Annotated in this window: 52 protein-coding genes, 4 tRNA genes and 1 pseudogene (1 of these 57 running past the window's edge); 30 read left to right on the top strand and 27 right to left on the bottom strand. The window is 74.1% G+C overall.

Going from position 1 to position 55390, the window contains the following annotated elements; translation table 11 throughout:
• Position 1: 1 nt before the first annotated feature.
• Positions 2–235 (bottom strand): hypothetical protein, encoded by a 234-nt coding sequence (locus EV189_RS06260; protein ID WP_130492102.1) that lies wholly within the window; start codon positions 233–235, stop codon positions 2–4.
• A gap of 174 nt (positions 236–409) precedes the next feature.
• On the opposite strand from EV189_RS06260, the gene EV189_RS20080 reads away from it, so the two are divergent.
• A complete protein-coding gene (locus tag EV189_RS20080; protein WP_165400160.1) occupies positions 410–577 on the top strand; it encodes a hypothetical protein in 168 nt (55 codons plus the stop codon).
• A gap of 31 nt (positions 578–608) precedes the next feature.
• Complete coding sequence (locus EV189_RS06255; RefSeq protein ID WP_130492101.1) at positions 609–1175, top strand: hypothetical protein; 567 nt, start codon at positions 609–611, stop codon at positions 1173–1175.
• Here EV189_RS06255 and EV189_RS06250 read toward each other — a convergent pair.
• Entirely contained in the window at positions 1172–1648 is a 477-nt protein-coding gene (locus EV189_RS06250) for an SRPBCC family protein (RefSeq protein ID WP_130492100.1), read from the bottom strand. The genes EV189_RS06255 and EV189_RS06250 overlap by 4 nt on opposite strands.
• Positions 1649–1658: 10 nt before the next feature.
• Entirely contained in the window at positions 1659–2066 is a 408-nt protein-coding gene (msrB, locus tag EV189_RS06245; protein ID WP_130492099.1) for a peptide-methionine (R)-S-oxide reductase MsrB, read from the bottom strand.
• Positions 2067–2179: 113 nt separating this feature from the next.
• Between msrB and EV189_RS06240 the strand changes: the two genes are divergently transcribed.
• The 3 genes from EV189_RS06240 (at position 2180) to ligD (ending at position 6223) form a co-directional block, all read left to right on the top strand.
• Positions 2180–3412: a pyrophosphate--fructose-6-phosphate 1-phosphotransferase gene (locus tag EV189_RS06240; RefSeq protein ID WP_130492098.1), complete on the top strand. Its 1233-nt coding sequence runs from the start codon at positions 2180–2182 to the stop codon at positions 3410–3412.
• A 96-nt stretch (positions 3413–3508) separates the two neighbouring features.
• Positions 3509–5191, top strand: a complete 1683-nt coding sequence (locus EV189_RS06235) for a GGDEF domain-containing protein (protein ID WP_130492097.1) — start codon at positions 3509–3511, stop codon at positions 5189–5191.
• Between the two features lie 21 nt (positions 5192–5212).
• On the top strand, positions 5213–6223 hold the full coding sequence (gene ligD, locus EV189_RS06230; RefSeq protein ID WP_130492096.1) for a non-homologous end-joining DNA ligase: 1011 nt from the start codon (positions 5213–5215) through the stop codon (positions 6221–6223).
• Between the two features lie 24 nt (positions 6224–6247).
• Here the strand turns inward: ligD and EV189_RS06225 are convergent, their stop codons facing one another.
• Complete coding sequence (locus EV189_RS06225) at positions 6248–6964, bottom strand: TetR/AcrR family transcriptional regulator (RefSeq protein ID WP_130492095.1); 717 nt, start codon at positions 6962–6964, stop codon at positions 6248–6250.
• 84 nt (positions 6965–7048) lie between these two features.
• Here EV189_RS06225 and EV189_RS06220 point away from each other — a divergent pair, with 84 nt between their 5' ends.
• Entirely contained in the window at positions 7049–7906 is an 858-nt protein-coding gene (locus EV189_RS06220) for an NAD(P)H-binding protein (protein ID WP_130492094.1), read from the top strand.
• 305 nt (positions 7907–8211) lie between these two features.
• On the opposite strand, the gene EV189_RS06215 is transcribed toward EV189_RS06220, so the two are convergent.
• The 3 genes from EV189_RS06215 to EV189_RS06205 are packed head-to-tail and all read right to left on the bottom strand — an operon-like array spanning position 8212 to position 10492.
• Positions 8212–8652 carry an indole-3-glycerol phosphate synthase gene (locus EV189_RS06215; protein ID WP_130492093.1) on the bottom strand — a complete coding sequence of 147 codons (441 nt, stop codon included), beginning with the start codon at positions 8650–8652 and terminating at the stop codon, positions 8212–8214.
• The gene (locus tag EV189_RS06210) at positions 8649–9743 is read right to left on the bottom strand and encodes an ATP-dependent DNA ligase (protein ID WP_130492092.1); all 1095 of its coding nucleotides are present in this window, start codon (positions 9741–9743) and stop codon (positions 8649–8651) included. Before EV189_RS06210 ends, EV189_RS06215 begins: the two co-directional genes overlap by 4 nt.
• A 47-nt stretch (positions 9744–9790) precedes the next feature.
• Entirely contained in the window at positions 9791–10492 is a 702-nt protein-coding gene (locus EV189_RS06205) for a hypothetical protein (RefSeq protein WP_231116123.1), read from the bottom strand.
• A gap of 117 nt (positions 10493–10609) precedes the next feature.
• Between EV189_RS06205 and EV189_RS06200 the strand changes: the two genes are divergently transcribed.
• Complete coding sequence (locus EV189_RS06200; RefSeq protein ID WP_196788531.1) at positions 10610–11536, top strand: SPFH domain-containing protein; 927 nt, start codon at positions 10610–10612, stop codon at positions 11534–11536.
• Between the two features lie 10 nt (positions 11537–11546).
• Positions 11547–11759, top strand: coding sequence for a hypothetical protein (locus EV189_RS06195; protein ID WP_130492091.1), 213 nt, complete (start codon positions 11547–11549; stop codon positions 11757–11759).
• Here EV189_RS06195 and EV189_RS06190 read toward each other — a convergent pair.
• Positions 11744–12484 carry a pyrimidine reductase family protein gene (locus tag EV189_RS06190; protein WP_130492090.1) on the bottom strand — a complete coding sequence of 247 codons (741 nt, stop codon included), beginning with the start codon at positions 12482–12484 and terminating at the stop codon, positions 11744–11746. The genes EV189_RS06195 and EV189_RS06190 overlap by 16 nt on opposite strands.
• Positions 12485–12506: 22 nt before the next feature.
• On the opposite strand from EV189_RS06190, the gene zapE reads away from it, so the two are divergent.
• On the top strand, positions 12507–13523 hold the full coding sequence (zapE, locus tag EV189_RS06185; protein WP_407938122.1) for a cell division protein ZapE: 1017 nt from the start codon (positions 12507–12509) through the stop codon (positions 13521–13523).
• A gap of 56 nt (positions 13524–13579) precedes the next feature.
• Positions 13580–14605 carry a cation diffusion facilitator family transporter gene (locus tag EV189_RS06180; RefSeq protein WP_130492088.1) on the top strand — a complete coding sequence of 342 codons (1026 nt, stop codon included), beginning with the start codon at positions 13580–13582 and terminating at the stop codon, positions 14603–14605.
• 104 nt (positions 14606–14709) lie between these two features.
• Here the strand turns inward: EV189_RS06180 and treZ are convergent, their stop codons facing one another.
• On the bottom strand, positions 14710–16452 hold the full coding sequence (gene treZ / locus EV189_RS06175; RefSeq protein ID WP_130492087.1) for a malto-oligosyltrehalose trehalohydrolase: 1743 nt from the start codon (positions 16450–16452) through the stop codon (positions 14710–14712).
• A gap of 55 nt (positions 16453–16507) precedes the next feature.
• On the opposite strand from treZ, the gene EV189_RS06170 reads away from it, so the two are divergent.
• Positions 16508–17011, top strand: coding sequence for a metallophosphoesterase family protein (locus EV189_RS06170; RefSeq protein WP_130492086.1), 504 nt, complete (start codon positions 16508–16510; stop codon positions 17009–17011).
• Positions 17008–17493 carry a hypothetical protein gene (locus EV189_RS06165; RefSeq protein WP_196788530.1) on the top strand — a complete coding sequence of 162 codons (486 nt, stop codon included), beginning with the start codon at positions 17008–17010 and terminating at the stop codon, positions 17491–17493. Before EV189_RS06170 ends, EV189_RS06165 begins: the two co-directional genes overlap by 4 nt.
• On the opposite strand, the gene EV189_RS06160 is transcribed toward EV189_RS06165, so the two are convergent.
• From EV189_RS06160 to glgX, 3 genes are all read right to left on the bottom strand, one after another.
• Positions 17426–18421, bottom strand: a complete 996-nt coding sequence (locus EV189_RS06160; protein ID WP_130492085.1) for a TerC/Alx family metal homeostasis membrane protein — start codon at positions 18419–18421, stop codon at positions 17426–17428. The two genes, EV189_RS06165 and EV189_RS06160, sit on opposite strands and share 68 nt — an antisense overlap.
• Positions 18422–18486: 65 nt before the next feature.
• Complete coding sequence (gene treY, locus EV189_RS06155) at positions 18487–20886, bottom strand: malto-oligosyltrehalose synthase (protein WP_130492084.1); 2400 nt, start codon at positions 20884–20886, stop codon at positions 18487–18489.
• 11 nt (positions 20887–20897) lie between these two features.
• Positions 20898–23009 (bottom strand): glycogen debranching protein GlgX, encoded by a 2112-nt coding sequence (gene glgX, locus EV189_RS06150; RefSeq protein WP_130492083.1) that lies wholly within the window; start codon positions 23007–23009, stop codon positions 20898–20900.
• Between the two features lie 237 nt (positions 23010–23246).
• Here glgX and EV189_RS06145 point away from each other — a divergent pair.
• Positions 23247–24314, top strand: a pseudogene (locus tag EV189_RS06145) (MFS transporter); the annotation flags it as partial.
• A 206-nt stretch (positions 24315–24520) separates the two neighbouring features.
• Here the strand turns inward: EV189_RS06145 and cobA are convergent.
• The 7 genes from cobA to EV189_RS06110 form a co-directional block, all read right to left on the bottom strand.
• Complete coding sequence (gene cobA, locus EV189_RS06135; RefSeq protein ID WP_231116119.1) at positions 24521–25744, bottom strand: uroporphyrinogen-III C-methyltransferase; 1224 nt, start codon at positions 25742–25744, stop codon at positions 24521–24523.
• Positions 25745–25819: 75 nt separating this feature from the next.
• A complete protein-coding gene (locus EV189_RS06130) occupies positions 25820–26755 on the bottom strand; it encodes an ABC transporter permease (protein WP_130492080.1) in 936 nt (311 codons plus the stop codon).
• On the bottom strand, positions 26745–27560 hold the full coding sequence (locus EV189_RS06125; RefSeq protein WP_130492079.1) for an ABC transporter ATP-binding protein: 816 nt from the start codon (positions 27558–27560) through the stop codon (positions 26745–26747). Before EV189_RS06125 ends, EV189_RS06130 begins: the two co-directional genes overlap by 11 nt.
• An 11-nt stretch (positions 27561–27571) precedes the next feature.
• On the bottom strand, positions 27572–28687 hold the full coding sequence (locus EV189_RS06120) for an ABC transporter substrate-binding protein (RefSeq protein WP_130492078.1): 1116 nt from the start codon (positions 28685–28687) through the stop codon (positions 27572–27574).
• A 22-nt stretch (positions 28688–28709) separates the two neighbouring features.
• Positions 28710–28850, bottom strand: coding sequence for a hypothetical protein (locus EV189_RS20075; protein ID WP_165400159.1), 141 nt, complete (start codon positions 28848–28850; stop codon positions 28710–28712).
• Between the two features lie 44 nt (positions 28851–28894).
• Positions 28895–29614 (bottom strand): phosphoadenylyl-sulfate reductase, encoded by a 720-nt coding sequence (locus EV189_RS06115; RefSeq protein ID WP_130492077.1) that lies wholly within the window; start codon positions 29612–29614, stop codon positions 28895–28897.
• A 52-nt stretch (positions 29615–29666) separates the two neighbouring features.
• Complete coding sequence (locus tag EV189_RS06110; RefSeq protein WP_130492076.1) at positions 29667–31325, bottom strand: nitrite/sulfite reductase; 1659 nt, start codon at positions 31323–31325, stop codon at positions 29667–29669.
• A 339-nt stretch (positions 31326–31664) separates the two neighbouring features.
• Between EV189_RS06110 and EV189_RS06105 the strand changes: the two genes are divergently transcribed.
• Positions 31665–32699: a YihY/virulence factor BrkB family protein gene (locus EV189_RS06105; protein ID WP_231116118.1), complete on the top strand. Its 1035-nt coding sequence runs from the start codon at positions 31665–31667 to the stop codon at positions 32697–32699.
• A gap of 65 nt (positions 32700–32764) precedes the next feature.
• Positions 32765–32953, top strand: coding sequence for a hypothetical protein (locus EV189_RS06100; RefSeq protein ID WP_130492074.1), 189 nt, complete (start codon positions 32765–32767; stop codon positions 32951–32953).
• A 21-nt stretch (positions 32954–32974) separates the two neighbouring features.
• Here the strand turns inward: EV189_RS06100 and EV189_RS06095 are convergent, their stop codons facing one another.
• Positions 32975–34585, bottom strand: a complete 1611-nt coding sequence (locus EV189_RS06095; RefSeq protein ID WP_130492073.1) for an alpha,alpha-trehalose-phosphate synthase (UDP-forming) — start codon at positions 34583–34585, stop codon at positions 32975–32977.
• Between the two features lie 80 nt (positions 34586–34665).
• Between EV189_RS06095 and EV189_RS06090 the strand changes: the two genes are divergently transcribed.
• The 3 genes from EV189_RS06090 (at position 34666) to EV189_RS06080 (ending at position 40178) form a co-directional block, all read left to right on the top strand.
• Positions 34666–35535 (top strand): PPK2 family polyphosphate kinase, encoded by an 870-nt coding sequence (locus tag EV189_RS06090; RefSeq protein ID WP_130492072.1) that lies wholly within the window; start codon positions 34666–34668, stop codon positions 35533–35535.
• A 147-nt stretch (positions 35536–35682) separates the two neighbouring features.
• Positions 35683–38286: a carboxylate--amine ligase/circularly permuted type 2 ATP-grasp protein gene (locus EV189_RS06085; RefSeq protein ID WP_130492071.1), complete on the top strand. Its 2604-nt coding sequence runs from the start codon at positions 35683–35685 to the stop codon at positions 38284–38286.
• On the top strand, positions 38283–40178 hold the full coding sequence (locus EV189_RS06080) for a S9 family peptidase (protein ID WP_130492070.1): 1896 nt from the start codon (positions 38283–38285) through the stop codon (positions 40176–40178). Before EV189_RS06085 ends, EV189_RS06080 begins: the two co-directional genes overlap by 4 nt.
• Positions 40179–40484: 306 nt before the next feature.
• On the opposite strand, the gene EV189_RS06075 is transcribed toward EV189_RS06080, so the two are convergent.
• The 3 genes from EV189_RS06075 to EV189_RS06065 all read right to left on the bottom strand — a co-directional run bounded on the left by EV189_RS06075 (position 40485) and on the right by EV189_RS06065 (position 40737).
• Positions 40485–40556 (bottom strand) — tRNA-Val (locus tag EV189_RS06075).
• Between the two features lie 5 nt (positions 40557–40561).
• Positions 40562–40632, bottom strand: a tRNA-Cys gene (locus EV189_RS06070).
• Between the two features lie 32 nt (positions 40633–40664).
• Positions 40665–40737, bottom strand: a tRNA-Gly gene (locus EV189_RS06065).
• Positions 40738–40881: 144 nt separating this feature from the next.
• Here EV189_RS06065 and EV189_RS06060 point away from each other — a divergent pair.
• Positions 40882–41718 (top strand): aminotransferase class IV, encoded by an 837-nt coding sequence (locus EV189_RS06060; protein ID WP_165400158.1) that lies wholly within the window; start codon positions 40882–40884, stop codon positions 41716–41718.
• A gap of 27 nt (positions 41719–41745) precedes the next feature.
• Here the strand turns inward: EV189_RS06060 and EV189_RS06055 are convergent, their stop codons facing one another.
• Entirely contained in the window at positions 41746–42198 is a 453-nt protein-coding gene (locus EV189_RS06055; RefSeq protein ID WP_196788529.1) for an SsgA family sporulation/cell division regulator, read from the bottom strand.
• Positions 42199–42353: 155 nt separating this feature from the next.
• On the opposite strand from EV189_RS06055, the gene EV189_RS06050 reads away from it, so the two are divergent.
• The 7 genes from EV189_RS06050 to EV189_RS06015 all read left to right on the top strand — a co-directional run bounded on the left by EV189_RS06050 (position 42354) and on the right by EV189_RS06015 (position 47881).
• Positions 42354–42818 (top strand): PGPGW domain-containing protein, encoded by a 465-nt coding sequence (locus EV189_RS06050; RefSeq protein ID WP_231116117.1) that lies wholly within the window; start codon positions 42354–42356, stop codon positions 42816–42818.
• A gap of 15 nt (positions 42819–42833) precedes the next feature.
• Positions 42834–42905 (top strand) — tRNA-Val (locus EV189_RS06045).
• 122 nt (positions 42906–43027) lie between these two features.
• The gene (gene thrS / locus EV189_RS06040; RefSeq protein ID WP_130492067.1) at positions 43028–44989 is read left to right on the top strand and encodes a threonine--tRNA ligase; all 1962 of its coding nucleotides are present in this window, start codon (positions 43028–43030) and stop codon (positions 44987–44989) included.
• A 50-nt stretch (positions 44990–45039) separates the two neighbouring features.
• Positions 45040–45513 carry an HIT family protein gene (locus EV189_RS06035; RefSeq protein ID WP_130492893.1) on the top strand — a complete coding sequence of 158 codons (474 nt, stop codon included), beginning with the start codon at positions 45040–45042 and terminating at the stop codon, positions 45511–45513.
• A complete protein-coding gene (locus EV189_RS20070) occupies positions 45510–46367 on the top strand; it encodes a polysaccharide deacetylase family protein (protein ID WP_165400157.1) in 858 nt (285 codons plus the stop codon). The genes EV189_RS06035 and EV189_RS20070 overlap by 4 nt, the downstream gene beginning before the upstream one ends.
• Before the next feature lie 9 nt (positions 46368–46376).
• Positions 46377–47675, top strand: a complete 1299-nt coding sequence (locus tag EV189_RS06020) for a glycoside hydrolase family 15 (protein WP_130492066.1) — start codon at positions 46377–46379, stop codon at positions 47673–47675.
• Entirely contained in the window at positions 47672–47881 is a 210-nt protein-coding gene (locus tag EV189_RS06015; protein ID WP_130492065.1) for a hypothetical protein, read from the top strand. Before EV189_RS06020 ends, EV189_RS06015 begins: the two co-directional genes overlap by 4 nt.
• A 175-nt stretch (positions 47882–48056) precedes the next feature.
• Here EV189_RS06015 and EV189_RS06010 read toward each other — a convergent pair whose 3' ends face one another.
• Positions 48057–49334, bottom strand: coding sequence for an HNH endonuclease signature motif containing protein (locus EV189_RS06010; protein ID WP_165400156.1), 1278 nt, complete (start codon positions 49332–49334; stop codon positions 48057–48059).
• Between the two features lie 201 nt (positions 49335–49535).
• Between EV189_RS06010 and EV189_RS06005 the strand changes: the two genes are divergently transcribed.
• Positions 49536–50276 (top strand): SDR family oxidoreductase, encoded by a 741-nt coding sequence (locus tag EV189_RS06005; RefSeq protein ID WP_130492063.1) that lies wholly within the window; start codon positions 49536–49538, stop codon positions 50274–50276.
• Positions 50277–50414: 138 nt separating this feature from the next.
• On the opposite strand, the gene EV189_RS06000 is transcribed toward EV189_RS06005, so the two are convergent.
• Together EV189_RS06000 and EV189_RS05995 are read right to left on the bottom strand one after the other, a co-directional pair.
• Positions 50415–51233 (bottom strand): AIM24 family protein, encoded by an 819-nt coding sequence (locus EV189_RS06000; RefSeq protein WP_130492062.1) that lies wholly within the window; start codon positions 51231–51233, stop codon positions 50415–50417.
• A gap of 38 nt (positions 51234–51271) precedes the next feature.
• On the bottom strand, positions 51272–53338 hold the full coding sequence (locus EV189_RS05995; RefSeq protein WP_130492061.1) for an elongation factor G-like protein EF-G2: 2067 nt from the start codon (positions 53336–53338) through the stop codon (positions 51272–51274).
• 155 nt (positions 53339–53493) lie between these two features.
• On the opposite strand from EV189_RS05995, the gene pgsA reads away from it, so the two are divergent.
• The 3 genes in view from pgsA to EV189_RS05985 are tightly spaced (each overlapping or abutting the next) and all read left to right on the top strand, a layout consistent with a single transcriptional unit that may run on beyond the window.
• The gene (gene pgsA, locus EV189_RS20440; RefSeq protein ID WP_196788528.1) at positions 53494–54117 is read left to right on the top strand and encodes a phosphatidylinositol phosphate synthase; all 624 of its coding nucleotides are present in this window, start codon (positions 53494–53496) and stop codon (positions 54115–54117) included.
• Positions 54114–54980 (top strand): phosphatidylinositol mannoside acyltransferase, encoded by an 867-nt coding sequence (locus tag EV189_RS20435; RefSeq protein ID WP_196788527.1) that lies wholly within the window; start codon positions 54114–54116, stop codon positions 54978–54980. The genes pgsA and EV189_RS20435 overlap by 4 nt, the downstream gene beginning before the upstream one ends.
• On the top strand, positions 54977–55390 hold the start of the coding sequence (locus tag EV189_RS05985) for a glycosyltransferase family 4 protein (RefSeq protein ID WP_130492060.1). It continues 759 nt past the right edge of the window; 414 of the gene's 1173 nt are visible here — the first part of the coding sequence; its start codon is at positions 54977–54979; its stop codon lies beyond the right edge, outside the window. Before EV189_RS20435 ends, EV189_RS05985 begins: the two co-directional genes overlap by 4 nt.

The following is a 55390-nucleotide window of genomic DNA, read 5'->3' as shown; positions in this document are numbered from 1 at the left end:
GCTACACGGGGGCGGCGAAGCCGCCCTCGGGCCCGTCGCTGGCGCCCGGCTCGCGCTCGCCGCTCGCGTGCGCCTCGCGCTCCGGGTGGTCGCGCTGCTCGAGGGCGTCGCCCTCGAACGCGAACGGTGCCGGGTTGCCTCCGCCCGCCCCGGAGGCGGGGCCGGGGACGGCCGGTACCACGACCTCGTCGGCATCCGCGTCGGTGCCCGCAGGTCGCTCGTCCGGAACGGTCATGGCGTACCTCCTCGTGGTCGTGCTGGTCCGCCTACCCGGGGTTCCGCCCGCGAACCGGCCGCCGCGTGGTGCGACCCGCCGCGACGCGGAGCAGATCTCGTGGCCACGGCGGCGGGTCGCTCCTCGTCGTGCGTCGGCGGTGTCGCGCCCGGAGGAGCGGGTAGCGCGGAGGGCATGAGCGAGAGCACGCACGCGACCTCCGCCGGCGAGACCGGCGGCCTGCCCGGGGCCAACGCAGCGCCCGTCACCGCCGAGGTCGCCGACGACGAGACGGCCCCGACGACGCTCGCGGGCGGCCCGGCCACGCCGGAGCAGGAGCGCCGCGAGGAGGAGCGGGGGTAGTCGCCGGCCCCGGCTGCGGCAGACTCGGCGGGTGGCCCGCGCGCGATCCCTCACCCGCGTGCTGGTCCTCGTCGTCCTGGCCCTGGCCGTCATCGTCCTGCTGCGCGTGCTCGCGCGCGGACCATGGCTCGCGGCACCGCGGACGCACCTCACGGTCCCCGTGCGGTACGTCTCCCGCACGTGGGGCGCCTCGCTGGTCGCCGCAGGCGTCGCCGTCGTCCTGCTGGCGGCTGCGGCGAGCCTGCGCCGCCGGGCCGTCGCGGCACTGGCGGCGGGCGCGGCTCTGGTGGGCTGCGCGGCGTACGCGGTGCAGCTGCTCGCGGTCACGCGCGGAGTGGTGCCCCCCGACCCGGGTGCCTGCGACGCGTCGAACCCGGAGGTCGGCCTCGCCATCGTGTGCGCCGTCCGGCTCGACCCGTCACCGGGCTGGCGCGGACGGCTGGCCGAGCGCCTGGCCGACCTCACCGGGGACCTGCCCGTGGTCCTCGGGCACGGCGGGAGCGGCATGCAGCTCGGCTGGGCGGCGTACGCGACGGGAGCCCTCCTGCTCGTCCTCGCCGCCGCCGGCCTCCGGCTCGCCCTGCGCGCTCCGGCCTAGCCGGGCAGACCGGCCTGGTGCTCCTGCGCGAAGTGGGCGGCCAGCGCCCGCAGGCGCCGCTGCGTCTCCCAGCGGAACGCGGCGAGCGCGACCGGCTCGACGGCGCGCGCGGCCCAGCGCGGTCGGCAGGTGAACGTCAGCGTGTACGCGACCTCGCTGGTGCCGCCCTCGAGGTCGGTGTGCCGCATCGACGCCGCCCAGGTCGCGAAGACCGGGGGCTTGTTCACCAGGACGACGGCGGCGAGGTGCGGCCGGTCGAACGTGACGTAGCGGGTGCGGAAGCTGAGCCCGCCCAGGCTCCAGCGCGCGCTGCAGACCGCCTCCACGCCCTTCGCCGGCGGGACGTCGCCGACGGTGTGCGCGGAGCGCAGCAGGGTGTCCCACGTCAGCCGCCGCGGGTAGTCGTGCACGAGGTCGAAGACCTCCGCGGCGGGCACGGGCAGCACCTGGCGGACGACGGCGTGGGCGGTCATGCCCGCAGTCCTACCCCTCCGCGGGCTCCAGCCGCACGGACACGGAGTTGATGCAGTAGCGCTGGTCCGTCGGCGTCGGATAGCCCTCGCCCTCGAACACGTGGCCCAGGTGCGAGCCGCAGGCCGCGCAGCGCACCTCGGTCCGCACCATCCCGAGCGAGCGGTCGCTGATGAGCTCGACCGCGTCGCTGGAGCTCGCGTCGTAGAACGACGGCCACCCGCAGTGCGACTCGAACTTCGTCTCGGAGCGGAAGAGCTCCGCCCCGCAGGCGCGGCAGGAGTAGACGCCGACCCTCTTCTCGTCGACGTACTCCCCGGTGAACGGGCGCTCGGTGGCGGCCTGGCGCAGCACGGCGTACTCCTGCGGGGAGAGCTGCTCGCGCCACTCCGCGTCGGACTTCTGCACTCGGTAGCTCATGCTGCGACCGTACGTCGCCGCCGGGCCGGCCGCCGTCGGTAGACTCCCCGGCCGTCGGGCCAGCACCGCCGCTGCTCGAGCCTGCCCGTGCGCCCAGCTCCCGGAGGACCCAAATGCCCGTACGCCGCGTCGCGCTGCTCACCGCCGGCGGCCTCGCCCCCTGCCTCTCCTCGGCGGTCGGCGGCCTCATCGAGCGCTACACCGAGATCGCGCCCGAGGTCGAGATCCTGCTCTACCCGGACGGCTACGCCGGCCTGCTCGAGGGCCGCGGCACCCTCGTCACGCCCGAGGGGCGCGCCCAGGCGGGCAACCTGCACCGCTTCGGGGGCAGCCCGATCGGCAACAGCCGGGTCAAGCTCACCAACGTGAAGAACCTCGTCGAGCGCGGCCTCGTCAAGGAGGGCGACGACCCGCTGAAGATCGCGGCGGACCAGCTGGTGACCGACGGCGTGGACGTCCTCCACACGATCGGCGGCGACGACACCAACACGACGGCGGCGGACCTCGCGGCGTACCTCGCGAAGCACGACTACGCGCTCACCGTCGTCGGGCTGCCCAAGACGATCGACAACGACGTCATCCCGATCCGGCAGAGCCTCGGGGCCTGGACGGCGGCGGAGCAGGGTGCGCTGTTCGCCCGCAACATCCTCAACGAGACGACCTCCAACCCGCGGATGCTCATCGTCCACGAGGTCATGGGCCGGCACTGCGGGTGGCTGACGGCGGCGACGGCCAAGGCGTACCGCGACCAGCTGGTGGCCGAGGAGCTCGCGGGCCGGTTCGCGCCCGCGCTCGGGCTCGACGCGCGCCGCCTCGACGTGCACGGCATCTACCTGCCGGAGCTCGAGTTCGACATCGACGCCGAGGCCGAGCGGCTCAAGGGCCTCATGGACCAGCACGGCGGGGTCAACCTGTTCGTCAGCGAGGGCGCCGGCGTCGCCACGATCGTCGCCGAGCTCGAGGCCAGCGGCGCGGAGGTCGTCCGCGACCCCTTCGGCCACGTCCAGATCGACAAGATCAACCCGGGCGCGTGGTTCGCGAAGCAGATGGCCGGCAAGGTCGGCGCGGAGAAGACGATGGTGCAGAAGTCCGGCTACTTCAGCCGGTCCGCCGCCGCCAACGCCGAGGACCTGCGCCTGATCAAGAGCTGCACCGACCTCGCCGTCGAGGCCGCGCTCAAGGGCGACGGCGGCGTCGTCGGGCACGACGAGGAGCGCGGCGGCGTGCTCCGGGCGATCGAGTTCGAGCGCATCAAGGGCGGCAAGGCGTTCGACACCACGACCCCGTGGTTCGTCGAGCTCATGGGCGCGATCGGCCAGCCGGTCGGCGCCACGGCCGCCCACTAGGCGCGGCTGCTGCCCGGCCCGTGGTCGTCGGCCCCGGGCCGCGGCGCACCTCCCTCGCACGAGGGAGGGAGTCAGCCAGGGCGATCCGGGGCAGAGGTGGAGGCAGCGGTCGAGCAGTGGCCGCGCGGAGGAGGTGGCGTCATCGACACGGGCGCCCGTCCGCCTGCCTCCCTCGCTGAGGAGCTGGCGGCGCTGGAGCGGGTCCGCGGCTTCGACGTGCGCGGGACGCTGGCGGCTGCCCGCGCGCTGCGCGAGCGCGCCTCCGTCGCGCAGGACGACGTCGCGGAGCGGCGGGCGCTGCTGGTCGAGGCCGACATGCTCGACCGGCTCGGCGACACCAGCGACAGCGTCCGGCTCGTGTGGGACGTCCACGAGTGGGCGCTGCGCCGGCAGCACGGCGGGCTGCGGGCCCGTACGCACCGGCTGCTCTCCTCGGTCTTCCAGAACCTCGGCGACGCCCCCAGCGGGCTCGAGCACGCGATCTCCGCGATGGAGGCCCTCGACGAGGAGGAGCCGGAGGTCGTCCGGCAGCGGTTCGTCACGATGCTGGCCGACGCGCTCGCCACCGCCGGCTCGTACGACTCGGCGCGGGAGCGCTACGAGGCCGCCGAGCGGGACCTGCAGCGGCTGGGGGAGATGGCCGAGCTCGTCCACGTGCTCAACAACCACGCCTACACCGAGTACGAGGCGGGCGACCTGCGCCGGGCGGACCAGCTGGTCACCCGGCTGCTCACCGTCGCGGAGACCCACGGGGTCGGGCTCACGGCCGCAGCCCGGGAGACGGTCGCGAGCATCCGCGTGGCCCAGGGCCGCTACGCCGAGGCCGTCGAGGTGGCCGAGCAGGCGATGGACTTCCTCGCCACGGGCCGCTTCGAGGAGATCGACCTGCAGTCGGAGCACGCGCTCATGCTGACGCTCGCGAAGGCCCGCCGGCTGCTCGGCGACTACGTCGGCGCGGACCTCGCTCTGCAGGGATGCCTCGCGGAGTCGTCACGGCGCGGCATCGCCGCCGTCTACGTCGGCGCGCTCGAGGAGGCGGCCGCAGCCGCGGCCGAGGTCGGGGACTTCGAGCGGGCGTACCAGCTCCACGTGGTCTTCCACGCGGAGTCGGAGGCGCTGCGCTCGCGCGAGCGGGAGGTCGCGGCGCGCACCTCGCAGGCGATCTTCGAGACGACCGAGGCGCGCGAGGCGGCGCAGCGGTTCCGCGAGCAGGCGATGCGCGACCCGCTGACGGGCCTGTTCAACCGGCGCTACTTCGACGACCAGGTCAACGTCCTGCTGGCCCTGGGGGAGCCCGGGCTCAGCATGGGGCTGCTCGACCTCGACCACTTCAAGAGCGTCAACGACGACTTCTCCCACGAGACCGGCGACAAGGTGCTCGTGACGGTGTCGCGCGTGCTGGAGCGGGTGGTGTCGAGCGCGGCGCGGGGGACACCGCGCCCGTTCGTCGCGCGCCTCGGCGGCGAGGAGTTCGCGCTGGTCCTGCCGGGCCTCGACGCGGCGGCCGCGGTGGAGCTGTGCGAGCGGATCCGCCTCGTGGTCGCGGAGCACCCCTGGTCCGCTCTGCTCGACGACCGGGTGCAGACGGTGAGCATCGGGGTGGCGCAGGCGCGCGCGGGGTCGTCGGTCGCGTCGCTGCTGCGCGAGGCGGACGCGAGCCTGTACGCCGCGAAGGAGTCCGGCCGCGACGCCGTCGTCTACTCCGGCAGCGCGGTGCCCCGGCGGGCGTGGCGCGACATCATCCCGATGCGCACGCCCAGCGAGGAGGTCCTCCCCTAGCGGGGACGGTAGCGTCGGCCCATGGCATCGCCGTTCGTCGAGGTCGAGGTCGAGGACCGCGTCGTCAAGGTCACGAACCCCGACCGCGTCTACTTCCGCGACGGCGGGCACACCAAGCTCGACCTCGTGCAGTACTACCTCTCGGTCGGCGACGGCATCGTCCGCGCGCTGTACGAGCGTCCCTGCATGCTGCAGCGCTTCCCCGACGGCGCCGACGGCGAGCGGGTCTACCAGAAGCGGGTGCCGCCGTCGCACCCCGACTGGCTGCAGACCGTGCGGGTGGCCTTCCCCAGCGGCCGGCACGCCGACGAGCTCTGCGTCACGCACCTCGCCGACGTCGTCTGGTGCGTGCAGATGTCGACGGTCGAGTTCCACCCCTGGCACAGCCGGCGGGCCGACACCGAGCGCCCGGACGAGCTGCGCATCGACCTCGACCCCCAGCCCGGCACCGACTTCGAGGACGCGCGGCGCGTCGCCCTCGAGGTCGTGAAGCCGCTGCTCGACGAGCTCGGGTGGCGCGGGTGGCCGAAGACCAGCGGCAACCGCGGGATCCACGTCTACGTGCGGATCCAGCCCGACCACGGCTTCACCGACGTACGCCGTGCTGCCCTCGCCTTCGCCCGCGAGGCCGAGCGCCGCGCGCCCGAGCTCGTCACCACCAAGTGGTGGAAGGAGGAGCGGGGCGAGCAGATCTTCCTGGACTACAACCAGAACGCCCGCGACCGGACGATCCGCTCGGCGTACTCCGTCCGCGCTCCCCAGGGCCACGTCTCGGCGCCCGTGACGTGGGAGGAGCTGGAGAGCGCCGTGCCCTCGGACTTCACGCTCGTCACGATGCCTCCGCGCTTCGCGGAGCTCGGCGACGTCCACGCGGGCATCGACGAGGTCGCGGTCGACATCGCCCCGCTGCTCGAGTGGGCCGAGCGCGACGCCGCGGACCGCGGGCTGGAGGACGCACCGTACCCGCCGAACTTCCCGAAGATGCCGGGGGAGCCCAAGCGCGTGCAGCCGTCGCGGGCCAAGCACGACTGAGCTCCCCACGACGTCGGGTGCCGCTCAGCCGGCGGCGACGATCCGGTCGAGCCACTCGACGAGCAGCGCGCGCTCCGGCTCGCTGAGCGCCGTGAGCCCGGCGGCCGACGCCCGCAGCGCCACGGCGGCGGGACGGACCCCCGCCGCTCCGCGGACCGGGCCGCTGACGAGGATCTGGCTGAGGGCGGCATCGAGCATCCGGTCGGCCAGCGTGAGGTCCCGCTCCTCGGGCGGGGTGGCCAGGAGCACGGAGACCGTGCCGCTGCCGGCCGCCGCGATGACGTCGACGGCCTGCCGCTCGTGCACGGCGAGCAGGCCGGCGACCGCGAGCCGGTGCACGCGCGCCTCGAGCACGCGCATGCCGGACTGCAGGGCGGGAGAGCGCAGGGCGCGCGCAGGGTCGCGGATGAGCCGGGAGAGCGCGGGGTTCGCGAGCTCGAAGTCGAGCTGGCTCTGCCACCCCGCGCGCAGGTCCTCGAGGGGGTCGACGTCCTGCGCCGCCGCGGCGCGCACGACCTGCGCCTTGCTCGACACGTACGTCGCGAGGACGTGCTCGGCCACGGCCTCGAGCAGGCCCTCCTTGTCGCCGAACAGGCGGTAGATGGCCGGCGCCTGGACGCCGGCTGCTTCCGCCGTCGCCCGCGTCGTGACGGCCGCGGGACCGCCCTCCTGCAGCAGGCGCGCGGCGGCCTCGACGATCCGGGTGCGGGTGTCGGTGCGGCGGGTGGGGGCCTCGGTCACGTACCAACGCTACCGCCGTCTTGCTACCACTGTGCTACCGCTGTTAGCGTCTTGCTGTTTCCACCGATAGCAACGGAGACCCGCATGATCGTCATCACCGGAGCGACCGGGGCGCTGGGCGGCGCCACCGTCGACCACCTGCTCCAGCACGTCGAGCCCGGCGCCCTCGCCGTGGTGGCCCGCGACCCCGCGCGCGCCGCGCGGTTCACGGACCGCGGGGTGGAGGTCCGCCGCGGCGACTACGCCCGGCCGGAGTCGCTGCGCGCCGCCTTCGCCGGCGCCGAGCAGCTCGTGCTCGTCTCCTCCAACGACCCGACCGGCGACCCGGTCGCCCAGCACCGCGGTGCCATCGAGGCGGCCGCGCAGGCCGGCGTCGGGCGGGTGCTCTACACGAGCCACCAGGGGGCGTCGGCCGCGTCCCCGTTCCCGGCCGCCCGCACGCATGCCGCCACGGAGGAGCTCCTCGCCGGCTCCGGCCTCCCGTGGACCTCGCTGCGGAACGGGTTCTACGCGCACAGCCTGGCGTTCCTGCTCGGGCCGTGGAGGCAGACCGGCCGGATCCGCATCCCCGGCGACGGTCCGGTGTCCTGGACCGCGCGGGAGGACGAGGCCGAGGGTGCGGCCGCGGTGCTGCTCTCCGCCGGGGCGTACGACGGTCCCGCCACCCTGACGGCGGCAGCGGCGCCGACGTTCGCCCAGGTCGCCGAGATCGCCGGCGAGGTCGCCGGGAAGCCGGTCGCCGTGGAGCTGGTCGACCCCGAGCAGTGGGTGGCAGAGGCGGTCGCGGCGGGGCTGCCCGAGGGGCGGGCCCGCTTCACCCTGGGCATCTTCCAGGCGGCCGAGCAGGGGTACTTCGCGGGGACCGACCCCCTCCTCGGCCGGCTGCTCGGGCGGGAGCCACGCAGCGTGCGCGACGCCCTGCACGCTGCTACGGGGTCCTGAGCCCGGACGGGTGGTCCTGCTGACCCGGGAGTGTGACGCGGCTCTCGTGGGCTCAAGCCCTGGTCTGGGCATGAATAGGGTGACCGGGTCGTTGATGCCGATGACAACGGGGACATCGGTCAGGCAGGGGGAGATCGCATGGGTACGCGCCACGACGAGTCCGACGTCCGGGTGTGCGAGCAGGAGACCAGCCTCGCCAACCCGAAGCGGGTCCGGCTCTAGCCGGCTCGCACACGCAGCACCTGAGGGGGACCGCTCACCGAGCGGTCCCCCTCAGTCGTCCCCACCGCCTGGCTGAGCGCGGGTCAGGACACCACCCGGTCGGTCCCGGACACGAAGTGGAGCACCGGGCGTCCGGTGCGCTCGCGCAGCTTCGAGGCCCAGTCCCGGTGCAGCGCCTCCTCCACCAGGTGCGGCGGCGTCACCACCCAGATCTCGTCGGTCGCCGCGCCGGCGGCCTCGGCGACCGGGTCGCCCCCGCTCAGCTGCGCCGTCACGGCGAGCCCCCGGGCGGCGAGCGCGTCGCGGCTCTGCTCGACGGCCTGCTCGCCGCGTACGCCGTCGGGCCGCCCGCGCCCCGGCAGCCGCCCGAGCGCCACGTCGTCCAGCGCGTCGACGAGGTCGCGCCGGTCCTCGGGCGCGACGAGCAGGTGGACGCTCACCTGGTCGGTGCCGTGCAGCGTCGCGATCCGCTCGACGTCGTGCGCGGTGAGGGCTTCTTCGGTGAGCACGAGGATCGAGGTCATGATCCACTCCCTTCCCCGCTGGCCCCGGACAGAACGTCGGCCAGGTCGTAGCTCACCGGGACCTCGAGCTGGTCGTAGGTGCAGCTCGACGGCTCGCGGTCGGGCCGCCAGCGCAGGACGTGCGCGGTGTGCCGGAAGCGGCTGCCCTCCATGGCGTCGTACTTCACCTCGACGACGCGCTCCGGGCGCAGCGGCACCCACGAGAGGTCCTTGCCGGCGTTCCAGCGCGACTGGGCGCCGGGCAACCGGTCCTTCTCGTGCGCCTCGGCCTCGGCCCACTGCTGCCACGGGTGCCCCTCGAGCGCACCCTCGCGCAGCGGCTCGAGCTCGGCGACGAGCTCCTGGCGCCGGGCCATCGTGAACGACGCGCTGACGCCCACGTGCTGGAGCTGCCCCTCGCCGTTGAAGAGCCCCAGCAGCAGCGAGCCCACCACGGGCCCGGACTTGTGCCAGCGGAACCCGGCGACGACGCAGTCGGCGGTCCGCTCGTGCTTGATCTTGAGCATCGCCCGCACGTCCTGCTGGTAGGCCCCGCCCTTGGGCTTGGCCACCACGCCGTCGAGCCCGGCGCCCTCGAACTGCGCGAACCACTGCCGCGCCTGCGCCGGGTCCTCGGTCACCGACGTGACGAACACCGGCGCCTGCACGCCGCCGAGCGCCTCGACGAGCAGGGCCCGCCGCTCCTCGAAGGGGCGGCCGGTGAGGTCCTCGTCGCCGAGCGCCAGCAGGTCGAAGGCCACGAAGGCCGCGGGGGTCTCCTGGGACAGCTTCGTGACGCGCGAGACGGCCGGGTGGATCCGCTGCAGCAGCGCCTCGAAGTCGAGGCGCTGCCCGCTGCCCGCGGGCACGATGACCTCGCCGTCGACGACGCAGCGCGCGGGGAGGTTCGCCCTGACCGCCTCGACGACCTCGGGGAAGTAGCGCGTCAGCGGCCGCTCGTTGCGCGAGCCCAGCTCGACCTCGTCGCCGTCGCGGAACACCACGCAGCGGAAGCCGTCCCACTTCGGCTCGTAGACGTAGGCCCCCTCGGGGACGTCCTTGACGGCCTTCGCCAGCATTGGCGCGACGGGCGGCATGACGGGCAGGTCCACGCCCGCATCCTGGCACGGGGGGCCGACAGCCGCGGCGGTGCGGCGGCTCACTGCAGGATGTTGACCGCCCGCGCGATGACGAGCGCCGCCGTGGTCAGCGCGACCACCGACTGCAGGACCATGAGCGCCTTCGCCCGCGGCGACAGGGGCAGCGTGTCCGTCGGGCTGAACGCCGTGGCGTTGGTGAACCCGAGGAACAGGTAGTCGACGAACCCGGGCTCCCAGTCCGGGGGCGCGAGGTCCGGCGACGTCATCTGCGTGAAGGCGAAGTCGGGCCGGTCGTGCCGCAGCCCCGCCGCCCGGTCGGCGGGCCCGCCGCGGTCGAGCTCCCAGAACCACAGGGCGAACACCAGCACGTTCGTCAGCCAGATCGAGGCGCCGGTGACGAGCAGCGGGGTCGCCCGCTCGGTCGCGTGGTGGCCCGTGACGATCTGGTGGACGAGCGCGGCCGCGGACCAGGTGTTCGCCAGGGCGGCGACCGCCACGAGGGAGAGGCTGAGGACCCGCAGCCGCGGCGAGGACCGGGTGATGCGGACCGGGTTGGCGACCACGAGGGCGACGAGGAGGACGGCCTCGATGGCCGGCAGCACCCAGCTGCGCGAGAGCGTGAGCCGTTCGGGCACCGCGGTCTGCAGGCCGATGGCGACGGCGACGGCGAGCGTGGAGGCGATGCGGCTCTCGCCGGCGGTCACCCGTGCCCAGGCCGGCCGCAGCTCGGCCTCGAGGCGCGCCGCGCTCGACTGCTCCACGACCGGCACGCTACCGGCCGCCGGCGTACGGGCCAGCGCGCCGCGCTGGTCCTCCGTCCAGAAAAGTGCTATCACTTTGATAGCTGGGCGACGGTCGCCCGCGGAGGAGGTCCCCCGATGTCCCTCGAGCAGAGCGCACCCGAGGTCGCCATGCCGGCGCCGCGGGTCGTCGAGCGTCCCGCCCACCACCTGCCGGGGGTGCCGCTGCTGCTGGCCGCGCTCGCCGCGCTGGTCGCTGGGGTGGTGCTGGCCGTCGCCGGGGGCCAGGCCGACTCGTCGGCGGTCTCGGGCACCTCGGTCGTGGTCGGGCTCCTGGTGGCGGCCGTCGGCCTGGTCACCCTCGGCGGCCTCGTCCAGGTCTCGCCCGGGCAGGCGCGCGTGGTCCAGCTGTTCGGCCACTACAGCGGCACGATCCGCACGCAGGGCCTGCGCTGGGTCAACCCGCTCACCAAGCGCAGCCGCGTCTCCACGAGGATCCGCAACCTGCAGAGCGACGTGGCGAAGGTGAACGACGTCGAGGGCACGCCGATCGAGATGGCCGTCGTCGTCGTGTGGCAGGTCGAGGACACCGCGCAGGCGCTGTTCGAGGTCGACGACTTCGTGCGCTTCGTCTCGATCCAGACCGACAGCGCGGTGCGGCACATCGCCAACGGCTACCCGTACGACTCCTCGGACCCGCAGCGCCTGTCGCTGCGTGACAACGCCGACGAGATCACCGAGCGGCTCTCGGCCGAGATCCAGGCGCGCGTGGCCTCGGCCGGCGTGCACGTGGTGGAGTCGCGCATCACCCACCTGGCGTACGCGCCGGAGATCGCCTCCGCGATGCTGCGCCGCCAGCAGGCCGGGGCCGTCGTCGCGGCCCGTCAGCGGATCGTCGAGGGCGCGGTCGGCATGGTGCAGATGGCGCTGGACAAGCTCGCCGCCGAGCAGGTCGTCGAGCTCGACGAGGAGCGCAAGGCGGCCATGGTGAGCAACCTGCTCGTCGTGCTCTGCGGCGACCGAGACGCGACGCCGGTCGTCAACACCGGCTCGCTGTACGCGTGACGACCGGCTGATGCCCTCCGAGCGCAAGCAGGTCCTGCTGCGGCTCGACCCGGCGGTGCACGACGCCCTCGCGCGCTGGGCCGCGGCGGACCTGCGGAGCACCAACGGGCAGATCGAGTTCCTGCTGCGGCGCGCCCTGTCCGAGGCCGGCCGGCTGCCGGCGGCGGCGCGCGAGCAGCGCGGGCCGGGGCGCCCGCGCAAGGAGGCTCAGGAGCAGGAGTAGCGCAGCAGCAGCTCGTCCTGCTCCTGCAGGACGCTCGCGAGCCGGAACCGCACGGCCGGGTCCAGCGCGGGTCCGGCGAGGATGCGGCTGGCGCTGCCGGCCGCGAGCTGCGGGCTGAGCGTGAGGCAGAGCTCGTCGACGACGCCGGCCGCGACGGCCTGGGCCAGCACGCCCGGGCCGCCCTCGCACAGCACGCGGCGCAGCCCCCGCTCCGCGAGCGCGTCCACGGCGCGGCGCAGGTCGACGCCGTCGTCCCCGGCGACGACGACGTCGGCCACCTCGGCCGCCGCCGCCAGCCGCTCCTCGCCGGCGGCCGCGCACGTCACGACGAGCGAGCGCCGCGGTCCCGAGAAGAGCCGCGACCCCAGGTCCAGGTCGAGCGAGCGGGTCACCACGGCGATCGCTGCGGTCGGCGGCTGGCCGGCCGCGGCCCGGCGCTCGGGGGCGGTCTCCTTGGGGAGCACCGCGGCGTACCCCTCGGCGCGGACGGTCGAGGCGCCGACGAGCACGACGTCGGCGAGGGCGCGCAGCACGCGGAAGACGCGCTTGTCGGCGGGGGAGGAGAGCCCGCCGCTGCGCCCCTCCAACGAGGCGGCGCCGTCGAGCGAGGAGACCATGTTGGCGCGCACCCACAGGCGTTCCTCGGGATGGGCGTACGCCGCGAACAGCGCGTCGTCGTCGAGGTCGTCGAGCGGCGTGGGGAAGATCTGGCGCACGGGCGCCATCGTGCCACCCCCCGTAGACTCGCTGCCCGTGCCTGCTGCCGACCTGCCCCGCCTCGCCGACCGGCAGCCGCAGGTCGCTCCCGACCGGCTCGTCGCCGAGCTGGTGCCGCCGCCGCACTTCACCGGGGTCAGCTTCGCGACCTACCGGCCGGACCCTGCGCAGCCCTCCCAGACAGCCGCCCTCCATGCCCTCGAGGCGTTCGCCGGCCGCGTGGGACGGCCTGGCGCGAAGCGCGGGCTCTTCCGCCGCGGCAAGGAGGCGGCGGCCGCGCGCGGGGTCTACCTCGACGGCGGCTTCGGCGTCGGCAAGACCCACCTGCTCGCCTCGCTGTGGCACGCGGCTCCCGGGCCGAAGGTCTTCGGCACCTTCGTGGAGTACACGAACCTCGTGGGAGCGCTGGGCTTCTCCGGCACCGTCGAGGCCCTGCAGGGCAGCACCCTCGTCTGCATCGACGAGTTCGAGCTCGACGACCCTGGCGACACCGTGCTCGTCTCGACGCTGCTCGCCCGGCTCGCCGAGGCGGGCGTGCAGCTGGCCGCGACGAGCAACACGCTGCCCGAGGCGCTGGGGGAGGGGCGGTTCGCCGCCCAGGACTTCATGCGCGAGATCCAGGGGCTGGCGGCCCGCTTCGACTCGGTGCGCATCGACGGCGAGGACTACCGGCACCGCGGTGTGCCGACGGCTCCGCCTCCGCTGACGGACGAGCAGGTCGCGGCCTCGGCCGCGGCGACGCCCGGCGCCACGCTCGACGAGTTCCCCGACCTGCTCGCGCACCTCTCGCGCGTGCACCCCAGCCGCTACGGCGCCCTGCTCGACGGTGTCCGCACCGTGCACCTGCGCGGGGTCGCGCCCGTCGAGGACCAGAGCGCGGCGCTGCGCCTCGTCGTGCTGTCCGACAGGCTCTACGACAGGGACATTCCCGTACGCGCCAGCGGGATCCCGCTCGACCAGCTCTTCCCGCCGGCGCTGCTGGCCGGCGGCTACCGCAAGAAGTACCTGCGGACGCTGTCGCGCCTCACCGCCCTCGCCACGGCGTGACGGACTCCTCCACCGGCGAGCGGATCGGGCGGCCGGTCCACGGGTAGTCCTGCCAGGTGGAGACCTCCCAGCCGCCCGCGCAGCAGTCGCCGCCCGCCCCCGCCGAGCCGTCCGGGGGTGGGGAGAGCACGGCGACGGTGCTGACGGCGCTCGCGGCCAACCTGGCGATCGCCGTGGCGAAGCTCGTGGGCGGGCTGGTCAGCGGTTCGTCGGCGATGTTCGCCGAGGCCGCGCACTCGGTGGCGGACACCATGAACGAGGTGTTCCTCCTGCGCAGCCTGCGGGCGTCGCGGCGCCCCGCGGACGCCCACCACCCCTTCGGCTACGGCAAGACGCGCTTCTTCTGGTCGCTGCTGGCCGCGCTCGGGATCTTCGTGGCGGGCTCGCTGTTCTCGATCGTCGACGGGATCCGCTCGATCCTCGGCGGGGAGGGTGAGTCGGGCGGCTACCTCGTCGCGTACGTCGTGCTCGCGGTCTCCGTCCTCGCCGAGGGCACCTCGCTCGTCAAGGCGGTGCGCCAGGTGCGGGGAGAGGCGCAGGCGCACGGGCGTACCTTCCGGCGCGAGCTCCAGCTCTCCAGCGACCCCACGGTGAAGACCGTCGTCGCGGAGGACAGCGCCGCCGTGCTCGGCCTCGGCCTCGCCGCCACAGGCCTCGCGCTGCACCAGCTGACCGGGCACTCCTGGTGGGACGGGCTCGCCGCCGTGCTCATCGGGCTCGTGCTGGCGGTGGTCGCCGCGGTCCTCGGCTGGGAGAACGCGAACCTGCTCATCGGGGAGACGGCCCGCGCCGAGCTCGTCGTCGGCTGCTACGACGCGATCGCGGAGGTGCCCGGGATCGAGCGGGTCATCGAGCTGCTCACCATGCACCTCGGCCCCGACGAGGTGCTGCTCGCCGCGCGCGTGGACCTCGAGGACAGCCTGCCGGCAGGGCGGATCGAGGACCTCAGCACCGCGGTGGAGACCCAGCTGCGCGAGCGCTGGCCCGAGGTGACGCAGGTCTTCCTCGACCCGACCCGTGGGCAGGGCGAGACGGCGGCGCGGACCCGCGCGTACATCGACCAGCTGCGCGCCGAGGTCTAGCGGGTGACCAGGCAGATCCGCACGCCTTGGCCGTGATCATGCACGTCCTGAGGCCCAGGATGTGCATGATCAGGGGGAAGGGGTGAGGGGAAGCGCCTGGGGGGTCAGACCAGCGCGACGACCGCGACCGACTCCGCGGGCAGGGCGATGTGCTCGCCGTCCAGTGCGATGCCGTCCCCGCTCGCCAGCAGCACCTCCGCCGGACCCTCGAGCACGTGCCGGCGCGGCTCCTGCGCGAGGTTCACCACGACGCGGACGTCGCCGCGCTCGACGACGACCAGACCGCCGCCCTCGACGAGCTCGACGATGACGCCCACGTGGTCGAGCCGGGGGTCGGTCAGCTCAGGGGTGCTGCGGCGCAGGGCGATCAGGTCGGTGTACCACTGCAGCAGTCCGCGCTCGTCGCGCTCGCGCTCCGCCCAGTCGAGCACCGAGCGGTCGCGGGTCGCGGGGTCCTGCGGGTCCGGGACGTCCTCCTCGGCCCAGCCGTGCCCGGCGAACTCCTTGCGCCGCCCCTGCCGCACCGCCTCCGCGAGCTCGGGCTCCTGGTGGTCGGTGAAGTACTGCCAGGGCGTGCTCGCGGCGTACTCCTCGCCCATGAAGAGCATCGGGGTGAAGGGCGAGGTGAGGACGAGCGCCGCGCCGATCTTCAGCCGGCCCGTGCTGAGCGTGGCCGCGAGGCGGTCGCCGGTCGCGCGGTTGCCGACCTGGTCGTGGGTCTGGGTGTAGGCGACGAAGCGGTACGCCGGGCAGAGCTCCCGGTCGACCGGCTTGCCGTGGCGCCGGCCACGGAACGAGGACCACGTGCCCGCGTGGAAGAACGCCCCCGTGAGCACGTCCGACAGCGCCTCGACCGGGTCCTCGGCGAAGTCGGCGTAGTAGCCCTGCGACTCGCCGCTCAGCAGGGCGTGCAGCGCGTGGTGCACGTCGTCGTCCCACTGCGCGGTCAGGCCGTAGCCGCCGGCCTCGCGGGGCGTCACGAAGGACGCGTCGTTGCGGTCGCTCTCGGCGATGAGCGAGAGGGGCCGACGCAGCGCCGTCGAGAGGCGGTCGACCTCGGCGGCGAGCTCGGCCAGCAGGTGGGTCGCCCGCTCGTCGACGAGGGCGTGCACGGCGTCGAGGCGCAGGCCGTCGACGTGGAACTCGTCGAGCCACTGCACGGCGTTGTCGATGACCCAGCGGCGCACCTCGTCGGACCCGTGGTCGTCGAGGTTGACCGCGTCGCCCCACGGCGTGGAGTGCGTCCCGGTGAAGTACGGGCCGTAGACCCCGAGGTAGTTCCCGCTGGGCCCGAGGTGGTTGTAGACGACGTCGAGGACGACGCCCAGCCCCTTCTGGTGCGCGGCGTCGACGAAGCGCTTGAACCCCGCGGGGCCGCCGTACTCGTCGTGCACGGCGTAGAGGTGGACGCCGTCGTAGCCCCAGCCGTTGGTGCCGGGGAACGCCGCGACCGGCATGACCTCCACCAGGTCGACGCCGAGCTCCACGAGCGCGTCGAGCTTCCCGATCGCCGCGTCGAAGGTCCCCTCGGCGGTGAACGTGCCGATGTGCAGCTCGTAGACGACGGAACCGGCGAGCTGGCGCCCCGTCCAGGCCGCGTCGCCCCAGGCGTGGTCCTCCTCGTAGACGCGGCTCGGGCCGTGCACGCCCTGCGGCTGCCAGCGGGAGCGCGGGTCGGGAGTGGGGTCGCCGCCGTTCACGACGTACGCGTAGTCGGTGCCGTGCCCCGCCCCGGGCAGGTCGACCGCCCACCAGCCGCCGCCCTCCTGCTCGAGCGGCGTGCGCCGCCCCTCGGCTTCGACCTCGAGCGTGCTGGCGTTGGGGGCCCAGACCCGGAACGTCGTCATGCTCGCCAGCCTCCCACCGGGCGTGCGGAACCATGCATGCGGGAACCGGTGGCGTGTGCGACTGCTGCTCGTCTCCGACACCCACCTGCCGCGGCGCGCGAAGGACCTGCCCGCCCGCGTCTGGCAGGAGGTCGACCGCGCCGACCTCGTCGTGCACGCGGGGGACTGGACGTCGTACGCCGCCTACGACGCGCTCGCCGGGCGCGCCCGCGCCCTGCTCGCGGTCCACGGCAACAACGACGGCCCGGAGCTGCGCGCCGTGCTGCCCGAGGTCGCGCGCGCGGAGCTCGAGGGCGTCCGCGTCGCGGTCGTGCACGAGACCGGTGCGGCGCAGGGGCGCGAGCAGCGGATGGACGCGGCGTTCCCCGACACCGACCTGCTCGTCTTCGGCCACAGCCACATCCCGTGGGACACCGTCACTCCTCGCGGGCTGCGACTGCTCAACCCTGGGTCGCCCACCGACAGGCGGCGGATGCCGACGTTCACCTTCGCCACGGTGACGCTCGCTAGCGGAGAGGTCCGCGACGTCGAGCTGCACGAGCTGGCGAGCAGGGCATGACGTCGGGCTCCCTGCCGCGCGAGATCTCCGCGGCGTACGAGCAGGACGTCGACCAGACGCGCCGCTCGCTGCTCATGGCGTGGCTGGCCTTCGCGGGGACCTTCGGGCTGCTGCGCGCGCTCACCTACGCGATCCACCGCGGGTGGGGACCGTTCGGCGACGTGTCCGTCGGCGGCTCCCACCTGCACCACTACGTGTGGGGGATCGGGATCCTCATGGCCGTGGGGCTCGTGTCGCTCATCGTCGACACCCCGCGCTACAACCCGTGGCTCGGCGCGGCGTACGGCGTGGGCTGCGCGCTCGTCATCGACGAGTACGCCCTGCTGCTCAACCTCTCCGACGTCTACTGGCAGCGGCAGGGCCGGGTCAGCGTCGACCTCGGCCTCGGCGTCATCGCGGTGCTCGGCGCGTACGTCACGGCGCTGCACTTCTGGAACCACATCGTGCGTCTGCTGCTGGGAGCGCTGCGGCGTCGTCCCTGACCCGCGTGGCGCGCAGGCTCGTGGCGGTCGTCACCGCCAGCACGCCCAGGATGACGGCGAGGGACAGCGGCGTCGGGATCGTCGGCACGCCGGGCCAGACGCCGTGCGCCCAGTGCAGCACCAGCTTCACCCCGATGAGGCCGAGCACGACCGCGAGGCCGGTGGCGAGGTGCACGAGCCGCTCGAGCAGACCGCTGACGAGGAAGTACAGCGCCCGCAGGCCGAGCAGGGCGAAGGCGTTCGCCGCGAAGACCAGCAGCGCCTCCTGCGTCACGCCGAAGACCGCGGGGACCGAGTCGAGCGCGAACAGCACGTCGGTGGCCCCGACGGCGACGAGCACGAGGGCGAGCGGCGTTGCGACCCGGCGGCCCGCCCGCCGGGTCGTCAGCCGGCCGCCGTCGAAGCCCTCGCTCAGGGGCAGCACGCGCCGCGCGAGCCGCACGGCCGCGCTGCCCTCGACGTCGGGCTCCTGCGTCCCGTGGCGCGCGAGTTGCACCGCGGTCCACAGCAGGACGAGACCGAAGACCAGGAACAGCAGGGAGAACGCCGACAGCAGGGCCGCGCCCGCGGCGATGAGGACACCGCGCAGCACCAGCGCCGCGACGATGCCGAAGGTGAGGACCTTCTGCTGGTGCTCGCGGGGCACGCCGAAGGACCCGAGGATCACGACGAAGACGAACAGGTTGTCGACCGAGAGGCTCTTCTCGACGACGTAGCCGGTGAGGTACTGCCCGCCGAAGTCCCAGCCGGCGACGAGCCCGACGACGACGCCGTAGGCCAGGGCCACGGCGACGTAGAACACCGACCACGCGGACGCCTCGCGGAACCCCACGGCGTGGGGGCGCAGGACACCGACCGCGAGGTCGACCGCCAGCAGCACCCCCACGACACCGAGCGTCAGGACCCAGCCCACCGCCGAGACCTCCACCGTGCTCCTCCACCTGTCGACGGGCTGTCTCCAGGTGACGACGCGGAGGGGGTGCAGAGTTCCGCTCAGCCCTTGCGCAGCAGGGCGACCGGGAGCTGGTCGAGCAGCTCTGCGAGCGCGACCGCGCCGCCGTCGAACTGCTTGCCGGTCAGCACGTCGGTCCACGTGCCGTCCGGCAGGCTGACGGCCGCCTCGCCGAAGCCGGTGCGCGCCAGGCCCGCCGGTAGCCGCGTCGCGACGACGGCGACCCGGCCCCCGCGGAGGAAGGCCAGCGCGTGCTCGTCGCCGGTCTCCAGCGGCTCGTACGCGCCGGCGAAGGCCTCGGGCAGCTCGCGCCGCAGTCGCATCGCCCGCGACGTGACCAGCAGCTTCTCGCCGTCCAGCGTCGTCGGCCGCTCCCCGCCGTCGACCGCGGCGAGCAGCTCGCGCCGCAGCGCGTAGTCCACGGGGCGACGGTTGTCGGGGTCGACGAGCGAGAGGTCGACGACCTCGGTCCCCTGGTAGACGTCGGGCACGCCCGGCATCGTGAGCTGGAGCAGCTTCTGCGCCAGCACGTTGCTGCGGAAGTGCGGGTGGACGCGCTCGACGAACGCCGACACCGCTGCGGTGATCTCGCTGTCCTGCAGCACCTTCTCGGCGAACTCCCGGACGCCGGTGTCGTAGTCCTCCTGCGGCTCGGTCCAGGTGGTGTGCACCTTGGCCTCGCGCGTCGCCTTCTCGAGGTACGCCGTGAGCCGGTCCGCCGGCAGCGGCCACGCCCCGACGAGCGTCTGCCAGATGAGGTACTCGGTGGCGGCGTCGGGCCAGCCCGCGTCGCTGCGGTGCTTGGCGGCGAGGGCCCGCCACTGCGCGACCTCGCCCGCCCAGTCGCCGGGCAGCTCGGAGAGGACGGCCAGGCGGGCGCGCACGTCCTCGGAGCGCTTGGTGTCGTGGGTGGACAGCGTCGTCATCGAGCGCGGCCAGTCCGCCGTGAGCCGCCCGCACCACTCGTGCCACTCGGCCGGGGAGACCCCGACGCGGGCGGGGTCGCCGCCGACCTCGTTGAGGGAGACCAGCGCGTGCCAGCGGTAGAAGGCCGTGTCCTCCACGCCCTTCGCCATCACCGGCCCGCAGGTCTGCTGGAAGCGCACGACGAACTCGTCGCGGCGCGGGCCGCGACCGAGCCGGCCGAGCACGAGCTCGCGGACGAGCTCGAGGGTCGCGTGCCCCTCCTCGGGGAGGTGGGCCCGGGCGACTCCGACGGCCTCGTCGACGAGCTCGACCGACGCGGCGGGCGGCTCCTCGCCGGGCACGACGTAGGCGCGGTAGACCGGGAAGGCCACGAGCAGCTCGACGATCGCCTCGCGCAGCCCGCGGCGGGTGTGGTCGCGCAGGTGGACGTCCTCGGCGCAGACCGCCGCGGCGACCTCGACCAGGCGGGCCACCTCGGCGTAGAGCGCGTGCTCCACGACGTAGCGCTTGGACTCCTCCACCACCTGCTCGAAGTCCTCGGGCAGGCCGGTCAGGGAGGACTGCAGGCGCAGCAGCGGGTCCTTGCCGGCCGGGTCGACGAGCACGCCCCCGACGCGCAGCAGCGCGTCGTAGCCCGTGGTACCGGCCGTCGGCCAGTCGTGGGGGAGCTGCTCCTTGCCCTCGAGGATCTTCTCGATGACCACCCACGCGCCGTCGGTCGCGTCGCGCAGCCGCCGGAGGTACTCGCCCGGGTCGGCGAGGCCGTCCGGGTGGTCGATGCGCAGCCCGTCCAGGCCGCCCTCGCGGACCAGCGCCAGCAGGACGGCGTGCGTCTCGGCGAAGACCTGCTCGTCCTCGACGCGGATGCCGGCGAGCGTGTCGACGTCGAAGAACCTGCGGTAGTTGAGCTCCTCGTCCGCCACGCGCCAGAACGCGAGGCGGTACCACTGCCGGTCGACGAGCTGGGGGAGCGGCAGGTCCTCCGTGCCGGGGCGCACGGGGAAGACGTGGTCGTAGTAGCGCAGCACCGGCTCAGCGCCGCTGCGGTCGAGCGCCAGCTCGTGGCCGTCGAGCACCTCGCCGATGCGCGAGCCGAGGATCGGCATGAGCAGCGCGTGCGACTCGACCGACCAGTCGACGTCGAACCAGCGGGCGTAGGGCGAGCTCGGGCCGTCGCGCAGCACCGACCAGAGCGCGGCGTTGGCGGTCTCGGGGGTCGGGACCGCCATGTGGTTCGGCACGACGTCGGCCACCGCGCCCAGCCCGGCGCGGCCGAGCGCCTCGCGCAGCTGCGCGAAGGCGGCGGCCCCGCCGAGCTCCTCGTTGAGCTGGCTGTGGTCCACGACGTCGTAGCCGTGGGCGCTGCCCGACACCGCCTGCAGGATCGGCGAGAGGTACGCGTGGGAGACGCCGAGCGACGCCAGGTAGTCGGCCTGGGCGGCGAGGTCGGCGAACCCCCACTCCGGACGCAGCTGCAGGCGGTACGTGCCCGTGGGGACGGGGCGCGAGGGCATGCGGGGACCTCTCAGTGGGCGCGGCGGAGGACGAGCAGCGAGCGGGCCTCGACGGCGATCTCGCCGCCGGCCTTCACCGGGGGCTGGTCGTCGATGAGCGGGGCGCTCGTGTCGAGGTCGACGTCCCACGCCCCGGCGTACTGGCTGTCGGGCATCGTGAACGTCAGGTCCTCGTGGGAGGCGTTGAACAGCAGGAGGAACGAGTCGTCCTTGACCTTCGAGCCCCGCTCGTCGGGCTCGCTGATCGCGTCGCCGTTGAGGAACACGCCGACGGCCTTGGCGTTGCTGTTGTCCCAGTCCTCGCCGCCCATCGGGGTGCCGTCCGGCCGGAACCAGGCGATGTCGCTGACGGTGTCCTCGGCCCCGCGGATCGGGCGGCCGTGGAAGAACCGGCGCCGGCGGAACACCGGGTGCTCGCGGCGCATCTTGACCAGTCGCTGGGTGAACTCGAGCAGCGACCACTCGGCGCGCGACTCGTTCCAATCGACCCACGAGATCTCGTTGTCCTGGCAGTAGGCGTTGTTGTTGCCGCCCTGGCTGCGGGACATCTCGTCGCCGTGCAGCACCATCGGCACGCCCTGCGACAGCAGCAGCGTGGCCAGGAAGTTGCGCTTCTGCTTCTCGCGGAGCGTGATGATGTCGACGTCGTCGGTCGGGCCCTCCGCGCCGGAGTTCCAGGAGCGGTTGTGGCTCTCGCCGTCCGCCCCGCCCTCGCCGTTGGCCTCGTTGTGCTTCTCGTTGTAGGACACGAGGTCGTTGAGGGTGAAGCCGTCGTGCGCGGTGATGAAGTTGATCGACGCGAACGGGCGTCGCCGGTCGTCCTGGTAGAGGTCGGAGGAGCCGGTCAGGCGCGAGGCGAACTCGCCCAGAGTGGAGGGCTCTCCGCGCCAGAAGTCGCGCACGGTGTCGCGGTACTTGCCGTTCCACTCGGTCCACAGGGGCGGGAAGTTGCCGACCTGGTAGCCGCCCTCGCCGACGTCCCAGGGCTCGGCGATGAGCTTCACCTGCGAGACGATCGGGTCCTGCTGGACGAGGTCGAAGAACGCCGACAGGCGGTCCACCTCGTGGAACTGGCGGGCCAGCGACGCCGCGAGGTCGAAGCGGAAGCCGTCGACGTGCATCTCGGTGACCCAGTAGCGCAGCGAGTCCATGATGAGCTGCAGCACGTGCGGGTGGCGCATCAGCAGGGTGTTGCCGGTGCCCGTCGTGTCGTAGTAGTGCTGCGGGTCGCCGTCGACCAGGCGGTAGTACGACGTGTTGTCGATGCCGCGGAACGACAGCGTCGGGCCCATGTGGTTGCCCTCGGCGGTGTGGTTGTAGACCACGTCGAGGATGACCTCGATGCCCGCCTGGTGCAGGGCGCGCACCATCGACTTGAACTCCAGCACCTGGCCGCCGCGCTGCCCGCTCGAGGAGTAGGTGTTCTGCGGGGCGAAGAAGCCGATCGTGTTGTAGCCCCAGTAGTTCGCCAGCCCGCGCTCCTGCAGGTGGTGGTCCTGCACGAACTGGTGCACCGGCATGAGCTCGACGGCCGTGACGCCCAGCTTCTGCAGGTGGTCGATCATGACCGGGTGGCCGAGCGCGGCGTACGTGCCGCGGATCTCCTCGGGGATGTCGGGGTGCAACTCGGTCAGGCCCTTCACGTGGGCCTCGTAGATCACCGTCTCGTGGTAGCCGGTCCGCGGGTGGCGGTCGTCCTGCCAGTCGAAGTACGGGTTGATGACCACGGACTTCATCGCGTGCGGCGCGGAGTCGAGCTCGTTGACCGCGTCAGGGTCCTTGAACGGGTAGTCGAACAGCGCCTCGTCCCAGTCGATGTCGCCGTCGATCGCCTTCGCGTACGGGTCGAGCAGCAGCTTGCTCGGGTTGCAGCGCAGCCCGCGGGACGGGTCGTGCGGCCCGTGGATGCGGTAGCCGTAGCGCTGCCCGGGGACGACCCGCGGCAGGTAGCCGTGCCAGACGAACGCGTCGACCTCCTGGAGGTCGATGCGGGTCTCCGTGCCGTCCTCGTCGAACAGGCAGAGCTCGACCCGCTCCGCGACCTCGGTGAAGAGCGCGAAGTTGGTCCCCGCCCCGTCGAACGTCGCACCCAGCGGGTAGGCACTTCCCGGCCAGAGCTCCACAGCACTCCCTCAACTCGTCGTCGCGCATCGCAGTGCCGGCGCGCGTGCACGCCGGTGGTCTCCACCCTGCCCTGGTCCCCGCTGATCCATGCGTGCGGGCCCCCCGTTGGTGATCTTGCTCGCACTGCCGCACGGGGGAGGGCTACGCTCCGGAGCATGCCCGGTTGACGCTGAACCCCCTCCTGCTCGGTCGTCGCGTGGGCGGCGCTCGACGACGCCGTCCCGCTCTACCCGGTCTACGCCCTGCTCGTCGTGGGCTCCGGGACGGGCGCGGCGGGGCTGTCGCTGCTGCTCGCCCTGTGGTCGCTCACGGGCGTGCTCGCCGAGGTCCCGGCCGGGGCCGTCGCCGACCGCTGGTCGCGGCGGGGAGCGCTCGCGGCTGGCGCCCTCGGGCGCGGGGCCGCCTTCGCCGTCTGGACGCTGGCGCCGGTGCCGACGGGGTTCGCCGCGGGCTTCGTGGTGTGGGGCCTCGCCGGCGCGCTCTCCTCGGGCTCGCTCGAGACGCTGGCGTACGACCTGCTGCGCGAGCGTGGCCGGACCGACGCGTACGCGGGGCTCCTCGGCCGGGTCACCGCCGCCCGGCTCGGCGCGGCCCTGCCCGCCGCCGGGCTCGCGACGCTCCTCCTGCCCCACGGGTACGCCGTGGTCGGGTGGGCCAGCGTCGCCACGAGCGTCGCGGCCGGACTGCTGGCCCTGCGCCTGCCGGAGGCGGCTCGTGGGGTGGCAGACGAGGGCGAGGAGCCGGGTCTCGGCGAGCTGCTGCGCTCGGGCGTGCGCGAGGCGCTGCTGGACGTGCGCGTACGCGGTCCGCTCGTCGCCGTCGCCGCGCTGACGGGGATCGACGCGCTGGAGGAGTACCTCCCCGTGCTCGCCTCGTCCTGGGGCGTGCCCACCTCGCTCGTGCCGCTGGCCCTCGCCGGTGTGCCCCTGCTCGCCGCGGCGGTGGCGGGTGCTGCTGGTCGGCTCCGCGGCGCCGGCCGGCGGGCGCTGGCGGGGGTGGCGCTGGCGGCCTGCTGCGGGCTCCTCGCCGCGGGGGCGCTCGGCCGACCGGCGTCGCTGGTGCTGCTCGCGACGGCGTACGCGGCCTACCGCGGCGTGCTCGTGCTGGCGGAGGTGCGGCTGCAGGAGGCGGCGAGCGGTCGGGCGCGTACGACGGTGACGAGCGTCGCGGCGCTGCTGAGCGAGCTCCCGGCGTTCGGGGTGTACGCCGCGTGGGCGGTGCACGGGCTGGCCGCGGTCGCCGCGCTGCTGGCGGTCGTGGCCCTCGCGCTGCCCGCGCTGCTGCGCCGCCGGGGTGGAAGTTGATCAGGCTGCCCGATCATGTGCGGCCCCGGCAGCACGGACTGGTCGCCTCCAGCACGAGATCCCGTCCGTACGGCGACCACCTGGTGCGGTCGGGTCTGCGCGAGGGTCCGGCCCGCACGGGCTCCTGGCCAACTCGATCGGGCAGCCTGATCAACTTCCCGGGCGGCCCGGCGGCCCGGCGGTCCGGCGGCTCGGCGGCCCGGCGCTCAGCCCGCGCCCACCACGGCCCCCACGACGACGACGGCAGGCGGGCGCACACCGCGCTCGAGCACCACGGACCCCACGTCGCGCAGGGTGGTGCGGGTGACGCGCTGCGCGGGGGAGTACGCCGACTCCACCACCGCCACGCCGAGCCCGGGGTCGGCCCCTGCGGCGACGAGCGCCTCCGCGGCCTTGCCCACGTAGGTCACCCCCATGAGCATCACCAGCGTGCCGCCCGAGCCGAGCAGGGCGGCCAGCCCGGCGACCGCGCCCTCGTCGAGCAGCTCGTGGCCCGTCGACACCGTGAAGGACCTCGCCACCCCGCGGGTCGTCACCGGGATGCCGGCGGCGGCGGGGCCGGCAATGGCGCTCGTGACGCCCGGGACGACCTCGCACGGCACGCTTGCGGCGGCGCACGCGGCCACCTCCTCGGGCCCGCGGCCGAAGACGAACGGGTCGCCGCCCTTGAGCCGCACGACGCGCTTGCCAGCGAGCGCGTGCGTGACGAGCAGCTTCTCGATGTCGCGCTGGGGCACCGGGTGGTTGCCGGGCTGCTTGCCGACGTCGATGACCAGCACGTCGTCGTCGAGCTCGTCGAGCAGCGCCACCGGCGCCAGCCGGTCGGTCACGACGACGTCGGCCTCGGCGAGCAGGCGCCGGCCGCGCGTGGTGATGAGCCCGGGGTCGCCGGGCCCGCCGCCGACCAGGGCGACCGAGCCGACGCCGTCGGTAGGGGCGCGCCGCCGGCGCAGGGGGAGCGAGCCGGTGTCGAGCCCGAGCGCCACCCCGTCGCGCAGCGCGCGGGCGCGGCGCGGGTCCCTCCCCCCGAACACCGCCACCACTACGTCGTCGCGCCGGGCGACAGCCGGGGTCCAGGCGCTCGAGGCGCTCGCGTCGTCAGCACGGACGCACCACAGGTGCCGGGCCTCCGCCTCGGCGGCGACCGCCGCGTCGACGGCGGGGTCCCCGGTCGCGGTCTGCACGAGCCAGGCGCCCTCGAGGTCGGCCGGCGCGAACCCGCGCTGCTCCCAGCGCAGCGTCCCGGACTCGGCCAGGGTACGGAGGTCGCCGATGACGTCGGGCGCGACGACCAGGACGTCGGCGTGCGCGTCGAGCAGGCCGCGTACGCGCCGGAGCGCCACCGGACCCCCGCCGACGACCACGGCGCGACGCCCGGCGAGGCCCAGCAGCAGCGGGTAGCCGGGCTGCGCAGGGACGGGCTCGCTCACGGCGCCCACCCTAGCGAGCGCCACCGCAGGTCAGCCCCTGCCGGATCAGCCCCCGCCGGATCAGCCCCTGCCGGATCAGGCCTTGCCGAGCAGCAGCCCGCGGCGGCGCAGCACGGTGCGCTCGAGCGGCGCGAAGCAGGCCAGCTCGACGACGATGCCCACCACGAGGATGAGGAAGATGCCGAGGAACACCCACGGGAGGTCGTTGAGGTCACGTGCGCTCTCCTCGAACTGCCCGAGCCCGAGGGGGATGTCGCTGGAGCGCACGATGAGCTCGGCGGCCATGAGCGAGCGCCAGGAGAACGCCCAGCCCTGCTTGAGACCGGCGAGGTAGCCGGGCAGCGCGGCGGGGAGCACGACGTGCCAGACCTGCTTGAGCCCGCGGGCGCCCAGCACCCGGCCGACCCGCAGGTAGAGGGGCGGCACCTGGTCCACGCCGGCGACGAGCCCGTTGGCGATCGAGGGCACCGCGCCCAGCAGGACGACGGCCAGCATCGCCTTCTGGCTGGCGCCGAACCAGATCAGCGCCGGCGGGACCCACGCGACCGAGGGCAGCACCTGGAGCCCGGAGAGCAGCGGGCCGAAGCCGGCGCGGATGAAGCGGACCTGCGCGACGAGCACGCCGAGGACGGTGCCGACGACCAGCGAGAGCGCGAAGCCCAGCGCCGCTCGGCCGAGGGACCCGCGGAACGCCTCGGTGATCGTGCCGTCCGACCAGTGGTCGCGGAAGGTCGCGCCGACGTCGGCCGGCCCGGGGAAGATCGTGGAGGAGGGCCGGAAGACGAGCGTCCACAGGTCCCAGGCGACGAACAGGCCGACGAGCACGACCACCGGCGGCAGGGCGCTGCGCAGCGCCCTGCGCCACCACGGCGCCCGGTCCTCGGTCTCGGTGGCGAGGGCGTCGAGCCCCGCCTCGAGGCTCTTCTCGGACGACTGTCGGGCCTCGCCCAGCAGGGCAGCGGCGGCGACGCGGCTGTCGTCCACCCCGACCACGGTCTCGTCAGCGGACATCGATGGCCTCCTCGGCCTCGTCGCCGGCGTGGCGGCGGATCTCGGCGGACAGGTGCTCGGTGATCTCGCCGGCCAGGCGCGAGACGGACTCGTCCTCGATGCGCCGGGGCTGCGGCAGGTCGACCCGCCACTCCCGCAGCACGCGGCCCGGGCGCGAGGAGAGCAGGACGACGCGCTGGCCGAGGCGTACGGCCTCGCGGACGTTGTGGGTGACGAAGACGACGGCGACGCCGGTCTCCTGCCACACCCGGACCAGCTCGGCGTGCAGCGCATCACGGGTGATGGCGTCGAGCGCCGAGAACGGCTCGTCCATCAGCAGCACCGGCCGCTGCTGGGCGAGGGCGCGGGCGAGCGCCACGCGCTGGCGCATGCCCCCGGAGAGCTCGTGCGGCCGCTTGGCGTAGGCGCCGTCGAGCCGGACCAGGCTGAGCAGGCGCTCGGCCTCCGGGCGCCGCTCGGCACGGGGTACGCCCCGCAGCCGCAGCGCCAGCTCGATGTTGCGCCCGGCGGTCAGCCACGGGAAGAGCCCGCCCTCCTGCGGCATCAGCGCCGCGCCGCCGTTGACCGTGACGGTCCCAGCGGTGGGGGCGTCGAGCCCGGCGATGAGGGAGAGCAGGGTCGACTTGCCGCACCCCGACGCCCCGAGCAGCGCCACGAACTCGCCGGGGGCGACGTCGAGGCTCACGCGGTCGAGCGCGAAGGTCGCGCTCGCCCCGCGGCCGAAGGCCTTGCGGACCCCGTGGACCGAGACCAGGGGACCGTGCTGCAGCCCGGCGGCCTGCGCCGGGGCGTCGAGTGCGGACATCGTCGTTCCTCCTAGACGCCGAGGCCGGCGTCGTCGACGGCGGGCTTGCCCGCCTCCTTGAGGACCTCGTTGAGCAGCGAGAGGTCGTAGATGCCCTTGAGGTCGGGCTTCTTCAGCAGCCCCACGGAGACCGCGTGGTCGGCCGCCTCCTGCAGGGTCGAGGCCAGCGGGTCCATCGTGATGCCGATGCCCTTGAACGCGCTCGCGAGGATGGCGGGCTTGAGCGCCTTGCCGGTGAGCGTCTTGAGCTCGTCGTTGACGACGGTCTGCGCCTGGTCGGGGTTGGCGGTGATCCAGTCCTCGGCGGCCAGCTCGCCCTGCAGCAGCTTCTTCACGCTGCCGGGGTACTTCTTGAGGAAGTCCTGGCTGACCACGAGGTGGGTCGTGACGAACTTCCCGCCCGGCCACTGGGTCTTCTCGTCCACGAGGGTCTTCGCGCCGGCGTCGACGAGGCGCGAGGCCCACGGCTCCGGTACCCACGCGCCGTCGATCCGACCGAGCTTGAACTGGTCCAGCGTGGCGGCGTTGTCCAGGTTGAGGATCGAGACGTCGCCCTTGCCGGTCACGGGGACCTTGAAGCCCTGCTTCTGAAGCCAGTAGCGCAGCGCGACGTCCTGCGTGCCGCCCTGCTGCGGGTCGGCGATCTTCTTGCCCTTGAGCTGCGCGGCCGAGGTGATGCTGGCGCGGACGACGAGCGAGGCGCCGCCCGAGGTGGCGCCGGAGACGATGCGCAGCAGCCCGCCCTTGGCCTTGACGTAGCCGTTGATCGCGGGGTTGGGGCCGAGGAAGGCGGCGTTGATCGTGCCTCCGGTCAGCGCCTCGATCGCAGCGGGGCCGGCGTTGTAGATCTGCGTGCTGAGCTTGGTCGAGCCGAGCGCCTTCTGGAAGAAGGGCTGCTCCTTGCTCGCGCCGACGACCGCAGCGGCGTGCGTGACGTTGGCGAAGTAGCCGAGCTTCAGCGTCGGCGACTCGGCGAGGGCGGCACCGGAGCTGGCCGCGGCGGTCGCCGCGGCGCCGCCGGTGGAGGCCGTGGACTTCTTGTCCGCGCTCGCGCAGGCGGCGAGCACGGGGAGCAGCGGGACGACGACGGCGGTGACGAGCGCCCGTCGGAAGCGGGTGCGGAGCAAGGGGGTCCTCCAGGAGTCGGTGTCAGAGCAGGGGGGTCGCGAGTGCCGGCGCGGTCGTACGCGCCAGCAGACATCGCGACCCCGCCGAGCACGCGTTGACGCGCGCCGCCTGGGCGACGCGGTCACGGCTGTGGCTGCTCAGGGCGCCGGGGAGGGCGTCCACGGGGACTCCTTGCTGGAGGGAGAGGGGGTCGGGGAGGGGTGGGTCTAGAGGTGGATGCCGCACTCGGTCTTGGCGAGCCCGGCCCAGCGCCCGGCGCGGGCGTCCTCGCCGGGCGCGACGCGCCGCGTGCAGGGCTCGCAGCCGATCGAGGGGTAGTCGTCCCACACCAGCGGGTTGACGAGCGTCCCGTGCTCCTGGGCGTAGCGGTCGACGTCGTCCTGGGTCCAGCGCGCGAGCGGGCTGACCTTGATCTTGCCGCGCTTGGCGTCGAACGCGACGACCGGCGTGCCGGCGCGCGAGGGGCCCTCGTCACGGCGTACGCCGCTGCCCCAGGCGTCGTAGTCGCCCAGGACGGCGTTGAGCGGGTCGACCTTGCGCATGGCGCAGCAGCGGTCGGGGTCGCGCTCGTAGAGCCGCGGGCCGTACGCCTCGTCCTGCTGCGTGACCGACAGGATCGGGAGCACGGTGCGGACGTTGACGTCGTAGACCGCGTCGACCGCGTCACGCGTGCCGATGGTCTCCGCGAAGTGGTAGCCGGTGTCGATGAACAGCACGGTGATGCCGGGCACGACGCGCCCCGCGAGGTGCGACAGCACGGTGTCGGCCCCCATCGAGCCGGTGACCGCGAAGCGCTCGCCGAAGGTGGCGGCGGCCCAGCGCAGGACCTCCTCGGCGGGCGCGTCCTCGAGCTCGTGCGCCGCGCGCGCCGCCAGGGCCTGCAGCTCCTCGGCCGTGCGGGCGGAGCCGCCGGTGGTGATCGTCATGCGCGTCCCTCCTCCAGGCGCGCTGCCGCGCCCGGTCCACGGGTGGGAACGCTCATACGAGGTCGCCCTCTTCCGCACGGGCGACCCAGGCGGCGAAGGTCTCCTCGCCCTGGCGCTGCTCGACGAACCGCGAGGCGACGCGCTCGACGTAGTCCGGGACCTCGTCGGCGGTGACCTTGAGCCCGCGCAGCTTGCGCCCGAAGCCCGCGTCCTCGCCGAACCCGCCGCCGAGGTGGACCTGGAAGCCGTCGACGTGGGTGCCGTCCTCGCCGGTCATGAGCATGCCCTTGAGCCCGATGTCCGCGGTCTGGAAGCGTGCGCAGGAGTTGGGGCAGCCGTTGACGTGAAGCGAGAGCGGGGCGTCGAACGCGGGCAGCCGCCGCTCGAGCTCGTCGATGACGACGGAGGCGCGCTGCTTGGTCTCGACGATCGCGAGCTTGCAGTACTCGATGCCGGTGCAGGCCATGGTGCCCCGTCGGAAGGTCGAGGGCCTGACCTTCAGGTCGAGCGCCTCCAGCGCTGCGCTGACCTCCTCGACCCGGTCGCCCGGGACGTCGAGGACGAGCAGGTGCTGCTGCGGGGTGAGGCGCACGCGGTCGCTGCCGACCGACTCGGCGAGGTCGGCCACCCGGTTGAGGACCGTCCCGCTGACGCGCCCGGTGCGCGGGGCGGCGCCGACGTAGAACCGGCCGTCGACCTGCTCGTGCACGCCGGTGTGGTCGCGCGCGTCGGGGGCGGGCGCCTCCGGAGCGGGCCCGTCGGGCAGCGCACGGTGGAGGTACTCGTCCTGCAGGACCTGGCGGAAGCGCTCGGCGCCCCAGTCGTTGACGAGGAACTTCAACCGCGCCCTCGTGCGCAGGCGGCGGTAGCCGTAGTCGCGGAAGATCCCCGCCACCCCGGCCCACACCTCGGGCACCTCGTCGACGGTGACGAACGCGCCCAGGCGCTGCGCCAGCATCGGGTTGGTCGAGAGGCCGCCGCCGACCCAGACGTCGAAGCCCGGGCCGAGCTCGGGGTGGCGCACCCCGACGAACGACACGTCGTTGATCTCGTGGACGACGTCCTGGCGCGGCGAGCCGCTGATCGCGGTCTTGAACTTGCGGGGGAGGTTGGAGAAGGCCTTGTCGCCGATGAAGCGGCGCTTGATCTCCTCCACCGCGGGGGTGCCGTCGACGATCTCGTCCTTCGCCACGCCCGCGACGGGCGAGCCGAGGATGACGCGCGGGGTGTCGCCGCACGCCTCTTGAGTGGAGAGGCCGACGCCCTCGAGCCGCTCCCAGACCGCGGGCACGTCCTCGATGCGGATCCAGTGGTACTGGACGTTCTGCCGGTCGGTGATGTCGGCGGTGTCCCGCGCGTACGTCGTCGAGATGTCGGCCACCGCCCGCAGCTGCTCCAGGCTCAGCGCGCCCCCGTCGATGCGCACCCGCAGCATGAAGAACTCCGCGTCGAGCTCGTGCGGCTCGAGCGTGGCGGTCTGCCCGCCGGGGATGCCCTCGCGGCGCTGCGTGTAGAGCCCCCACCACCGCAGGCGGCCACGCAGGTCCTGCCCGTCGATGGCGTCGAAGCCGTGGCGGGCGTAGAGGTCGAGGACCCGCTGGCGGACGTTGAGCCCGTCGTCGTCCTTCTTGACCTGCTCGTTCGGGTTCAAGGGGGTGAAGTAGCCGAGGGCCCACTGGCCCTCGCCCTTCTTGCGCCTAGCTGGGGGCACGCGCTCCGGTCCTCACATGGTCGTACGGCTGGTGTGGTCTCGAGGCGTGCGCCGTCCCGGAGCCCGGGCAGGCAGGAGCCCGGGGACGGGAGAGGGGGTGCGCCGCCCTCAGCAGCAGCGACAGACCGCGCTCGACACGTGGCCGTGGTCCACGTGGAGCCGTGCCACGAGCTGCACGGAGACGGGCTCCGTGGTCGCTGGCACGAGTCGGGTCATGCTGCGATGGTCCCCTGTCAAGCGGAGCAGGGCAAGTTCGACCACCATCTGAGACGGTTGTCCAGGCGGTCGCCACGGCGCGCGCACCGGGGCGGCGGGCCCCGCGCTGGGTACCGTACGGGTGTGTCGGGAGCCGTCGGAGCAGCGCGGCCGGCCGCCAGCGAGCACCGCCGGGCGCTCCCGGTGGTCGGCTGGAACGTCCTGCGCCACACGGTCGGGGCCTGCTTCCGCTACCGCGTCACCGGCCTCGCGGCCGAGGTCGGCTTCTTCGCGCTGCTCTCGCTGCCCCCGCTGCTGCTCGGGCTCGTCGGCTCGCTCGGCTTCGTCGTGCGCCCCCTGCTCGGCGACGACGTCGTCGAGGAGGTGCGCACCTCGATCCTCGACTCGCTGCACACCGCGCTCGCCAACACCAGCGTGGACAGCGTCGTGCAGGACACCTTCAACGACGTCAGCAAGCGCGGCCGCATCGACATCGTCTCGATCGGCTTCGTGCTCGCCCTGTGGTCCGGCTCCCGCGCGCTCAACGTCTACATCGACACCGTGACGATCATGTACGGCCTCGGTGGCCACCGCGGCATCATCCGCACGCGCGCGCTGAGCGTGACGCTCTACGTGCTCGCGCTGCTCACGGGCAGCGTGGCCCTGCCGCTCGTCGTCGCCGGACCGAGCCTCGTCGCCGACGCCCTGCCGAAGGGGTACGGCGGGTGGGTGCAGGCGGCGTACTGGCCGACGGTGCTGCTGCTGTGCGTGCTGTTCCTCGCGACGCTCTACCACTTCGCGGTGCCCATCCGCGGACGGTGGCGGCGCGACCTGCCGGGCGCGGTGCTGGCCGTGGCGCTGTGGCTGGTGCTGAGCTGGGTGCTGCGCACGGTGATCGCCGCCAGCGTCGGGGGCAGCTCGACCTCGATCTACGGCCCGCTGTCCGCCCCCATCCTCGTGCTGGTCTGGCTCTACTTCCTCGCGATCAGCGTGCTCATCGGCGCCGCCTTCAACGCGGCCCTGGACGACGAGCTCCGGATCGGTGCCGAGCGGCGCCGCCGCGCCCGCGCCCGCGCGCAGCGGGCCGCCGCCGCACCAGCAGCGCCCACGCCGCCCCCGCACGAGAACCCGCTCACGCCGCTCCCGGACGAGCCGGGCGCTCCCGCCGCCCCGCGCTGAGCCCGAGCTGGACCCCGGGCCGCCCCCTGCACATCAGCAGGCGCCGGGGCGGGCAGAATGGCGCCATGACGCACGCCTCGCCCGAGCGCCCCACGCCCCAGGTCCTCCAGGAGACCTACGACGCCCCGCACCACGGCCGCGTCGAGGACGTGTGGGACACCCTCGGCCGGGTGGGGTTCGTCCTCGTGTCGCTGGTGTTCGTGCTCGCGGTGTTCTTCTACGCGGGCTGGCTGTTCCTCGCCAACAACACCTAGGCCGCACGAGGCCCGGCCCGGCTAGCCGACTGCACCCTCCTCGGGCTGCAGCTCGTCGCCGCGCGCCGGTCCTGCCCACAGGCCGGTGAGGTCGCGCAGGTCGGCGATCTGCGCGTCGAGCCACTTGCCGATGTCGTTGGCGCGGACCACGCCGGCGGCGGCCTCGAGCCGCTGGCGGCGCTGGTCCGGCGCCATCGTCAGCGCCTCGTGGAGCGCGTCGGCCTGCTGCTGGATGTCGAACGGGTTCAGCGTCACGGCGAAGTGCCCCAGCTCGGCGTGCGCTCCCGTGCTCTCCGACAGGCAGAGCACGGCGTCGCGGGTGTTGACGACGACCATCTCCTTGGCGACGAGGTTCATCCCGTCGGCGATGGAGTTGACGAGCACCGCGTCGCACAGCGTGTACGCCGCCACCGCCGTCGCGAAGTCCTCCTGCAGGCGCAGGTCGATCGGCGCGTAGCCGGTGCGGGCGTACTTCGCGTTGACGCGGGCGACGACCGCGCCGATGCGGCCGAGGTAGTCGGCGTACTCCGGCACGTCGAGCCGGCTCGGTTGCAGGAAGGCGAGGAAGCGCAGCCGGCCGACGAGCTCCGGGTGCTGCTCGAGCAGGAGCTCGAAGGCGAGGAACCCGCGCACGATGTTCTTGGAGGGGTCAGTGCGGTCGACGCGCAGCAGCAGCTGCTCGCCGTCCGGGAGCAGGTCGCGCTCGAGCTCCTCGCGGCGCTCGGCGACGTCCTCGCTCGCCGCCATCTCCTCGAGCGCGCCGACGTCGATGGAGATGGGGTAGGTCCGGGCAGCCACCGTCCGGCCCTGGTAGCTCACGGTCTTCTGCTGCAGGTCGATCGGCAGCCCGAGCAGCTCCTGCACGCAGAGCAGGAAGTTGCGGGCGAAGCGCTCGGTGTGGAAGGCGACGACGTCGTTGCCGAGCAATCCGTGGAAGATCTGCTCGCGGATGTCCTGCGGCAGGACCACCCAGGCGTCCGGCCCGGGCCACGGGATGTGGATGAAGTGCGAGAGCACGACCTCCGGGCAGGCCTGCCGGACCCGGTCCGCGACGAGGTAGAAGTGGTAGTCGTGCAGCAGCACGAGGGCGCGGCCCCCACGGGCGCGCACCTCCTCGGCGACGGCCTCCGCGAACGCCTCGTTGACCGGGACGTAGCCCTGCTCGTACGCCTCGCGCTCGCGCCGCCCGATGACGGGCGTCGTCGCGTGGCCGTACAGCCCGTGCTGGATGAACCAGAGCAGCGGGTTGGAGAACACCTGGTAGAAGTCCTCGTGCTCCTGCGGGGGCACGTCGACGAGGCGCACGTCGAGCACGGGTGCGTCGTCGGGCTCGTCGCCGTCCGCCGGCCGCGGCTCCGCGGTCATGACGAGCGGGACTGCGCCGCCCTCGTGCTCGGCCGCGACCGCCGAGTCCTCGTCGGTGGTCGCGGCGCAGACCCAGACCGCGTCCTCGAGCTGGCCCGCGAGCCCGACGAGGGCGGTGACGAGACCGCCCGCACCCCGCCGGATGAGCCGCTTGCCCTTCTCGCGCCGGAACTGCACGGGCGCGCGGTGGCTGAGGACGACGACCGGCACGTCGATGGCCGGGGCACCGGCGGTCTGCTCGCTCGACGTCTGCGTCTGGTCGCTCATGCGCCCACTCTCGCGCACGCCCCGTCGGGCGCCTCGGGCGGTCCCGCCCGGGCGACGCCGGCGTGCGATCATCCCCGGCCATGGGCAAGCACCGCCGTCCGGCCTCCCCGCACCAGCTCTCCGACCTGCTCCGGCTCGACCCGGGCGCACCAGTGGACCTCACCCGCATCGACCCCGGCTCGACGCCGGGGTCGGACGAGGGCAAGAAGCGGGCGCGCGAGGTGCAGGCCGGGCTCGCGCCGCGCTTCGCCGACCTGCAGGAGCGGCTGTACGCCCAGGGGCGCTCCGGGGGCCCGCGGCGGGTCCTGCTCGTCCTCCAGGGCATGGACACCTCGGGCAAGGGCGGCGTGTCGCGCCACGTGCTCGGCCAGGTCGACCCGCAGGGCGTGACCATCGCGGCGTTCGGCGCGCCGACCGAGGAGGAGCTCGCCCACGACTTCCTGTGGCGCATCGAGCGCGAGCTGCCGGCGGCCGGCCAGATCGGCGTCTTCGACCGCTCGCACTACGAGGACATCGTGTCGGTGCGCGTCCGCGGGCTCGCGCCCCAGGAGGTCTGGGAGGCGCGCTACGACCGGATCAACGACTGGGAGCGCCAGCTCGTCGAGGACGGCACGACGGTGGTCAAGGTCTTCCTCCACATCTCGCGCGCGGAGTCGAAGGAGCGGCTGCTCGCCCGCCTCGACGACCCGACGAAGCACTGGAAGTACAAGGCGAAGGACGTCGACGACCGCGCCCTCTGGCCGGCCTGGCAGCAGGCGTACGCCGACGTCCTGCAGCGCTGCGGCACCGACGTGGCCCCGTGGTTCGTGGTCCCGGCCGACCACAAGTGGTACCGCGACCTCGCGGTGACCTCCCTGCTGGTCGAGCAGCTGGAGCGCTTCGGGCTCGGCTGGCCAGCAGCCGACGTCGACGTCGCGGCGGAGCGCGCCCGGCTGCTCGCCGCGGAGTAGCCCTCCGCGCCGCGGCGCGGAGGGTGCGACCGTACGGGTGGCGTGGCGGCCCGGTTACACGGGGACATCCTCCTGGAACCTCGGCGACACGCGACGGGGCGACGCTGGGCGGCGCAACGGGACCGGGTCGGCGAGGGAGGGGCACGGATGAGCGAGCTGCTGCAGTCCAGTGCGGGGGAGGACGCCGCCGTCGCGGACGCGGCCGGCGTCGCGCGCACCGGGCGGCTGACCCTCGGGGTCGAGGAGGAGTTCCACCTCGTCGACCTGCGCTCGCGGCGCCCCGTGCCCCGCGCCCCCGAGCTGCTCGACCGGCTGCCCTACGTCTCCTTCAGCGCCGAGCTGCAGGCCTGCCTCGTCGAGACCAACTCCTCGGTCCACACCAGCCTCGAGGGCCTGCGTGCGGACGTCGCCGGCCTGCGCGCCACGCTCGCCGCGACGGCGAACCGCGCCGGGCTCGGCATCCTCGCGAGCGGCACCGCGCCGCTGCCCCCGGTCGCCAGCAGCGTCACGCCCACCTCGCGCTTCCTCACGATGCTCGACGACTACGGCATGCTCGTCCGCGAGCAGATGATCTGCGGGCTCCAGGTGCACGTGGGCATCCCCGACCGGGACCTCGCCGTGGCCGTCGCCCGGCGGGTGGCGCCGTCCGTGCCGCTCCTGCTCGCGCTGACGGCGAGCTCGCCGTTCTGGGCGGGGGCGGACAGCGGCTACGCCAGCGCGCGCTCCCTGGTGTGGCAGCGGTGGCCCTCCGCCGGCCCGTACGACGTCGACGGGGGAGCGGCAGCCCACGACGAGCTCGTCGGGCAGCTGCTGGCGACCGGCGTGATCCGCGACGGCGGGATGATCTACTTCGACGTCCGCCCCTCGCCGCACCTGCCGACGCTCGAGCTGCGGATCACCGACGCGTGCCCCCTCGTCGACGACGTCGCGCTGGTGGCAGGCCTGTTCCGCGCGCTCGTCGCCCAGGAGATCGAGGCCGTCGCCGCCGGTCGGCCGGCCATGCTGCCGCCCACGCCGGTGCTGCGCGCCGCCGCGTGGCGCGCCGCCCGCTCGGGCGTGACCGGGGACCTGCTCGACCCCGTGACCGCGCGTCCCGTCCCCGCCGCGCAGGCGCTGCGCGGCATGCTCGAGCGCCTGCGCCCCCAGCTCGAGGCGAGCGGCGACACCGAGCTCGTCACCGACCTGCTCGAGTCCGTCCTCGTCAACGGCGGCAGCGCGCAGCGCCAGCGCACGGCGTACGTCCGGCGAGAGCAGCTCGGCGACGTCGTCGACCTGCTCCTCGACGAGACCGTGCGCGGCGTCGGCGTCGAGGACCTCCCGCCGGAGGTCGCCGCCCGCTCCGTCATCCCGCTCGACTACCCGACCTCCGGCGACGAGGCGGTCGGCGAGGGCGGCGCGCCCACCCCGCCGTACGCCGGCATCCTCCCGCTGCTGACCGCCCTCGGGCCCGAGGGCATGCGGCGGCGCGAGGGCCTGCGCGACCAGGAGCAGCGCACCCACGAGGTGACGTTCTCCGTGGCGGGGCGCACCCAGCTGTTCCCCGTCGACCTCGTCCCCCGGGTCGTGCGGGCCGCCGAGTGGTCGCGCCTCACGGAGGGGCTGACGCAGCGGGCGCGCGCGCTCGACGCCTTCCTCCACGACGTCTACGCCGAGCGCCGCGCCGTGGCGGACGGGATCATCCCCGCGCACGTCGTGGACGGGGCTCCCGGGCTGCGCTCGACCGGCGTGCTCGCCCGGCACCAGCGCGTCCGCGCCCACTTGTGCGGCATGGACCTCGTCAAGGACAGCCGGACGGGCGAGTGGGCCGTCCTCGAGGACAACCTCCGCGTCCCCTCGGGGCTGGCGTACGCCGTCCAGGACCGGCGGCTCGTCCGGCGCGTGCTGCCCGAGCTCGCGCCGCCGGAGGGCCTGCTCGAGGCCGAGGCCGCGCCGCGGATGCTCCTGCGCACGCTGCAGGACGCCGCCCCCGAGGGGGTGCGCGGTGAGCCGTCCATCGTGCTGCTCAGCGAGGGCCCCAGCGGGTCGGCGTGGTTCGACCACCGCACGCTCGCCTCCGAGATGGGCGTGCCCTGCGTCCAGGGCGGCGAGCTCGAGGTCGAGGCCGGCCGCGTCCTGCTCGTCCGCGACGGCGCCCGCCAGCCCGTCGACGTGATCTACATGCGGGTCGGCGAGGAGGAGCTCAACCACACCTCCGGCGCAGACGGGCGCCCGCTCGGCCCGCCGCTGCTCGCCGCCCTCGACGCCGGCATGGTCGCGCTGTGCAACGCGCCGGGCAACGGCGTCGGTGACGACAAGGCGGTCTACGCCTACGTCCCCGAGTTCATCCGCTACTACCTCGGCGAGGAGCCCGAGCTCGCCTCGGTGCCGACCTACCTGTGCCACGAGCCCGAGATGCTGGCCGAGGTGCTGCCGCGCCTGCACGAGCTCGTCCTCAAGCCGGTCGACGGCTACGGTGGTGAGGGCGTGCTCATCGGCCCGCTGGCCTCCGAGGAGGAGGTCGACGCCGCCCGGCGCCAGCTGCTCTCCGCCCCGCACCGGTGGATCGCCCAGGAGGTCGTCTCCCTGACCACGCACCCGACGTTCGACGGCGAGCACCTCTCCGCCCGCCACGTGGACCTGCGCGCCTTCGTGCTGCAGGGCGACGAGGTGCGCGTCGCGCCGGCAGCGCTGACGCGCGTCGCGCCCGAGGGCAGCATGATCGTCAACTCCTCCCGCGGCGGCGGGGCCAAGGACACCTGGATCCTCGGGTGAGGGCTGCCCCTCCGGGCACCAGCGGGGAGGTCGTCGTCGTCGAGGCGGTGCGCGACACCGTCCCCGAGGACGTCTACGCGAGCTGGTCGCCCGCAGCCTCGCCCGACGGGGAGTGCGTCGCGTTCGTCTCCGACCGCGGGGGCCGCCCGCAGGTCTGGGTGCGCTCGCTGCGGGCGGTCTACCCGCACCTCGTGCAGGCGCCGTTCCCCGCCGTCCGCGCGGTGACGTGGAGCCCGGACGGCGAGGACCTCGTGCTCTGCGTCCAGGTGCTCGACGCCTCCCGGACCGAGCTGTGGGCGGTGCCGGCGACCGGGGGGGAGCCGCGCCCGCTCTCGACCGGCCGCTCCGCGACCTGGTCCCCGGGGCTCCGCGGCCCGTGGGCCGCCGACGGCCGGCTGCTCGCGACCGAGGTCGACGAGGAGGGGACCGCGACCCTGCTCCTCGTCGAGGTGGCGACGGGCAAGCGCAGCGAGCTGGCCACGGGCCCGCTGCTCGCGCTGCTCGACGTCAGCGACGACGGGCGCGCGGCGCTCGTCCGCAGCGGGCGCCGCACCTCGCGCCACCTCGAGCTGCTCGACACCGCGAGCGGCGAGCGCCGCGTCCTCGATGCCGGCGCCGGCCCCGGCAGCTCCGACACGGGCTGCCTGTCCGCCGACGCCACCACCGCGTACGCCGTGAGCAGCCGGGGCCGGGAGCACTCCGCGCTCGTCGCCCACGACCTGACGGGGCCGGAGCGGGGGAGCGGGCCCGCCCGCGTCGTCGCGCAGCGACCGGCGGACCTCGACCTCGCCGTCCTCGACGCGGGGACGACCGAGGCCGTGCTGGTGTGGAACGTGCACTCCGGCTGCTCGGACCTCACCGTCCTCGAGCTGGCCAGCGGCCAGGCCCACCCGCTCGACGCTCCGCGTGACGTCGTGAGCGAGGTCGACCTCCTGCCCGCGGGCGGGGCCCGCGACGGTGGCGTCCTCGCGACCTGCGAGGGCTACGCCGACCCGCGCGGGGTGTGGCTGCTCACGCTCGACTACGGCGTCGCCGAACCGCTCTCCAGCGACGGCGCGGTCGTCTTCGGCTCCCCGGCCGCCTCGAGCGGGCGCGCCCCGCTGGAGCAGCTGGCGGCGCCGGAGCTGCGGACCTACGCGAGCACCGACGGGCTCGAGATCAGCGGCTGGTTCTACGCGCCCACCACGGGCGAGGGGGGCGCGGCGGTCGTCTACCTGCACGGCGGCCCCGAGGCGCAGGAGCGCCCGGTCTACAGCTCGCTGTTCCAGTCGCTCGCGGCCTCCGGCGTCGCGGTCTTCGCGCTGAACGTCCGTGGCAGCAGCGGGTTCGGCCGCACCTTCAGCACGGCTGACGATCTCGACGGGCGGTGGGCGGCGATCGATGACGTCGCGTCCGCGGCGCGCTTCCTCGTGGCGTCCGGCGCCGCCCAGCCCGGGCGGGTCGCCGTCATGGGGCGGTCGTACGGCGGCTACCTCACGCTGGCGGCGCTGGTCGCGCACCCGGACCTGTTCGCCGCCGGGGTCGACGTCTGCGGGATGAGCGACCTGCTCACGTTCTTCCGCGACACCGAGCCCGCCATCGCCGCAGCCGCTGTCTCGAAGTACGGCGACCCCGACCGCGATGCCGACCTCCTGCGCGCGCTGTCGCCCATGACGTCCATCGACCGCCTGCGCGCACCGCTGCTGGTCGTGCACGGCGCGGGCGACACCAACGTCCCGGTCGGCGAGGCGAGGCAGGTCGTCGCGGCCTTGGCCGAACGTGCTGTCCCGCACCGGTTCCTGCTGTTCGAGGGGGAGGGGCACGAGCTCCTCGCGACGCCCAACAGGGTGCGCTTCGTGCGCGAGGTCGTCGCGTGGCTGACCACCCACCTTGCGGTGGAGGCCGCGGGCTGATCCCGCTGTGTGCCCGTCGACCTGCTGGTGCTGCAGGCCGCGCTCGCCGTGCGCCAGGGCCTGCGGCGAGACCGCCCTGCGTGCCGTCGCGGTGAACACCGCCGCCATGCTCGGCGTCGGCGACCGGATCGGCGCCCTGGGCTCGACGGCGACGTGGTCCTGTGGTCCGGCGACCCGCTGGAGCTGGGGTCGCCTGCGCTGCGGGTCCTCGTCGGCGGGGAGACGGTCCACGAGTGGGACGCGGAGGCGGGGCCGGACGGACGCACGACAGCCCCCGTCCTGGTGGACGGGGGCTGTCGTCGGGCGTGGGCGATACTGGGATTGAACCAGTGACCTCTTCCGTGTCAAGGAAGCGCTCTCCCACTGAGCTAATCGCCCGTGCGAGGTGGAGACGGGATTTGAACCCGTGTAGACGGCTTTGCAGGCCGTTGCCTCGCCTCTCGGCCACTCCACCGAGTCGAGGCCCGGGTCTCCCCGACCTCTCCGAGCGGACGACGGGATTCGAACCCGCGACCCTCACCTTGGCAAGGTGATGCTCTACCAACTGAGCCACGTCCGCATGCCCTGTCGCGAGGTCCCCCTCGCGGCGAAGCGAGTGGAACTCTACCCCACGGCCGACAGTGCTCGCGACCTCGGTCGCCCGTGTCCCACCTGCTGGTCGCCCCTCGCCGCTACTGTCGGGACCGGCTCGGAGGAGGGGACCATGGGCGCCAGCAGCGGGGTCGTGGTGTGGCTCGACGGCGTGGTGCTGCCGGCGGAGGAGGCCCGCGTCGGGGTCCTCGACCACGGCTTCACCGTGGGCGACGGTGTCTTCGAGACGCTGGCCGTCCGCGGTGGCGTCCCGGTCTCGCTGACCCGCCACCTCGCCCGGCTCGCGCGCTCCGCCGCCGCGCTCGGCCTGCCCGAGCCGGAGGCTGCCGTGGTCCGCAGCGCCGTCGCCGAGCTGCTCGGTGTCGTGCCGAGCACCGGTCCGCACCGGCTGCGCATCACCTGGACCTCGGGGCCGGGCCCCCTGGGCTCGCAGCGCGGGGACGGGCCTCCCACGCTCCTCCTCGCCCTGGCCCCCGGAGGTGGGACCCCGGACCCCGTGGCACTGGCCACCGTCCCGTGGGTGCGCAACGAGCGCTCGCCGCTGGCCGGCGTCAAGAGCACGTCGTACGCCGAGAACGCCGTCGCGCTCGCGGCCGCGCACGCCGCGGGGGCCGGCGAGGCCGTGCTGGCGAACACCCGGGGCGAACTGTGCGAGGGGACGGGGTCGAACGTCCTCGTGGCCGTCGGTGGCCGGCTGCTCACCCCGCCGCTGTCGAGCGGGTGCCTCGCCGGCGTCACGCGCGAGGTGCTCCTCGACCTGGGCGTCGTCGAGGAGGAGGTGCTGGCGTACGACGTGCTGCGGACCGCGGACGAGGTGCTCATCACGTCGTCGACGCGCGACGTGCTCCCCGCCGTCCGGGTGGACGGCAGGGAGGTGGCGGTGGGGCCGCTGGGTCGGTCGGCTGCCGCCGCGTACGCCGCCCGGGTCGCGGAGGAGCCGGACGCGTAGCGATCCGTCGCGGCGGTACAGGCCCTCTCAGGCCTGGAGCAGCGCCGCGAGCGTCGAGTCCATGTCGAGGTGGCGGCTCTCCTCGCCGGGGGGCACGACGAGCGCCGTGCGGGCGACGAAGTCGCGCAGCTCGCGGGCCGGGGCCTCGAGCAGGGCGCGGCCGTCGGGGGAGGAGAGCGCGATGTAGACGACCTCGTCGTCGTCCGGGCCGGCGCCGGGCCAGACGCGCACGTCGCCCTGCCCGACCGGGCGGTTCACCCCGGCGCTGAGCAGCTCGCGGGCGAACACCCAGTCGACGCCGTGCGCACCGGTGCGGAACCGGGCGGAGACGGCGTACGGGTCGGAGGAGTCGTAGGCGAGGCTCACGGGGACGGGGAGCGAGGTCTCCCCGGGCACGACGAGCCGCACCTCGAGGTCGCAGGTCACCTGAGCGGTAGGACGGCGGTCCATCTTCCGGCCCTTCCGGATCGACAGCTTCATTGCCTGACACCCTTGTCACGGCGGACTGCTGCGTCGCCCGGAGGCTGGCCGCTGCAGGCCACGAGGAATGGCTGCCCCTCCCCGGAGACGGCGAAACGCTGCCGGCCCCGGATACGCTGGCCAGGACGCTCCGGACGAGCTGGAGGGGGGACGGCGTGGGGGATCCCGAGCGGGCCGAGGCCGGCGCTCTCGCGCCTGCGGTCCTGCCCACGCCGACATCCCCGTCGATGTCCCGGCGCCAACGGTACGTCCTCTGGCGCGACCGGGCCACGCAGGGGAGCCGGTGGAAGCGCTCGGCGTGGCGCGCGGTCGTCACGCTCGTCGGCCTGCTGCTCGTGGGCGGCGGGCTCGCGCTCGTCCCGCTGCCCGGGCCGGGCTGGCTCGTCGTCATCCTCGGGCTCGGCGTGCTCTCGACGGAGTTCGTCTGGGCCGAGCGGCTGCTCGGGCGCCTGCGCGCCCTCCTCGACGCGTGGGCCGCCTGGGTGCGGGGGCGCTCCCCGCTCGGCCGCGCGCTGGTCGGGGCGGTCGGGCTGGTGGTCCTGCTCGGGGTCGCCGTCGTCGTGCTGCGCCTGCTCGGCACCCCCGGCTGGGTGCCCGAGGCCGTCCCGCTCGTGCGCTAGAGTGTGCGCCACGCCGGGCGATTAGCTCAGTGGGAGAGCGCTTCGTTCACACCGAAGAGGTCCGCGGTTCGAAACCGCGATCGCCCACCCCCGGCGCACGAGGCCCGTCCGCGAAGGACGGGCCTCGTCGCACGTCAGCCCCCCTGCGCCCCGAGCGGCATCGCTAGGCTGAGGGCGACCGACAACGCCGTACGCCGAAGGGCCCTGCCGTGCCGAACCTCCGCATCACCGTCGCGACCCCTGCCGAGCGGGCCGAGCGCGAGGTGGCGGAGGGGACGACCGCCGCGGACGTCATCGGCGAGGACCGCGCGGTCGTGGTGGCCCGGGTCAACGGCGTGCTGCGCGACCTCTCCCACGAGCTGGCCGACGGCGACGTGGTCGAGCCGGTGCGCGCTGACGAGCCCGACGGCCGCATGGTGGTGCGCCACTCGGCCGCCCACGTGCTCGCCCAGGCCGTGCAGGACGCGCACCCCGAGGCGAAGCTCGGCATCGGCCCGCCCGTGGCCAACGGGTTCTACTACGACTTCGACGTGGCGCAGCCGTTCACCCCGGAGGACCTGCAGGCACTGGAGAAGCGCATGCAGGCCATCCAGAAGGAGGGCCAGGCCTTCCGCCGCCGCGTGGTGACCGAGGACGAGGCGCGCGCGGAGCTGGCCTCGGAGCCGTACAAGCTCGAGCTCATCGGGCTCAAGGGCGGCGGCGACAGCGGCGAGTCCGTCGAGGTCGGCGGCGGCGAGCTGACGATCTACGACAACCTCAAGCGCGACGGCTCGACCGCGTGGAAGGACCTCTGCCGCGGCCCGCACGTCCCCACCACCCGGCACATCCCCGCCTTCGCGCTGCAGCGCACCGCGGCGGCCTACTGGCGCGGGAGCGAGAAGAACCCGCAGCTGCAGCGCATCTACGGGACCGCGTGGGAGTCGCGCGACGCGCTCAAGGAGCACCTCGCCTTCCTCGTCGAGGCGGAGAAGCGCGACCACCGCCGCCTGGGCGCCGAGCTCGACCTGTTCTCGTTCCCCGACGAGATCGGCTCGGGGCTCGCGGTCTTCCACCCCCGCGGCGGCATCATCCGCCGGGTGATGGAGGACTACTCCCGCCGGCGGCACGAGGAGGCGGGCTACTCCTTCGTCAACACCCCGCACCTGACCAAGGGCAAGCTGTTCGAGGTCTCGGGCCACCTCGACTGGTACGCCGAGGGCATGTACCCGCCCATGGAGCTCGACGAGGGCCAGCGCTACTACCTCAAGCCCATGAACTGCCCCATGCACAACCTGGTCTTCCGCGCCCGGGGCCGGTCCTACCGCGAGCTCCCGCTGCGGCTGTTCGAGTTCGGCACGGTCTACCGCTACGAGAAGTCCGGCGTCGTGCAGGGCCTCACCCGCGCCCGCGGCTTCACCCAGGACGACGCGCACATCTACTGCACCCTCGAGCAGGTCCCCGACGAGCTCGACTCGCTGCTGAGCTTCGTGCTGGACCTGCTGCGCGACTACGGCCTCGACGACTTCTACCTCGAGCTGTCCACGCGCGACCCGGAGAAGTCCATCGGCACCGACGAGGTCTGGGCCGAGGCCACCGACGCCCTGCGCGTCGCCGCCGAGAAGCAGGGCCTGGAGCTCGTCCTCGACGAGGGCGGCGCCGCGTTCTACGGACCGAAGATCTCCGTGCAGGCCAGGGACGCCATCGGCCGCACCTGGCAGATGTCGACCATCCAGGTCGACCTCAACCTGCCCGAGCGCTTCGACCTGGAGTACCAGGCGGCCGACGGCACCCGGCAGCGCCCGGTGATGATCCACCGCGCGCTCTTCGGCTCCGTCGAGCGGTTCTTCGCCGTGCTGCTCGAGCACTACGCGGGTGCGTTCCCCGCGTGGCTCGCGCCCGTGCAGGTCGTCGGCATCCCGATCAGCGACGCGCACGTGGGCTACCTGCAGGACGTGGCCGCGAAGCTCAGGTCCCAGGGCGTACGCGTCGACGTCGACGCGTCCGATGACCGGATGCAGAAGAAGATCCGGACCGCGCAGAAGCAGAAGGTGCCGTACATGCTCATCGCCGGCGACGACGACGTGGCCAAGGGTGCCGTGTCGTTCCGCTACCGCAGCGGCGAGCAGAACAACGGCGTCCCCGTCGACGACGCGGTCGCCGAGATCGTCGCCGCGATCGCCGAGCGGCGCTGACCGTGGCGCTCGAGCCGGACGCCTTCGAGCGCCTCTGGACCCCGCACCGGATGGCGTACATCCGCGGGGAGGGGAAGCCGTCCGGCTCGGGCGAGGACGAGGCGTGCCCGTTCTGCCGCATCCCCGGCCAGTCCGACGAGGACGGCCTGGTCGTCGCGCGCGGCGAGCACGTCTACGCGGTGCTCAACCTCTACCCCTACAACGCGGGGCACCTGCTGGTGGTGCCGTACCGCCACATCGCCGACTACACCGAGCTGCTCGAGGGCGCGGAGACCGCGGAGTTCTCGGCGTTCACCAAGCGCTGCATGACGACGGTGCGCGCCGTCAGCGCCGCCCACGGCTTCAACGTCGGCATGAACCAGGGCTCCGTCGCCGGTGCCGGGATCGCGGCGCACCTGCACCAGCACGTGGTGCCGCGCTGGGGCGGCGACACCAACTTCATGCCCGTGGTCGCGCGGACTCGGGTGCTGCCGCAGCTGCTGGCGGACACGCGCGCCCTGCTCGCGGAGGCGTGGGGCGCGTGAACCGGCGCGACTTCCTCGTCGGCCTCGGCTCCTCCGGGGCGGGCGTCGCCGCGGGCGCGGTCGGCGGCTACGAGGGGGAGCGCTACGACCCCGCGGTGCGCCACGCGCGCGACCTGGCCTCCCAGGCGGCGTTCGAGAGCACCGCGCACCTCGGCACCGCGCGGCTCATCTGGTCGGTCCCGACCGAGCAGGACGTCGTGGCGCTGACGTTCGACGACGGGCCGCACCCGAGCTTCACTCCGCGTGTGCTCCAGGCGCTCGCCGACGCCGGCATGCGGGCGACCTTCAACGTCATGGGCTGGGCGGCGCTGCGCTACCCCGAGCTGCTGCGCCAGACGGTCGCGGCGGGCCACGAGATCGGCAACCACACGTGGACCCACGAGGACTTCGCCTTCACCGACCTGGAGGCCACGCGCGAGCAGATGCTGCGGGGCAAGGACGCCATCGAGCAGGTCACCCAGGTGCCGCTGCGCTTCCTGCGGCCGCCGCGCGGTGACATCAACGGCGCGGCCCTGCACCTGGCTGCGGAGCTCGGCTACGACGTGCTGCTCTGGTCGGTGGCGCGCGGCCCCGGCGACGGTCCTGGCACCGGGTCGCAGGTCGCTGACCACGTCCTGCACGACGTCCGCCGCGGGGACGTCATCGCGTTCCACGACGGCATCGGCCGGGGCACCTTCGCCCCGCACTCCAGCCTCGCGCGAGGCCTGGTCGCGCGCCGCGAGGTCGAGATCCGCGTGCTGCCCCAGATCCTCTCCGGGCTGACGGCGCGCGGGCTGCGTGCGGTCACCGTCAGCGAGCTGCTGGCGGTCGAGCTTCCCCGGGTTCCGCGGCAGCGCGGCGCGAGCAGCGGTTAGCCTTCGTCGGTGGAGCGTCGAGCACGGCTGGTGGGAGCCCTCGCTGCCGCCGCCCTGGCGCTGACCACGGCGTACGCCGCGGAGCCCCGGGGCATGGCGGCGCCCGTGCACCTGCGCAGCTCCGGCGTCGCCGGCAGCCCTGGCTCCGTGGTGGTCCTCGGTGAGGATGTCCCCGACGGCGCCCAGTGGGTCCCCGGCAGCAGCGTCCTGCGGACGCCCGCCGGTGGGCTCGTCGGTGGGACCATCGCCGACGTCGACGCCGCCCGAGCCTGGCTCGCCAGCGGTGTCGTGCCGGGCGCGACCCCCGCCGACCGCTCGACGGCCGAGCGCGCGCTGCTCGACCTGCGGCTGCTCACGCGCCCTGACGGTGCTCTGCTCGCCGGGCCCGAGGGCGCATGGGCGTACGTCTGGCCGCGTGACGCGTCCTTCGCCGCCGCCGCGTACGCCGCGACCGGCCACGTCGACGACGCCGCCCGGGTGCTCGGCTTCGTCGCGGCGCAGCAGCGCCCGGACGGGACGTGGGCGGCGCGCGTACGGCCGGACGGCGACGTGCCCGACGGCCGCCCGGACCAGCTCGACGCCACCGGCTGGTTCCCCTGGGCCGTGTGGTCCGCGGTCGCCAGCGCCCGGCGCGACGGCGACACGGCCGCGGCCGACGACCTCGAGCGGCACCTGCTCCCCGCCGTACGCCGCGCGGTCGCCGCCGCCGAGGCCCAGGTCGACAGCAGGGGCGTGCCGGCGGCCAGCCAGGACTACTGGGAGGACCGCGTCCTCGGCCCCACCCTCGGCACCGCAGCCGCGCTGTCGGCGGGCATGCACGCCGCCGCAGCGCTCGGCGTCGCCCCCGCCGCCGGGCTCGCCCGCCGGCTCGACCGCCGCCTCGCCCTGGACTGGCCGGGGACCTCGCGCTACCAGCACGGCGAGGGCGGCAGCGACGCCGCCGTCGCCTGGCTCGGTGCGCCGTTCCGGCCCGCGCCCTCGTCGCTGGCCTCGCGCCTGCGCGTCGCGCAGCGCCGGCTCACGGCGCCCGCGGGCGGACTGCGCCCGGGCTCGCGCTTCACCGCCGCCCACGTGTCCTGGACTCCCGAGACGGCCGCCTTCGCCCTCGCCTGGGCCGCCTCCGGCTCCCGCGACCGCGCGGAGGGCTGGCTGCGCTGGCTGGAGGGGGTGCGTACGCCGCTGGGGTCGCTGCCCGAGAAGGTCAGCGCCACAGGCGAGCCTGCCTCCGTCGCGCCCCTCGCGTGGACGGACGCGGAGGTCCTGCTGGCGCTGGTCGCCCTGGACCGCGGGCTGCCGACACCGCCGTGACCAGGTGGGCGGGGCTGGTGCTCGCTGCCGGGGTCGTGCTCGGCGGCGCGGTAGGGCTCGTCCTGGGGCTGCGGACGCACGTGCCCACCGCTGCGTACGCCGTGGGGGAGGGGGCGGTGCTCGGCGGGGTCGCGGCGCTGCCGGTGGCGGGGGTCCTGCTGGTGGTGTCGGGGATCACGGGCGTGCTGCGTCGGGGGCGCGGGTAGCGGCGGCACCACGCTGATGTTCGCCGTCATCACCAGGCGTTGTGGTGCCACAGGGGTCGTGGTCCGGCCTGTTCCGGTGGGCACCTCGTTCCCGGAGCCGACCCCCGGCGAGCATCGAAGCTCCTGCGCGCGACCCTCGCGCGCACCGCTCGCGCAGGCGCACGTCGACACCCGTTCACCAGATCGGGGTGGTGCTGCCGGGGTCGCGGTCGATGATGTGGCACGCCTTGATGGGTGGTCTTGCGTCGGGTGGTCTGAGCTGGAAGAGGCCGGGCCGGTCGGGGTCGGGTTCGACAGTCCAGCCGTCCTCGTGGGCGATGTGGTGGTGTCTCTTGCAGAACAGCACGTAGCTGCTCAGGTCGGACAGCCCGCCCTTCGACCACGGGATGGTGTGGTGGGCTTCAAGGCGGACCCGGTCGCAGCCGGGGACGATGCACCCGCCGTCCCGCGCTTTGAGCGCTTTCAGTTGAGCGCTGGTGGCGAACCGCTTGGCGCGGCCCTCGGCGAGGGGGACGCCGAGCCCGGTGGTGAGCAGCGGGGTGATGACCGCGTCGCAGGTGAGCAGCTCCAGCGCCGCTGGGCCGAGCGAGCGGGTGAGGACCGAGGCGAGCGGGGAGCGGGCTCCCCACGCCGGGTCGTCGGCGCGGAGGGTCGCCACGTCAGCGACGAGGGTGAGCCGCGGGCGGGAGCCGTTGACCTCGGGCACGGTGTCGAGGTCGGCGACGAGGCCGATCGCGTCGGCGAGAGCGTCGTGCCGGCGCTGCGCCGCGGACCGCGCGTCCGGGCCACCGTCGATCCCGGGGACTGGTGCGGCGAGCCCGGTGAGGACCTGCTCGAGCAGGTCCCCGAGCTCGGGGGAGAGCAGGCCGGTCACGTGCCGCCACCCGTCCAGCGCAGTCGTGGTGGTGAAGGAGCGCTGGGCGAGGCGGCGCTGCTCCCGCTCCGCCGCGGACTCCCCCACCCCGGCCGCTTCGGCCGCGGCCTGGACCAGGCGGGTCAGGTCGTCCGCGGTGTTGTCGCGGGCGAAGTCCACGAGCGTCTTCTCCAGCCGCGGCAGCTCGTCCGGGGTGTCGGCGAGGTAGCCGACGACCGGCGCGAGGCGGCGGACGTGCTGCCAGGACACCCAGCCCTCGGCCAGCGCGTCCGCCGCTAGCGGCAGGGAGCGCAGGGCGCGCGCGACGCGTACCCGGGACCTCGCGTCCGCCTCTCCGACGTGGGTGTGGTGCCGCAGCCACGACGCCGCCGTCACCGCGAAGTCCGCCTGGTACGCCTGCCGCGCGTCGAACGCCTCCAGCACCTTCGCGTCCGCCGCGTCGAGCACAGCGCGGGTCGCGTGCAGCTCCTTCAGCAGCGGCCCCAGTTCGGCTGCAGCCACTTCGGACAGGTCGAGCGCGGCGAGCTCGGCGAGGCAGGCTTGCGCCTGCTCCACCAGCTGACCGCGGCTCGAACACATGTTCGAATCATACTGCATGTGCGGCGGTAGCGGAAGCAGAAACCGCTGCGGCGCAGTGGATCCTCCAAGACGCGCATGATCGCGAAAGCATCGCCGCCCCCCCACCCGGTGCAGGGGTCGACGACCCCTGGGTGAAGGGCCACTGGTTGTGGCCCAGCCCCGCCCGCAGGCTGGAGCCGTCCAACCGGAGAGAGGAAGAGCATGAGCGAGAGCACGATCCGCGTCGCCGTCGTCACCGGAGGGTCGCGGGGCATCGGCCGGGCTGTCGTCGAGCGCCTGGCGCGCGAGGGCTACGCCGTCGTAGTCGGGTACGCCGGCCGCAAGGACGCCGCCGAGGAGGTCGCCGGCGCGGTCCTCGCGGCGGGAGGTCGCGCGATCAGCGTGCAGGCCGACGTGGCCGACGAGGACCAGATCATCGAGCTGTTCGAGCGGGCCGAGCGGGAGTTCGGCGGAGTCGACGTCGTGGTCCACGCGGCGGGCAAGCTCGCCCTGTCGCCGGTGGCCGAGCTCGACCTCGCGGAGTTCGACGCGCTGCACCGCACCAACGTCCGCGGCACGTTCGTCGTCGCGAAGCAGGCCCTCCGTCGCCTGCGGGCCGGTGGCGCCCTCATCACGTTCTCGACGTCCGTGGTCGGGCTCGCGCTGCCGGGCTACGGCGCGTACGCGGCCAGCAAGGGAGCGGTCGAGGCGTTGACGCGGATCCTGGCGAACGAATTGCGTGGCAGGGACATCACCACCAACACCGTCGCCCCCGGACCGACAGCGACAGACCTCTTCCTCGACGGGAAGGACGAGCAGACGATCGACCGGATGGCGAAGCAGGCGCCCCTGGAGCGGCTCGGCGCGCCCGAGGACATCGCCGAGACCATCGCGTTCCTCGCTTCACCGGCCGGTCACTGGGTCAACGGCCAGGTGCTCCGGGTCAACGGCGGGATCGTCTGAGGTCCACCCGCCCAAGACCTGCATGATCACGGGGAAGGTGCGGGTGCCGCCCACAGGATCTGCATGATCACGGGGGAGGGGTCGCGGGGAAGGTGCGGGTGCCGCCCACAGGATCTGCATGATCACGGGCAAAGGCGGTCAGTCCTGGCTGCCGGAGAAGATCCCGCCCATCCCCCCGACGCCCGTCTTCTTGTCGCCGGCGCCGGTGTTCTTCTGCAGCGCCTTCGCCAGTCCGTCGATGGTGACCGACTGGAGGATCACCTGGCCGTTGCCCTCGAGCGTGGCCACCGACATGCCCTCGCCACCGAGGACGGCGGTCATCAGCCCCTGCCGGGACAGCCCGCCGATGCGCTGCACGCCGTACCGGATCCCGTGGTCCCACGCGACGATGCAGCCGGTGTCCACGCGGATCTTGCCGCCGTAGTCGGCGGGATTGATGTCGATGAAGTCGCCGGCACCGCCGATGAGCAGCGTGCCGGTGCCGGTGAACTTCTCGAGCACGAACCCCTCGCCGCCGGAGAACCCCTGACGCAGGCCGGAGAACGCGATGTCGAAGTTCACCCCGGCCTCGGCGGCGACGAAGGCGTCCTTCTCGGCGAACCACGTCGTACGCCCGTCGAGCTCGATCGCGCGCATCTCGCCCGGGATCACCCCGGCGAGGCCGAGCAGCCCGTCGCCGCCGTTGGTGTGGAAATGCTGGAACGCCAGGGACTCTCCGGCTGCCATGCGCTTGCCTGCGTCGACCGCCGTCCGCAGCAGGCCGCCGAACCCGCCCGCCTGCGGCTGCTGCTGCTGGGCCTGTCCGCCCGCGGTGGGGGCGCTCAGCTTCGTCTCCATGACGACGTCGTCGGAGCAGAAGAGGAACTTGCCCGCCTCGCTGTAGACCACCTGCCCCGGGCGCAGGGTCACGATGGCGACCTTGGTGGTGGTGCCCAGCAGGTTGACGTCGAGAGCCATGCCCGAACGCTACGGGGTGAGCCCCGCGAGTCCCACCGCTACCCCAGCAGCTTCGCCGCCAGCTGACCCGGCATCGGCTCGTGCCGCGCGTACTCCCGCGTGAACGTCCCGCCGCCGTGGGACAGCGAGCGCAGGTCGACGGCGTACGCCGTGACCTCCTGCGCGGGGACCTCCGCGCTGATCTCCGTGCGGCCGCCGTCGACGGGCGACTGCCCGAGCACCCGGCCGCGGCGACCCGACAGGTCGGACATGACGGGGCCGACGTACTCGTCCGGCACGGTCACGGTGACGAGGTCGACGGGCTCGAGCAGCGCCATGCTCCCGTTGGTGGCGGCGTCCTTCAGCGCAAGCGAGCCCGCGATCTGGAACGCCGCGTCGGAGGAGTCCACCGCGTGCGCCTTGCCGTCGACGAGCGTGACCCGGATGTCGACGACCGGGTAGCCCGAGACGAGCCCGCGCTCCATCGCGGCGCGGACGCCCTTCTCGACCGAGGGGATGAACTGGCGGGGCACCGCGCCACCGACGACCTTGTCGACGAACTCGAGTCCCGCGCCCGACGGCAGCGGCTCGACCTCGATGTCGCACACAGCGAACTGCCCGTGGCCACCGGACTGCTTGACGTGCCGGCCGTGGCCCTTTGACGTGGAGGCGAAGGTCTCCCGCAGGGAGACGCGGACGGGCTCGGTGTCGACGCTCACGCCGTAGCGGCCCGAGAGCTTGCCCAGCACGGCATCCCGGTGCGCCTCGCCCATGCACCAGAGCACCGTCTGCGCGGTCTGCTCGAGCCGCAGCGTCGGGTCCTCGGCGACGAGCCGGCCGAGGGCGGCCGCGAGCTTGTCCTCGTCGGCGCGCGCACGGGCCGAGATCGCGACCGGGAGCATCGGCTCCGGCATCGTCCAGGGCTCGACGAGGGCGGGATCCTCCTTGCTGGACAGGGTGTCCCCGGTCTCGGCGCGGCTGAGCTTGGAGACCGCGACGATGTCGCCGGCGACCGCGGAGGGGACCGGTCGCTGCTGCTTGCCGGACGGCACCGACAGCGCCCCCACCCGCTCGTCGACGTCGTGGTCGGCATGGCCCGCGTTCGCGCCGAAGAAGGTGGCCGCGTGCCCCGAGACGTGCACCGGCGTGTCCGGCAGCAGGGTCCCCGAGAACACGCGCACCAGGGACGTGCGCCCGACGTACGGGTCGCTCACGGTCTTGACGACCTCGGCCACCAACGGGCCGGCGGGGTCGCAGACGAGCGGGTCCTTCGGTGCTCCCACCGGTGTCCAGACCGCCGGCATGGGGTGCTCGGCGGGCGTCGGGAAGGCCGCGACCACGAGGTCGAGCAGCTCCACCAGGCCGACACCGGCCGTGGGGGAGGCCGCGAGGACGGGGTAGAACGCCCCGCGCGCCACGGCCTTCTCGAGGTCCTCGGTCAGCAGCGCGAGGTCGATCTCCTCACCGGCGAGGTAGCGGTCCATGAGGGTCTCGTCCTCGGACTCCGCGATGATCCCCTCGAGCAGTGCTCCCCGCGCGTCCACTGTCGCGTCGACGTGCTCGTGCTCCGCCGGGCGGACCGCACGGCCGGAGGAGTAGTCCACGACCTGCTGCGCGAGCAGCTCGTAGAGGCCCGCGACGTCGCCCTCGTCGGACAGCAGCGGCACGTGCAGCGGAAGCACTCCGTCGCCGAAGACGCGCTGGCAGATGGCCACGGCCTCGTCGAAGTCGGCGCGCTCCTTGTCGAGCTTGGTCACGACGACCGCGCGGGGCATGCCCACCGCCGCGCACTCCTCCCAGAGCAGCTGGGTCGCTGGGTCCAGGCCGTCGACCGCGGACACGACGAAGAGCGCGGCGTCCGCAGCCCGCAGGCCGGCGCGCAGCTCGCCCACGAAGTCCGCGTAGCCGGGCGCGTCGAGCAGGTTGAGCTTGGTGTCGCGGTGCAGCAGGGCGAGCAGCGTGAGGGCGTGCTCGTCCGCCTCGGGGGCGGGGACGCCGGCCGTGCGCGCCAGCGCCTCCACGAGGGTGGTCTTCCCGGCACCGCTGTGACCGACGAGCACGACGTTGCGGATGCGTGCGGGGTCGGCCACCACGGGTGCCGGGGCCGTATCAGCGCCCTTGCTCATGCCCTGCTCCCTGGGGTCCGTCGCTGCTGGTGAGGGGTCCGCCCAGCGTGCTCCCGGCGGGAGGCGGGGTGCAAGGGTGCCACGCGCACGGGAGGGCCGGGCCCACGCGCGACTACGATGCCAGGCGCTGGTGCAGCCGGACCCGACGGGGAGAGATGCTCAACAGGTACGCGCGGGCGTTCTTCGCGCGCGTGATGACCCCCGTCGCGCGGCTGCTGCTGCGCCTCGGGGTGAGCCCCGACGTCGTCACGCTGCTCGGCACCGTCGGGGTCTGCGCAGGCGCACTCGCGTTCTTCCCCAGGGGCGAGTTCTTCTGGGGCACCATCGTCATCACCTGCTTCGTCTTCAGCGACATGCTCGACGGCAACATGGCGCGGCAGTCAGGCCGGTCCTCGCAGTGGGGCGCGTGGCTGGACTCGAGCACCGACCGCGCTGGCGACGCGGCGATCTTCGTGGGCATCGCCTGGTGGTGGTTCCACGGCGGCCACGACGACCTGCTCGGCGGCCTCGCGCTCGCCGGCCTCGTCATCGGGTCGCTGGTGTCCTACGTCAAGGCGCGCGCGGAGGGGCTCGGCATGCGCGCCGACGTCGGCGTCATGGAGCGCTCCGACCGGCTGGTGACGATCCTGCTGGGCACCGGCTTCTCCGGGCTGGGCGTGCCGTACGTCCAGGCCCTGGCGCTGTGGATCGTCGCCATCGGCGCCGCGTTCACCGTCGTGCAGCGGACCCTGCTCGTCCGGCGCCAGGCCCTCGCCGCGCGCCTGACGCCCGAGGGGTGAACGACCGGCTGGTCCTCGCGGCGTACGCCCTCGGGTGGCGGGCCGTGCGGCTGCTCCCCGAGCGCGCCGCGTACGCCGTCTTCCGGCTGCTGGCCGACGTCGCCTACCTGCGGGGCGGGCACGGCGTCCAGCGGCTGCGCGCGAACCTCGCGCGGGCGGGTGCTGAGGACCGCGCCCGGGACGGCATGCGCTCCTACCTGCGCTACTGGTGCGACGCGTTCCGCATGGCCGGCTGGAGCCGCGAGCGCGTGGTCGGGTCGGTCGAGCCCGTCGGTGACGCCGTGCTCGCCGAGGCGCTGGCCGCGGGAACGGGGTTCGTCGCCGCGCTGCCGCACACCGGCAACTGGGACCACGCCGGGGCGTGGGCGGCGGCGGTGCACGCTCCCGTCGTCACCGTCGCCGAGCGGCTGCGCCCGGAGGAGCTCTACGACCGCTTCGTCGCGTACCGGCGCGCGGTCGGGATCGAGGTGCTCGCGCTCGGCAGCCCGGGTGTGCTGGCCGGCCTGCGCGAGGCCGTGCGCGAGGACCAGATCGTCTGCCTGCTCTGCGACCGCGACCTCACGGCCTCCGGCGTCGAGGTGGAGCTGCTCGGGCACCGGGCCCGGATGGCGCCCGGGCCGGCGCTGCTGGCGCTGCAGACCGGCGCGCCGCTGCACCCGGTCACCACGGCGTACGCGGGGGAGCGGCTGCGCGTCACCTTCCACGCGCGGGTGCCGGTGCCGGAGGCCGGCACCACCCGCGAGAGGGTGGGGATCATGATGCAGGGGGTCGCCGACGCGTTCAGCGCCGCGCTGCGCGAGCACCCGGAGGACTGGCACATGCTCCAGCGGGTCTTCGTCGCGGACCTCGAGGCACACCGGTGAGGGTGGGGCTCGTCTGCCCCTACGCCTGGGACGTCCCCGGCGGCGTCCAGTTCCACGTCCGCGACCTGGCCGAGCGGCTCCTCGAGCTCGGCCACGAGGTCAGCGTGCTCGCTCCCGCCGACGACGAGCTGCCGCTGCCTGACTACGTCGTCCCCGCGGGCCGGGCCGTGCCCGTGCCGTACAACGGCTCGGTCGCCCGGCTGGTCTTCGGCCCGCTGTCCGCGGCGCGCGTACGCCGGTGGCTGGCGACGGGGGAGTTCGACGTCGTCCACATCCACGAGCCGGCGACGCCCAGCCTGTCGCTGCTCACCTGCTGGGCGGCGGACGGCCCGCTCGTCGGGACCTTCCACACGGCGAGCCTGCGCTCGCGGGCGTACTCGGCGTTCTACCCGGTGCTCTACCCGGCGCTG

Origin of the sequence: Motilibacter rhizosphaerae, from assembly GCF_004216915.1 — a bacterium.
Lineage (GTDB): Bacteria > Actinomycetota > Actinomycetes > Motilibacterales > Motilibacteraceae > Motilibacter > Motilibacter rhizosphaerae.
Note: the sequence above shows the minus strand (reverse complement) of the source record. Positions and strands in the feature narration are given on the sequence as shown.

Bases quoted from the DNA above. Each gene is read 5' to 3' on its own strand.
- EV189_RS06000 (WP_130492062.1), bottom strand. From the start codon at position 51,233: ATGGCTCTCGACGTCAACCTGCTGGGCACCACCACCAAGGTCGCCATC.
- ligD (WP_130492096.1), top strand. From the start codon at position 5,213: ATGGCATCGCCGTTCGTCGAGGTCGAGGTCGAGGACCGCGTCGTCAAG.
- EV189_RS20080 (WP_165400160.1), top strand. From the start codon at position 410: ATGAGCGAGAGCACGCACGCGACCTCCGCCGGCGAGACCGGCGGCCTG.
- EV189_RS06165 (WP_196788530.1), top strand. From the start codon at position 17,008: ATGACGTCGGGCTCCCTGCCGCGCGAGATCTCCGCGGCGTACGAGCAG.
- treY (WP_130492084.1), bottom strand. From the start codon at position 20,886: ATGCCCTCGCGCCCCGTCCCCACGGGCACGTACCGCCTGCAGCTGCGT.
- EV189_RS06200 (WP_196788531.1), top strand. From the start codon at position 10,610: ATGTCCCTCGAGCAGAGCGCACCCGAGGTCGCCATGCCGGCGCCGCGG.
- EV189_RS06060 (WP_165400158.1), top strand. From the start codon at position 40,882: ATGGGCGCCAGCAGCGGGGTCGTGGTGTGGCTCGACGGCGTGGTGCTG.
- EV189_RS06240 (WP_130492098.1), top strand. From the start codon at position 2,180: ATGCCCGTACGCCGCGTCGCGCTGCTCACCGCCGGCGGCCTCGCCCCC.
- treZ (WP_130492087.1), bottom strand. From the start codon at position 16,452: ATGACGACGTTCCGGGTCTGGGCCCCCAACGCCAGCACGCTCGAGGTC.
- EV189_RS06095 (WP_130492073.1), bottom strand. From the start codon at position 34,585: ATGAGCGACCAGACGCAGACGTCGAGCGAGCAGACCGCCGGTGCCCCG.
- EV189_RS06035 (WP_130492893.1), top strand. From the start codon at position 45,040: ATGGCGTACATCCGCGGGGAGGGGAAGCCGTCCGGCTCGGGCGAGGAC.
- EV189_RS06190 (WP_130492090.1), bottom strand. From the start codon at position 12,484: ATGGCGCCCGTGCGCCAGATCTTCCCCACGCCGCTCGACGACCTCGAC.
- EV189_RS06055 (WP_196788529.1), bottom strand. From the start codon at position 42,198: ATGAAGCTGTCGATCCGGAAGGGCCGGAAGATGGACCGCCGTCCTACC.
- pgsA (WP_196788528.1), top strand. From the start codon at position 53,494: ATGCTCAACAGGTACGCGCGGGCGTTCTTCGCGCGCGTGATGACCCCC.
- EV189_RS06005 (WP_130492063.1), top strand. From the start codon at position 49,536: ATGAGCGAGAGCACGATCCGCGTCGCCGTCGTCACCGGAGGGTCGCGG.
- EV189_RS05995 (WP_130492061.1), bottom strand. From the start codon at position 53,338: ATGAGCAAGGGCGCTGATACGGCCCCGGCACCCGTGGTGGCCGACCCC.
- EV189_RS06090 (WP_130492072.1), top strand. From the start codon at position 34,666: ATGGGCAAGCACCGCCGTCCGGCCTCCCCGCACCAGCTCTCCGACCTG.
- EV189_RS06250 (WP_130492100.1), bottom strand. From the start codon at position 1,648: ATGACCGCCCACGCCGTCGTCCGCCAGGTGCTGCCCGTGCCCGCCGCG.
- EV189_RS06125 (WP_130492079.1), bottom strand. From the start codon at position 27,560: ATGTCCGCACTCGACGCCCCGGCGCAGGCCGCCGGGCTGCAGCACGGT.
- EV189_RS06220 (WP_130492094.1), top strand. From the start codon at position 7,049: ATGATCGTCATCACCGGAGCGACCGGGGCGCTGGGCGGCGCCACCGTC.
- msrB (WP_130492099.1), bottom strand. From the start codon at position 2,066: ATGAGCTACCGAGTGCAGAAGTCCGACGCGGAGTGGCGCGAGCAGCTC.
- EV189_RS06260 (WP_130492102.1), bottom strand. From the start codon at position 235: ATGACCGTTCCGGACGAGCGACCTGCGGGCACCGACGCGGATGCCGAC.
- EV189_RS06130 (WP_130492080.1), bottom strand. From the start codon at position 26,755: ATGTCCGCTGACGAGACCGTGGTCGGGGTGGACGACAGCCGCGTCGCC.
- EV189_RS06215 (WP_130492093.1), bottom strand. From the start codon at position 8,652: ATGACCTCGATCCTCGTGCTCACCGAAGAAGCCCTCACCGCGCACGAC.
- EV189_RS06115 (WP_130492077.1), bottom strand. From the start codon at position 29,614: ATGACGATCACCACCGGCGGCTCCGCCCGCACGGCCGAGGAGCTGCAG.
- EV189_RS06100 (WP_130492074.1), top strand. From the start codon at position 32,765: ATGACGCACGCCTCGCCCGAGCGCCCCACGCCCCAGGTCCTCCAGGAG.
- EV189_RS06195 (WP_130492091.1), top strand. From the start codon at position 11,547: ATGCCCTCCGAGCGCAAGCAGGTCCTGCTGCGGCTCGACCCGGCGGTG.
- EV189_RS06085 (WP_130492071.1), top strand. From the start codon at position 35,683: ATGAGCGAGCTGCTGCAGTCCAGTGCGGGGGAGGACGCCGCCGTCGCG.
- EV189_RS06010 (WP_165400156.1), bottom strand. From the start codon at position 49,334: ATGTGTTCGAGCCGCGGTCAGCTGGTGGAGCAGGCGCAAGCCTGCCTC.